We start from the raw sequence: 56607 nt of genomic DNA on the forward strand, positions 1-56607 counted from the left end.
GCAGCCAATGAATTTTAATTTGACACAAATGCCCGAAAGGGTAGCAAGGCCACGTACCAAAGGCCTCACAATGGTAATGGATAAGGGATTAAGCATCGAAGAAAGCAAGAACTTCATGAGTGTTGCTTACCCGCATGTAGATATCGTAAAGCTTGGCTTCGGTACTTCCTATGTTACCCCAAACCTGCGTGAAAAACTGGATGTTTACCGTTCTTATGATATCCCGGTTTATTTTGGCGGAACACTTTTTGAAGCCTTCCTGATCCGTAACCAATTTGAAGATTATATCAATGTTTGCAAGGATTACGGTATTTCTTATATGGAAGTAAGCGATGGTTCAATCACCATTCCGCATACCGAAAAGTGCGGTTATATAGAAAAGCTTACAAAACATGGCACTGTTTTAAGTGAAGTGGGCAGTAAAGATGCTGCACATATTATCCCACCTTATAAATGGATTGAACTGATGCGTGCCGAACTGGATGCTGGTTCAACCTATGTTATTGCAGAAGCGCGTGAAGCCGGGAATGTGGGTATCTACAGGGGCAGCGGTGAAGTAAGAGAAGGCTTGGTTCAGGAAATACTAACCCAGATACCGGAGGAAAAAATTCTTTGGGAAGCTCCGCAAAAGGCACAACAGTTGTATTTTATAGAATTGATCGGCTGCAATGTAAACCTTGGTAATATAGCCCCATCAGAAATTATTTCACTCGAGGCCATGCGTGTGGGATTAAGGGGAGATACCTTTAGTTTATTCCTCGATAAAGAAATGGTTTAATGAGGCAGTTCGGGCTCATCGGGTATCCATTAGGTCATTCCTTTTCCAAAGGATTTTTTACAGAAAAATTTTCTGCAGAAGGCATTGATGCCCGGTATGACAATTTTCCGCTGGAATCAATAACGGCATTTCCAGGATTGCTGCAATCCCATCCCCAATTAGAGGGATTAAATGTTACCATCCCGTATAAAGAAAATATAATTCAATATCTGCATCAACAGTCCCCGGTAGTGAGGGCTATAGGAGCATGTAATTGTATCAAAATTACAAACGGTCAGCTCTTTGGACACAATACCGACGTAGTGGGCTTTGAAAAATCCTTGTGCAGGAAGCTTGCGGGGCATCATAAAAAAGCACTCGTACTGGGCACAGGTGGTGCTTCCAAGGCAGTTCAGTATGTCCTGGATAAATTGCGCATATCCTATATAGTTATTAGCCGTAAGGCAGATGCTGCAAATGGAATAGTTGATTATTCGTCATTGCAGCAGGAAGAGATTAAGGATGCTACCCTATGGATCAATACCACTCCACTTGGCATGTACCCCCATATTGACGCAGCACCGCCCCTGGATTATGAAACGATAACTTCCAGGCATTATTTATTTGACCTGGTATATAACCCTTCAGAAACAAGGTTTCTGTCACTGGGCAAAGCAAAAGGGGCAACTATTGAGAATGGCTACGAAATGCTGATCATCCAGGCAAATGAAAGCTGGAGCATCTGGAATAGCTAAAGTCCAAGTTGTTCCTTCACGCCGGGCGGCACACCCATAATTTTCTTCAGGGAATAATCATAACAAACCATTCCGGTTTTTGCTGCAGCAACCAATTTGCTCTTATTGTCGACTGTTTTTTCAAGCAGGTAAAAGATGTCGAAACCGACACGGGTAAAATCATTGGCAACAACACTAACCAGCACAGTGTCGCCATAAAACAATTCAGTCTTAAATTCAATGGCCACATCTCCCATAATGAGCCCGGCACCTGCCATATTCAATTCCGTATAGCCGGAATGATGCAGGAATTGCATGCGGGCCTCATGGATTAGGCTGAGCAAGGTATCATTCCCCACGTGTCCGCCATAATTAAGGTCGGTAATCCGCACAGCAATTTTGGTTTGGAAAACAAACTTTTCCGGCATATCCAGTTTAATCCTGGCCATAAAAACTATTTCGTGTAAAAATAAGTTATTGTTCTTCCTGGAGCATGTTGCCCAGCATAACCATGTCAAAGAGGTTTGCGGGATCCGGAACATAACTGCGTTTACTTATTTGCAGTTGAAGCTGTTTAATAAGGTCAGCAGCCTGGGTATTATACTGTTCCTGCGAACCATTAAACAAGGAAGAATAAGCCGATGCAAATTTTGCGGACAGTTTTACGGGTTCACCTGTTTGTGATGCGATGGTAATATATCGCGGGTTCCTTTTTTGAACGGGTAATTCCATCAGTTGCAGGGAAGGCGGAACTGTGTAGGATGCCGTGCTTGCATTGGGAAATGAACCCTTTAAAGGAATTTTATTGTTGTGAACCACAGCATAAACAGGTTCACGTTTCCGGCTTACGGGTAGTTTATTAATTTCTCGTGTGGAAGCTATTCCTTCGCTGCTCAGGATTGGGGAAGGTCCGTTTTTTGCTGGTTCATCAGCAAACGATTCATTGTAAACCGGGTTGGCGGGTTTAGCTGGTATTATTGCTGTTGATATTTTCTTTTCACCATAATCAAAGGGGTTATCAATAAAAATCCATGCAAGGAACCCCGCCACAATGGCCACAGCACCATAACGGAAAAGGTAAGGATAAAGCGGGCGGATAGGAATAACAGGGGATGCTGATTTTGCAGGTGGCTCAATGTGCAATTGCTGGCTGATAGCTTTCCAGGCACCGGTAGGAGGGAGGGACTCCATGTCCCGTATGCGTCTGGCTAAATTGTTCTCTGCATTGATCTCTTCCAGATGCATGGTAATCTTCTTCCAGGCTTCAGGTGGTGGACTGGCTTCCCATTGTAGTATCTTATTGCGTAATAAATCAGACATGCAGGATGAATTATTTTCGTTTTTCTCCCAGGAATTCGGTAACCTTTTTTTGAAGTATTGATTTTGCTCTTGCCAATTGTGATTTGCTGGTGCCCTCGCTGATATGCAGCATATCTGCAATTTCCTTATGTGAAAAACCTTCAATCACATAAAGGTTGAATACAGCCCGGTAGCCAGGTGATAGGTCCTGTACCAACTGGATGATATCCCGCTCTGCCAATTGATCCAGGACTGATACTGAAGCGTCTTCAATAACCATTTCCTCCTTTTCCGAAATACTGTTCAAATGAACTTTCCGGCGGTACTGTTCAATGGAAGTATTTACAAACACCCGCCTAATCCACCCTTCAAAAGAGCCTTCGTTTCGGAATTTGGCCAGGTTTTTAAATACTTTTATAAAGCCTTCCTGTAAAAGATCCTGTGCATCATCATTATTTCCTGCATAGCGAAGGCAAACCGCAAACATTTTTGCCGCATACCGTTGGTACAAAGCTTCCTGCATCTTCGGGTCGCCTTCAATACTCCCTTTGATTAAGTCGCTATCCAAAATATTTTGGTTGCCTCTGATCTCCACTTTATTATTGATCCCCCTGTTTTATTTAAATTGTTGCTGCAGGAAACTGACCAATTGGTCAGTTGCTTTCCTTCTGTGACTGAATTGTTTTTTCTCTGCCATAGTCATATCGCCAAAAGTCCTTATATCTCCGTCCGGGATGAAAACCGGGTCATAGCCGAATCCATTATCTCCTGAAGGGGTAAACGCGATCCGGCCTTTGCAGATACCTTCGAATTGATATTCCTTTCCCGCTAAAATTAAGGAAATGACGGTTCTGAACTGAGCCTGCCTTTGGGTATTATTGCCCAGTTTTTCCAAAAGTTTCCGGGTGTTTTCAGCTGCATTGGCCTGGTCCCCGGCATACCTTGCGGATTTAACCCCAGGTTCCCCGCCTAATGTTTCCACTTCCAGCCCGGTGTCTTCACTGAAGCAATCTTTGCCGGTTAACCGGTAAATAGTCATCGATTTTTCCCGGGCATTGGCTTCGAGTGAATCGTGCGGTTCAGGAATTTCTATATTGATACCGCCCTCTTTTAAGGTGACAAGCTGAATAGATGAGGGAAGGATATGCTGGATCTCCTGGATTTTATGGACATTATTGGTGGCAAAGACAATTTGCATAGTGGAACTTATAAATGTAGCATTTGTTTGAGGCCTTCCCATAATTGTTTCTTCAAAGACTTTGAGCCTTCTCCAGGCCTGGTCAATTCCTCAAGGGCCGGGGCTTGCATATATTGGTACTTTCCGGCTTCTACAGGTATGAACTCATTTGTTACCGGCATACCCGCCATTACAGCTCCAGGGCCGAATCCAAGTATGATTTTGGGGGATAATTGTTCCTGTAACTGTTCTATCTTTATGGATTGCATTGCCAGGTTAACAATGGCCACATCTGCAGCATTGAGCTGGCATGCTTTCAATACAGCACCCAAAAATTGAAAGCTTTCATCTGGCAGGTGCAATTGATCAGGATAGTATACAAGGATAACAAATTGACTATTATTTTTTCCTAGAAACTGAATTGGACTTTCAACCCGCACTTCCTGCTCTTTGTTTTGGGCCGGCATTTTTGAATTGGGTGTATACTCGGATTCAACCAGCGTATTGGCATACAAAGCCTGTAATAACTGGTCAGATAAGCGAATCTCGTTCAAATGCATTTCAGGGATAAGTTAATGTTGAATCTTCTGGTGGGCCATAAGTGTTATAATGCTAACAAATGTTAGTAAAATCTACTCCTTAGTTTGGCAGCCCATAAATTTCGTTGTTTCTTTGCAGCAAATGTACCAAATATGATCGCAGCTTTTGATATTCCGGTTACCAAAATTGGTCATAGTAAATTGAATGACATACCATTGGAGAATATTCCGTTTGGGAAATATTTTACTGACCATATGCTGGAAGCGGATTATGAGAATGGAGAATGGAAAAATGTAGAAATCAAGCCATATCAGCCATTATTACTGGATCCTTCCCTGGCAGCACTGCATTATGGCCAGGCAATTTTTGAAGGGATAAAGGCCTATAAAGATGAAAAAGGCAATGCATTTGTTTTCAGGCCAATTGAGAATTTCAAACGGTTCAATAAATCTGCCAGGCGTATGAATATGCCTGAAATTCCGGAAGAGATCTTTATGGAGGGCCTCAGGAAGCTGATTGCTGTAGAAAAGAACTGGATTCCCAGTTTAAAAGAACATTCCCTGTATATCCGCCCGTTTATGTTCTCAACTGATACCATGCTGGGTGTTAGGCCTTCTGAGACCTATAAATTCCTTATTATACTTAGTCCGACTGGTCCATATTTTGCTGCGCCGATGAAAATCGTTGTGGAACAAACCTACACCAGGGCTGCTCCGGGTGGCGTTGGGTTTTCCAAAAATGCAGGAAACTATGGGGGAAGCATGCTCGCGGCCACGGAAGCCAAAAAAGCAGGGTACGACCAGGTTTTGTGGACTGATGCCGTGGAACACAAGTGGCTGCAGGAAGTAGGTATGATGAACGTATTTTTTCTTATTAATGGGGTTGCAATTACACCATCCCTGGAAGAAGGCACCATATTAGCCGGGGTAACCCGCGACAGTGTCATAACTATGCTCAAAGAGATGGGAATACCCGTTGAGGAGCGGAAAGTTAATATTGATGAATTACTGGAAGCTTATGAAATTGGCCAGTTTACTGAAGTGTTTGGTACCGGTACTGCAGCTGTAATTTCTTTGATTAAAGAGCTGAAATACAAGGAGTTTGTTATGAAATTTGATGTAACCAAAACACCTGTAGCTACTGAAGTGAAGCAACGCCTTTCTGATATCAGGGAAGGTAAACTGCCCGACACCCACAACTGGATGTGGCCGGTTTAGAATTTTATTTTGTTTTTTCGGTAATGGATTTTACCTTTGCCGTCCCAAATAAATAAAGGTTAGAATGCCTACAATACAGCAATTAGTAAGAAAAGGTAGAGAAATCATCAAGGCCAAGAGTAAATCCAGAGCGCTGGATGCTTGTCCGCAACGTCGTGGTGTTTGTACCCGTGTGTACACCACTACTCCTAAAAAACCGAACTCAGCCCTGCGTAAAGTGGCTAAGGTGCGTTTGACCAACAAGGTAGAGGTAATTGCCTATATTCCAGGTGAGGGGCATAATCTGCAGGAACACTCAATCGTATTGATCCGCGGAGGTCGTGTAAAAGATCTGCCAGGTGTACGTTACCACATTGTTCGCGGTAGCCTTGATACTGCCGGTGTGAAAGACAGGAAACAGAGCCGTTCTAAATACGGTACTAAGAAAGATAAAACAGGTGGTGCTAAACCAGCCGGTAAAAAATAATTATAAAATAGTTCTTCCATGAGGAAAGCGCAAGCCAAAAAATTACCACTGGCACCAGATGCCAGGTATAACGATAAACTGGTTACCCGTTTTGTGAATAACATCATGTGGCAGGGTAAGAAAAGTGTAGCATTCGAGATATTCTATGATGCTGTTGACAAGGTTAGTAAAATAACCAATGAAGACGGTTATGAGATCTGGAAAAGGGCAATAGCCAATGTTACACCAGCAGTTGAAGTACGCAGCCGCAGGATCGGTGGTGCAACTTTTCAGATCCCTTCTGAAGTTCGTCCCGACAGGAAAATTTCCCTCAGCATAAAATGGCTGATCCGTTATAGCCGCGAAAGAAATGGTCGTAGCATGGCTGATAAACTGGCCAATGAAATCGTTGCAGCCAGCAAAGGTGAAGGTGGTGCATACAAGAAAAAAGAAGATACGCATCGTATGGCAGAAGCCAACAAGGCGTTCTCTCACTTCCGCATCTAACTAAAGAATAATCTACTTTTTCACAGAGCCGGTCCTGAATAGGATCGGCTTTTTTTGTCATATAAAATTTTAGACCCCGGAAATTTGTAAATTGGTGTTCTATAGAAGCCAGTCAAATTTTAAACTTGCCAATATGAGCACCCGCAGATCCTTCCTAAAACAAGCTGGATTAATCACTCCCGCTGTAATGTTGATGCCCGACATGCTATGGGCAGACAAAAAGAAACATGCTATTGGAATCCAGTTATACACCCTAAGGGAGCTGATCGTAAAAGACCCCAAAGGTATTTTGGATAAAATTGCTGCTGCCGGATACACAGAAATTGAACCATTTGGATACAATGGTGGAAAATACTATGGGATGCCGGTGAAGGAATTTGCTGCTTATTCGGCTTCCCTGGGGCTTAAAGCACCAAGTGGCCATTATATGCCACAAAAGTACCTTTACGAGGATTCTGAAGCCGGTAATGCCGAAATAAAGGACTTCATAGCCGCAGCAGTTGAAATGAAACATGAATACCTGATCATACCCTGGTTGCATCCTGAACATCGCCAGCTCGATGACTTTAAAAGACTGGCAGGCAAACTCAACCAGGCAGGGGAGTGGTGTAAGAAAGCGGGTTTACAATTAGGGTATCATAACCACGATTTTGAATTTAAATCTTACGATGGCAAGACAGGATATGATATCCTGACTACCCAAACCGACCAGGACCTGGTAAAATTCGAGATGGACCTGTATTGGGTTTCATTTGCAAACCAGGATCCAGAGCAACTGTTTAATAAACTGAAAGGCAGGGTTCCTTTATGGCATGTAAAGGATATGGATAAGGCAGACCGCTCAAAGCAAACAGAAGTTGGAAATGGACAAATTGATTTCAAGGCAATTTTCAAATTCGCAGCAGTTTCAGGAATGAAACATTTCTATGTCGAGCAGGAGAATAATTATATTCCTGACCCTGTTTCAAGTATCCAGTCAAGTGCTAAATATATCAAAGCTAATTTGGTATAAATCAATTTGAAAATTGGGAAACTTATATAGTGCGACAATTGTTTTTCGGGATCCATACTACTGAAAAATGTTTAATTTTCGCACCCATGCAAGCCAACACAATTTTGATCAGGACTGTCGATGTTACCCGATACGTTACACCACTTCGTGAGGGCGGTTCTTTACCCGCAATTGCAGAAGCCAACGATGGATTTTTATACGTCTTAAAGTTTCGCGGAGCAGGGCAGGGGATTAAATCGCTGATTGCCGAATTGATAGGTGGTGAAATTGCGCGTGCACTTGGACTAAAGGTGCCGGAAATTGTATTTGCAAATGTTGATGAAGCATTTGGCCGTACAGAACCTGATGAAGAGATACAGGATTTACTTAAAAGCAGTATAGGCCTTAACCTTGGTCTTCATTACCTATCAGGGGCTATTACTTATGATCCTTCAGTTAAACCCATTGAAGCTTCGCTTGCTTCTAAAATTGTCTGGCTCGATTGTTTTCTGACCAATGTTGACCGTACTTGCCGAAATACCAATATGCTGATGTGGTACAAAGAACTCTGGCTTATAGACCATGGGGCAGCATTGTATTTTCACCATTCCTGGAGTAATTTGAAGGAACAGGCACTCAAACCTTTTGTACAAGTCAAAGACCATGTTTTACTGCCATTTGCCAGTGAACTGGAGAAAGTGAATGCCGAATTATTTGCCATACTAACTCCCGAACGGATCCGGAATATAGTTTCCCTGGTACCAGCCGAATGGCTGGTTTTTGAAGGAGCTGAAAACACCGAAGAAAACCGGGAAGTTTATGTGCAATTTTTAATATCCAGGAGGAATAATTCAGAAATATTTCTACAAGAAGCCCAACATGCCAGATCACAATTTATTTGAATATGCGGTTATCCGCGTTGTGCCTAAGGTTGAACGGGAGGAATTCCTCAACGTGGGAGTTATCCTGTTTTCTAAACAAAAGAAATTCCTGAAGGCGATTTTCATGCTCAACAGGGAAAAGCTGCTTGCATTTAATAACCAATTAGATATAACCGAAATAGAAGATTACCTACGTTCCTTCGAACGCATATGTAACGGAACAAATGATGCCGGTCCGATTGGAAAATTAGACATGGCATCCCGGTTCAGGTGGCTAACAGCTACCCGCAGTACAATTCTCCAGACATCAAAAGTGCATCCCGGCTTCTGTGAAGACCCTCAGGATGCACTTAACAAACTTTATACTGAATTGGTATTGTAAAATCTTTTATGTGAACCTGCTATCTAAGTACTGATTCGATACCTGCAGTTATATGATCCAGGAATAAGGGCTCAGTATATGATTCTTTGGTATGTCCCAGGCCAGTATAAAATACTTTACCGCCTTCAAAGGAGTGATACCAGGAAGAAGGGTGAAAACTACCCATTTTCCCGCCCTGATAAGAGGTTTCATCCAGCGCCAGTAAAACTTTAATATCTGGCGATACGCTTTTGTAATTATACCATTCATCTTTACGGGTCCATTCTGCCGGAAGATTTGCTGTGGCGGGATGGTTTTTGTCCATCACCTTTAAAGTCGCCACTTGTTGTGCAGGATGTGATTCAAAGTAGGCTCCTATCAGTTTGTTATACCATGGCCAGTTGTATTCACAATCAGCTGCTGCATGGATCCCAACCAATCCGCCGCCATTGTGGATGTATTGTTCGAGTGCTTTCTGCTCTTCGTCATTAAGTACGTCGCCGGTTGTATTAAGAAAAACGATACCTGAAAATTTCCTGAGATTATCATTGGTAAAAAAGCTGCTGTCTTCTGTTGCAACAACTTCCCAGTTTTTTGCCTGCGCAATTTTTTTAATTGCCTTAATGCCATCTTTGATAGATTCATGGCGATAGCCCCTGGTGGCAGAATACACCAGGATACTTTTTGAGTGATTTTTATTGGCTGTTGGTTTACAGGAGAAAATAAGGAAGCAGCAAAAAAACAGCATACTAATTGATAGAACCTTTTTCATAAAAAAAAAGCAACGCCGCTACTGCGGCGTTTTATTTAGAGTTTTTGAATTTTGATATTTCTGTACCATACGTTGTTGCCATGGTCCTGTAAGGCAATTTTACCCATACTGAATTTACCGAAATCAGGCATATTCTTAAACTTACTTCCGGCAATCAATGTTCTCCATGCATCGTCTCCAATGTTTGTGGCAACAACTGTAACACCATTTAGTTTAAGTTCAAGTTTACCCCTGTTTTGGATAATTTCAGCAAGGTTCCATTCACCAACAGGCTTTACCGGTTCTGAAGTGGAAGCAATGAGGTCATATAAATTACCCGCCCTGTGTTTGAATATCTTACCATCCGGATGACCGTCATTATCGAGTACCTGCATTTCAGGTCCTGTGTACCATACCTCTTTATATTTGGCGGGATCGTCCTGCACATCGAAGATTATACCACTGTTACCATTGCGCGAAATTTTCCATTCCAGTTTAAGATGGAAATTTTCAAAAGCTTCATCAGTAACAAGATCACCGCCGTCTTTATTAGAAGCATCCAGATGGATAGTTCCATCAACGGCCTGCCAGGCGGCGCTGGCTGCAGTTTTGCCATAGGTATGCCAACCCCTGGTACTGGTGCCGTCAAACAATAATTGCCAGCCTTCAGCAGCTTCATCTTTACCAAGGCTATTGTTTGCCGTATTATTTCCAGTTGTCTTTTTTGAAGAACTGCAGGCAGCAAGACACAGGGTGCTAAAGGCAAGGATTGTTAAGCTACGGACCATGTTATTATTGATTTTTGAGTGACAGTACGTATTTAACCATAGTCTTTGCATCATCTTCAGACAATTGCGGATGCGGAGTCATGGGAACCTGTCCCCAAACACCAGATCCACCTTTAATAACTTTGCTGGCAAGGTTTGCAATAGTAGCATCATCTGCAGTATATTTCTTGGCTACCTCAGAATAAGCCGGACCAATTGCTTTCTCATTTACTTTATGGCAGGTAAGGCAGTCATTGGATGCAATCAGCTCTACCCCTTTGTCATCCGCTGCAGCAGGGGGAGGTGCCGGTGCTGCCTGCTCAGTTGTAGCTTTACTGTCTTCTGCTTTTTTTTCAGAACTGTTACTAGCACATGCAATGGCGAAGGCGCTGATGCCTGCCACGAAAAGGAATTTTTTCATTGTTGTTTGTTTATTAAATGCCTAGAATTTTTTTATTAAATGCTTCATCTGATCCTGTTCCTGCAAAATCGTCAAAAGCTTTTTCTGTAACCCGGATAATCTGATCCTGTATAAAGATAGCGCCTTCTGCTGCTCCATCCTCAGGATGTTTCAGGCAACATTCCCATTCCATTACCGCCCAGCCTTTGTAATCGTATGCAGCCAGTTTGCTGAAAATGGATCCGAAATCCACCTGCCCGTCGCCCAGTGAACGGAACCTTCCAGCCCTGTTGACCCAGCTTTGGTAACCTCCGTACACCCCCTGGCGTCCGGTCGGATTAAATTCTGCGTCCTTAACATGGAACATCCTGATGCGTTCATGATAAATATCAATGTACTCAAGGTAATTGAGGCATTGCAATACAAAATGGGAGGGATCGTACAATAAACATGCCCTTGGGTGATCGTTCACCTCCTTCAGGAACATTTCATAGGATACGCCATCATGAAGGTCTTCGCCGGGATGTATCTCATAGCAAAGGTCAACCCCGTTTTCATCAAAGACATCCAAAATAGGTTTCCACCTTTTTGCCAGTTCTTTAAACCCGGTTTCTACCAATCCGGCTGGTCTTTGAGGCCAGGGATAAACCGTGTGCCATAATAATGATCCGCTGAAAGTACCGTGCGCATTGAGTCCCAGGTTCTGCGAGGCTTTAGCCGCATATTTTAATTGCTGTACTGCCCATTCTGTGCGGGCGTTTGCATTCCCCCTTACTGATTCAGGTGCAAAACCATCAAATAATTCATTGTATGCAGGATGGACTGCAACAAGTTGACCCTGTAAATGCGTAGATAATTCTGTAAGATGCAAGCCGCTTTCTTCCACAATTCCCCTGATTTCATCTGCATATGTTTTGCTTTCAGCAGCTTTTTGCAGGTCAATACAGCGACTGTCCCAGGTCGGTATCTGCACACCTTTAAAACCAAGGGCTTCTGCCCAGAGGCAGATAGATTGCAGATTGTTGAATGGTACTTTGTCGCCAAGAAATTGGGCTAAGAAAATACCCGGACCTTTTAATGTTGTCATTCTTAAGCGTATTTAGTTTTTTAAAATCAAATCCTTTAACAGGCGAGGTTTCATACCTCAAAAGGCTGCCATTTCATTTCTGATGCAGCGCTCCGTACAACGTTTTCAATAAATGCCATCCCCCTTATTCCTTCCTCAATACCGGGAAAATCGGTCCATTCCGGTTCCGGTCTTTTGCCCTCCAATTTTGCACCTAAGGTATAAGCAAAATTGCGGTAAATATTTGCAAATGCCTCAAGGTATCCTTCCGGATGTCCGGCAGGGGTGCGGGTTCCTGCCCTGGAATAACTGCTTAGGTAAGGATTGCCAGCCCGAAGGATCTGGGTTGGTTCTTCCAGCCATTTCAGCAGGAGCGAATTGGCATCTTCCTGTTTCCATTCAAGTCCGGCTTTATCGCCATAAACCCTGATCTTAATATTATTTTCTTCACCAGCCGCTACCTGCGTTGCAAATAAAAATCCGCTTACCCCATTGTTAAACTTAAGCAATACACTGCCATCATCATCAAGAAGCCTTCCCGGAACAACAATATTCATGTCTGCACACATTGCAATCACTGAATGACCACTTACATACTCTGCCATATTAAATGCGTGCGTACCGATATCTCCCATGCAACCTGAAATTCCACTCCTTTTGGGATCAGTTCTCCAGGCTGCCTGTTTATAATTGCTGCCTTCCCGGAAGTTGGTGAGCCAGCCCTGCGGGTATTCTACGTATATTTTACGGATATTACCCAGCTTACCGGAAGCAATGACCTGGCGAGCTTCTTTCACCATTGGGTACCCTGTATAAGTATGCGTAAGGCAAAACAAAGCGCCGGTATCTTCAATTACTTTTTTTAAAGTTTTGGCTTCTTCCAGGGTGAAAGTTGCCGGCTTATCCAGCACTACATGAAAACCATTCTCCATGGCCATTTTTGCAGGACCGAAATGCAAATGATTGGGTGTAACAATACTAACAAAATCCATCCTTTGGTCAGCAGGAAGTTCTTTCTCACGGGTTACCATTTCTTCATATGAACCGTAGATCCTTTCCGGAGAGAGGTGCAGGTCTTCCCCGCTTTGCCGGGCTTTTTCAATATTACTGCTTAAAGCCCCGCAAACCATTTCAATTTCACCATCCATAAAGGCAGCAATCCTGTGAACGGCGCCAATAAAGGCGTCCCTTCCGCCACCAACCATCCCCATCCTAAGTTTTCTCCTCATTGCGCTGGACGTTATACATTAAAGCTTATACATTCTTTCAATTCCTTCTCGGTATAAGCAAGTTTGTATTGTTTCAGTACATCATCAGGGATTCCATTATACTGGTTGGGTTTGTTCCCCTGGTAGCCGATATCCTTTACACCAATTTCAGAAGTGTAAAATCCAGTACATACCAGGTCCCTTACCAGGTTGAAAAAGGAAACCCCCTGTGCCATTTCCGGTTTGGCTTTAGCCGGGTATGCAATCTGGTCAACCATGGCAATCCGCTGGGTTTCACTGCAATCAATAAACGCTTTTTCAAATTGTTTTAAACACTGCAGATCAAGCCAGCGCAAACCTCCCCTCATGGGGATTTGGTGTTCCGGCATGTCTTTTACAATGAATTCAATAAAATCGGTCACTTTAGCATCCGATGCACTTCCACTCACTTCATCTTTTGGAATGATAATATCACCCAGTATGGTGATTGTGGCAAGTTCATGGTCGTTGAAGAATTTTTCTGCATTCAGCTTTACCAGGTAAGCCTTCTCTTCTTCCATCCTGTCTGGCCCCAGGCCAATAGCTGCAGGAGCAGTATCGGCCGTTGTTTTTTTATCAGCCTCTTTACAGGCATCTAATAAAATGCCAGTTGATAGCGTGCCCAGCGCAATGGCTTTAAGCGATTTCCTTCTGTCCATTTTGTACTGTATTTATTAGATATTTTGTTTTTTCAATTGGTCAATGATATATTCACTGGCTCGCATGGATAGTGCCAGGATTGTCCAGGTAATATTCTTGTCTGCCTGCGAAACAAAGGCCGCACCATCAACAACGAAGAGGTTTTTACAATCATGGGCCTGGTTCCATTTATTGAGGGCAGAGTTTTTAGGATCATTACCCATCCGTGCTGTACCGGCTTCATGGATAATTTTTCCGGGAGAATGAAGTCCATAGTTATTTTCCGGGCCATCATCTCCACCCCAGGTAACAATGGCTCCCATATTGTGCATGATTTCCTTAAAGGTCTCTTTCATATGTTTTGCCTGTTTGATTTCATGGTCACTCCACTTCACATTGAACTTCAATACAGGAATACCATATTTGTCTACCACATTAGGATCGATCTCACAATAGTTAGTGCGATAGGCAATAGCTTCGCCGCGGCCGGCCATACCTACGCTGGCTCCATAAAAGAAACGCTGGTCTTCTTTCAGCGATGCCCCATAACCACCAGCCTCTTTTTGTTTTCCATTCACCAGGTACTTTCCATTCATGTCTTGCATACCCATTCCAAAACCATAAGAGGGCTGGCTCATTCCGCCCCAGTATTCAATATGGTATCCTCTTGGGAAATCGAGCTTTTTGTTATCCAGCCACCACGGTGAATAAATATGCATACCACCCACACCATCTTCATTGTATCTTTTACGACCCATGAGTGTCGGAAGTACACCGCCGAGGTCGGCACCGGTGGAATCATGCAGGTAACGACCGACTACATCACTTGAATTGGCCAGTCCATTTGGATGTCGTGCTGATTTTGAGTTCAGCATGATGCGTGATGTTTCACAAGCGCTGGCGGCCAGGATCACCACTTTACCATTCACCTGGTATTCCAGGTTATCAATTTTATTAATATAAGCAACACCTGTTGCTTTGCCTTCTTTATCCGTCATTACTTCACGGGCCATGGCGTTTGGAACGACCTCTACATTTCCGGTTGCGATAGCTGGTTTAACCAGTACGCTGGAAGAAGAGAAATCACCATAAACCTGGCACGAGCGGTTACATTGTGCACAAAAGAAGCAGGCCCCCCGGCTATCGTTGATTTTTTTGGTGAGGATAGACAACCGTGAAGGAATTACTTTCACACCGGAAGAAGTTGCACCATTTTTGATCATTAATTCGTGTAACCTTGGTCTGGGTGGCGGAAGGAAGTATCCATCCGGATCGTTTTCCAGGCCTTCATTAGTTCCAAACACACCAATCAGCTGGTCGATCTTATCATAATATGGTTTGATGTCTTCATAACCAATGGGCCAGTCGTCACCTAATCCGTCAATACTTTTCCTTTTGAAGTCTTTCGGACCGAAGCGCAGGGAAATCCGGCCCCAGTGATTGGTCCGTCCACCCAGCATACGGGCCCGCCACCAATCCCATTGTGTTCCTTCTTCTTTAGTATAAGGTTCACCATCTATTTCCCAGCCCCAGTAAGAAGCATCAAAATCACCAAAGGGCCTGTGTTTGGTACTCGCGCCCCTTCTTGGAGAATCCCAGGGATTTTTTAATTGAGAACTGTTTTTCGCAGGATCGAATATAGGTCCCGCTTCCAATAAACAAACCTTTAAGCCGGCATTAGCGAGTACATAGGCTGCCATACCACCACCGGCACCGGAGCCTACAATAACCACATCATAATTCGTTGGCTGTTTTTTTATTTGGAGATCGCCCATCGTTAGAAAAGTATTTAAATGAAGTAAGACGGCTAAATTAATAGGTTTCAACCAATTCTGGTGGTGAAAATCATGCCCGTGGAGATGCTGATAAAAAAGTTGATAAATTGGTTAAAATAGGATTATAGGGGGTGGTGTATCTATTTTTTTTTTGAATACGGGTTAAAGAGTGTCATAAATACACTTGAATCCCATAAATTTATAACTGCTCTGAATGAGTTAAACCAACGTTATGCAAGCCAAAATTAACCGTAACAAATTATTTGTTGCCAGCTGCCTCTCTTTGCTGGTCACGTCTCTTTCCTTCGGAATCCGGGCCGGAATTTTAAGCCGCCTGGGAGTAGATTTCCACCTTGACGCTTCCCAACTTGCCTCTGTTGCTGCTACTGCCTTCTGGGGTTTTCCCCTTGCCGTAGTTATTGGAGGAATGGTTGTAGATGTCATTGGTATGAAACGTCTTTTAGTTATTGCTTTCTTCTTCCATCTTGCCGGAATTTTACTGACCATTTTTGCCGGTGGGTTCTGGACGCTTTTCATTTCAACTTTATTAATAGGAATTGCGAATGGTACTGTGGAAGCGGCTTGTAACCCGCTTGTGGCAACCATGTTTCCTGATAATAAAACTACAAAACTGAATCATTTCCACCTTTGGTTTCCAGGTGGTATCGTAATCGGTACATTAATTGTATTCTTTTTTGATAAGTTGGGTATAGGCTGGCAGGTACAGGTTGCCATGATGATTATTCCTACACTTATTTATGGATACCTGTTTTACCGGTTGGAATTTCCAGTTACAGAGCGCGTTGCGTCGGGTGTTTCCACATCAGAAATGTATAAAGCTGTTGCAACACCACTCTTTGTTTTTATGTTCGTATGTATGTTTGGTACTGCCATCACTGAATTATTCACTGGTCAATGGGTGGGTGTTTTGCTGAATAATGTTACTGATAACGCAATTTTGATCTTAACCATTACAACCGGGGTTATGGTTGTAGGCCGGGGACTCGCAGAACCTGTTGTTCATCGTTTTTCTCCTGCGGGGGTTCTGCTGATGTCTGCAATTATGGCTGCCCTCGGAATTTACCTTTTAAGCAGTCTTAGTGGCAATGGATTGTATTTCGCAGCCATTATTTTTGGAATAGGTGTATGTTATTTCTGGCCAACCATGCTTGGTTTTATTGCTGAGAATGTTCCGAAATCCGGTGCATTAGGTATGAACCTGATGGGTGGGGCGGGTATGTTTGCAGTATCTATATATACTTTATTTATGGGTGGCTTTTATGACCGTTTGATTGCGGCTAAACTTCCTGCTGGCGCAACCCTCGATGCTTACCGCTCTGCTGCAGCCGGAACTACGGAGGCAACCGAATATGCACAGGCACAGTTGACTGCCGGGCCTGAAGTTCTAAGGGCCACCGCAATTATCCCTGTTATCCTGGTTGTGGCATTTACCGGACTCGTAATTTTTATGAAAAGCAGAAAAAAGGTTGCTGTTGCAGGAGCCTGATGAATAATTATATGAATACAGAAAACTCTAGAAGGGATGCTGTTAAAAAAATGCTGGCGGCAGGTGCAGGGGTTGCATTTGCGCCAATTGCCGGCATGGCTTCCTGCTCTGAACAAGCTGAACATCACAATATGAAAGGGAATATTAACCATTCTGTGTGCAGGTGGACATATGGCCATTTGACTCTGGATGAATTATGTACAGCCGCAAAGGACATTGGACTTAAAGCAATTGACCTGGTTGGTCCTAAGGATTGGGAAACCCTTCGCAAATACGGACTGGATTCCTCCATGTGCAATGGTGCGGAAATAAACCTGGTAGATGGGTTTAACCACAAAGAAAACCATGACACACTTGTAAAAAACTATACTGACGTTATTTCACTGGCTGCAAAGGCAGGCTATAAGAACCTGATTTGTTTCAGTGGAAACAGGAATGGTATGGATGATGAAACGGGGTTGAAGAATTCTGTAGAAGGGCTTAAGAAAATCCTGTCGCATGCTGAGAAAAACGGCATCATCCTGCAAATGGAATTGTTGAACAGCCGGGTAGACCATAAGGATTACATGTGTGATAAATCGGTCTGGGGTATTGAACTCTGTAAAAGGCTGGATTCGCCAAATTTTAAATTGCTGTTCGATATCTACCACATGCAGATCGATGAAGGAGACATCATGCGGTCTATACAGAATAACCACCAGTATTTCGGGCATTACCACACCGGCGGTAACCCTGGCCGTCATGAAATTGACGAAAGCCAGGAACTGTATTATCCAGCAATTATGAAAACAATAGTCGCAACCGGCTTCAAAGGTTATGTAGCGCAGGAATTCATTCCCACTGCAACAGATAAAATCGCTTCTTTAAGGAAAGCTGTTCAATTATGTGATGTTTAACGATGGTTAATCTGCATCAATTGATGGGAAAGCTACCGTATTGAGATTATATTTATAAACAAACTACTAAAAAAACTGCTATGGCTGATAATACTTATGACGCAATCGTAATTGGCTCCGGAATCAGTGGAGGTTGGGCCGCAAAGGAATTGACCGAAAAAGGGCTGAAGGTCATTATGCTGGAAAGGGGAAGGAATGTTGAGCATATTAAAGATTACGTCAGCGCGAATAAACACCCCTGGGATTTCCCGCACCGGGGCGGAAGGACCCAGGAAATGATAGCGAATTACCCGGTGCTGAAAAGGGATTACCCGCTCAATGAAACAAACCTTAGTTTTTGGGTGAATGAGAAGGAGTCTCCATATACTGAGGTAAAGCGTTTCGACTGGTTCAGGGGTTATCAGGTAGGTGGGCGTTCACTTACCTGGGGGCGCCAGAGCTATCGCTGGAGTGATTTTGATTTTGAAGCCAATGCACAGGATGGCCACGGGGTTGACTGGCCAATCCGCTATAAGGATATTGCGCCCTGGTATAGCTATGCAGAAAAATTTGCCGGTGTAAACGGGGCAAAAGAAGGACTGCCGCAATTGCCTGACGGTGAGTTCCTGCCTCCTATGGAAATGAATTGTGTTGAAAAAGATGTCAGGACCAGGATCGAAAAAGCATTTAATGGTAAGCGTCCTTTTATTATGGGAAGAAGCGCAAACCTTACTGTTCCGCATAATAACCGTACAAATTGCCAGTACCGCAATAAATGCTGGCTGGGTTGCCCCTTTGGCGCCTATTTCAGCACACAATCTGCTACCTTACCTGCAGCTATGGCAACGGGTAAACTCACCCTCCGGCCTTTTTCAATCGTTACGAAAATCCTGTACGATAAGGATACCAAAAAAGCAAAAGGGGTAGAAGTTCTGGATGCAGAAACCAACAAGACATACGAGTACTTTGCAAAGATTGTGTTCGTGAATGCATCAGCCCTCAACTCTACCTGGATACTTATGAATTCAGCTACAGATATCTGGCCCGATGGTTTAGGCAGCAGCAGCAATGCACTGGGCCATAACCTTATGGACCACCACTTAGGTGTTTATGCAGGCGGGCTGGTGGAAGGCTATGAAGACCAGTATTACTTTGGTCGCCGTGCGAATGGTATTTATATTCCAAGGTACCGTAACCTCTTTGGGGAAAAGCGCGATTATGTTCGTGGCTTTGGTTACCAGGGTGGTGCAAGCCGCCAGGGATGGGCCAGGGAAATTCCTGAATTCAATATAGGAGCAGAATTTAAGGAAGCACTAACAGAACCGGGTCATTGGACCATGGGCATTGGAGGTTTCGGGGAAATGTTACCTTACCATGAAAATAAGGTTACCCTTGATAAAACAAAGAAGGATAAATGGGGATTGAATGTTCTGGCTATCGACTGCGAATTAAAGGAGAATGAGTTAAAGATGCGCAAGGATATATTGAATGATGCAGTTGAAATGATGGAAGCAGCCGGAGTTAAGAATATACAGAAAAGGGATGGAGATGGAACACCAGGTCGCGGTATTCATGAAATGGGTACAGCCAGGATGGGCAAAGACCCGAAGACATCCGTACTGAATGGCTGGAACCAGGTTTGGGATGCTCAGAACGTATTTGTAACTGATGGTGCCTGTATGACTTCAGCATCCTGCGTGAATCCATCACTAACTTATATGGCATTAACTGCACGCGCAGCCGATCATGCTGTATCTGAATTGAAAAAAGGTAATTTATAACTGTAAAGTATAACCGATAAAATAAAACACTATGAATAGAAGAGAAGCTGTTTCTGCAGTTGCCGTCATCGTAGGTGGAACTATGGTAGGTTCAGGCCTTTTGACTGGTTGTAAGCCTGCTGAAGAAAAAAAGGCGTCGCCAACGGATTTTACTGCCGATGAAATTGCCCTTCTGGACGAAGTGGCTGAAACCATTATTCCCACTACAAATACACCAGGCGCCAAAGCTGCAAAAGTAGGCGCCTTCATGAAGGTTATGGTAACTGACTGTTATGATGAAACTAACCAGAAAATATTTGTAGACGGCATCGCAGCCCTGGGCACAGCCAGTGAAAAGAAGTTCGGTAAAGGGTTTATGAAACTGGATCCGCAGCAAAAGAAAGAACTGCTTACTGAGCTGGATAAAGAACAGAAAGAATATTCCGGCAAGAAAAAGCCGGAAGACCCCCCACATTATTTCAAGCTCATGAAAGACCTGACACTACAGGGCTATTTTACTTCTGAGATTGGCGCTACACAAGCATTGCGCTATGTGCCTGTACCTGGAAAATATGAAGGGTGTATTCCCTATAAAAAAGGAGATAAAGCCTGGGCCACCTGATAACGCAGGTTTTTCCTGAAAATAAAAAAGCCATCAGCATTCTTGTTGATGGCTTTGTATTTTGTAGTAAAATATCTTAACTGGAGGCAGTCTCTGTAGAAGGCGTGTCAGTTGCCGGAGTATCGACAATCGGAAGCACTGGTTGAACAGCAGCAATTACTTTTTTAGCAACGGCCCTGCGCGCTTTTTTGGCTACGGCTTTTTTAACAACAGCTTTTTTAACTGCTGCAACAGCTTTTTTCGCTACAATCTTTTTAACGATAGCTTTTTTCACAGCCTTTTTAACCACTGCTTTTTTAATCGCTTTTTTAACCACTGCTTTTTTAACCGCTTTTTTAACAACGGCTTTTTTCACAGCTTTCTTTACCACAGCTTTTTTAACAGCTTTTTTGGCAACGGCTTTTTTAACAGCTTTTTTAACAATAGCTTTTTTTACTGCCTTTTTGGCCGCAGCTTTTTTAACGGCCTTCTTTTTTGTGGGCATATTAGTGTCTGATTTTTAGTGAGAAATGGGTTAACAATGAAAGATTTCTAAATTTACATTGCTTGTACATAACTACCAATATGTCAGTTGTTTTTTTAGCGCTTATTTTTAAAAAGTGGATATCATGTTGGTTACTTTGACCATATCGATTCATACAAATGTTATTTTTCTTTAATTTATTAACAAGTCCTGATTTTTCATTTTGAATTCTTACCTTTGCGCTCCAAAATGGGTTTTTGGCTTTTCATGTCATTTATCCATCGTGCCGGCCTGGTTCCGGCATAACAGGAGCTTAACTATTTAACATATAACAATGGCAGACTTAAGATTTCAAAGAAACTTTGGTATTGCGGCTCACATTGATGCCGGAAAAACCACTACAACGGAGCGTATCCTCCGCTATACAGGTATGATTCATCGTATTGGTGAGGTGCATGATGGTGCCGCTACTACCGACTGGATGGAGCAGGAAAAAGAGAGGGGTATTACCATTACCTCTGCTGCCGTAAGCTGCCAGTGGAATTTCCCAACTGTTAAAGGAACAGTGGATGCCAATACAAAAAAATATGCATTCAACATTATCGATACACCAGGTCACGTTGACTTTACTGTTGAGGTAGAGCGTTCCATGCGTGTATTGGATGGTCTTATTGCGTTATTCTCTGCCGTTGATGGTGTAGAACCTCAATCTGAAACTGTTTGGCGCCAGGCAAATCGTTATGGTGTTCCACGTATCGGATTTGTGAATAAAATGGACCGTTCAGGTGCAGATTTCCTGAATGTTGTGAAGCAGGTTAAAGAAATGCTGGGATCAAAAGCAGTACCACTTCAATTACCAATAGGTGCTGAAGATGATTTCAAAGGTGTGGTTGACCTGATCAAAATGAAAGGCATCATCTGGCATATGGAAACAGAAGGAATGACTTTTGATGAAATTGAAGTTCCAGCTGATATGCTTGAAGAAGCTAAAGAGTGGAGGGCAAGCCTGGTAGAAGCAGTTGCTGAATATGATGACAGGCTGATGGAGAAATTCTTTGATGATCCGAACTCGATCACTGAAGATGAAATGCACGAAGCCATCCGTAAAGCTACGATAGACCTGAGTATCGTGCCGATGATGTGCGGATCTTCTTTTAAAAATAAAGGTGTTCAAACTGCGCTGGATGCGGTATGCCGTTACCTGCCTTCTCCTGTAGATATTCCTGATACTGTCGGTACGGATCCAAATTCCGGTGAACAAATCAGCCGTAAAGCGGATCCGAAGGAGCCATTTGCCGCCTTGGCCTTTAAGATCATGACCGATCCGTTTGTTGGTCGTTTGGCATTCTTCCGGGTATATTCCGGCCACCTTGATGCCGGTTCATATGTTTTGAATGTTAGAAGTGGCAAGAAGGAGAGGATCAGCCGTATAATGAAGATGTTTGCCAACAAACAAAACCCAATCGATTTTATCGAAGCAGGTGATATTGGTGCAGCTGTTGGATTTAAAGAGATCAAAACCGGTGATACATTGTGTGATGAAAATCATCCGATCACCCTTGAGAATATGTTTATCCCTGAGCCGGTAATCGCTATTGCAGTAGAGCCAAAAACTCAGGCTGATGTTGATAAGATGGGTATGGCTATTGCCAAACTTGTTGAAGAAGATCCTACACTTCGAGTAAATACCGATGAAGAAACAGGCCAGACTATCCTTCGTGGAATGGGTGAATTACACCTGGAGATCATCATCGACCGTATGCGCCGTGAATTCAAAGTTGAAGTTAACCAGGGTAACCCGATGGTTGCTTATAAAGAGGCCTTCTCTGGTCGCGTTGAGCACCGTGAAACCCTGAAAAAACAAACCGGTGGTCGTGGTAAATTCGCCGACATCGTATTTGAACTCAGTGCAGCTGATCCGGAATGGCTGGCAGCTAACCCTGGTCAGGGTTACCAGTTTGTGAACGATATTTTCGGTGGATCAATTCCCCGTGAATTTGTTCCGGCTATTCAGAAAGGATTCCAGTTGTCCATGGCGAATGGTGTATTGGCCAACTATCCAGTAGTGAACATGAAGGTTCGTGTATTTGATGGAAGCTTCCACGCAGTTGACTCCGATGCAATGTCATTTGAACTTTGTGCCAAACAAGCATTCCGTGAAGCTGCCCGTAAAGCTAAACCCGTATTGCTGGAGCCTATTATGAAAGTGGAAGTGGTTACTCCAGACCAATACATGGGTGATGTTACGGGTGACCTTAACCGTCGTCGTGGTATGATGGAAGGCATGGACAGCCGTGCCGGTGCTCAGGTGATCAAAGCCAAAGTACCGCTGAGTGAAATGTTCGGTTATGTAACACAGTTACGTTCACTGAGTTCAGGACGTGCATCTTCTACAATGGAATTCTCCCATTATGCCCCAGCACCTAATAATATCGCTGAAGAAGTGATTGCAAAGGTGAAGGGTAAAGTGAATGCATAATTAAAGGATTATAAATACCTGGAGGGCTGTCATTTTTGACAGCCCTTTTTTTATGTTTCCAGAAACCCTAAATTGTAATCTTAATTTTAATTATTATGCGCGCACTGTTTATTTGCATGGTGACAATTATGTCAATTTCATCGGCATTTTGCCAACGGGGTTTTCAATGGGCTAAAGATGGTAAATCTTACACCATTATTGAAAACAGTGAGATTGTGAGTTACCAGTTACCGGAAATGACCCGGAAAGTGATCCTCGATAAATCGATGGTAACACTTTCCAATGCAAGTGAACCAATGCATATTAATAATTACAGTTTTTCACCTGACATGCAAAAGGTATTCGTTTTTACCAATGCTAAAAAAGTGTGGCGATATGAAACCCGGGGCGATTATTACGTGCTTAACCTGGAAACTAAACTTGCGAGGAAACTCGGAAAATCATTGCCTGCATCTTCGTTGATGTTTGCCAAATATTCACCAGATAGTAAAAAAGTGGCTTACGTGAGCAACTACAATATTTATGTTGAAGATCTGGCTTCCGGGCATATTACACAAGTAACAAAAGGGGGGAACCGTAAATTGATCAATGGCACTTTCGACTGGGCATATGAGGAAGAGTTTTTTTGCCGCGATGGATTCAGGTGGTCTCCTGACAGCAGGTTTATTGCTTATTGGCAGATACAAGCCAATGCAACAAAAGATTACCTGATGCTCAATAACACAGACTCTATTTATCCGTTTGCAAAACCGGTCGAATATCCCATTGCGGGCGAAAAGCCATCCTCCTTTAAAATTGGTGTTGTCGGGGCTGATGGTAAGGCTACACGCTGGATGAATATTCCCTATAACCAGGACCGGGGCAATTATGCACCAAGAATGGAATGGGCGGCTAACAGCGCTGAAGTAATTGTGCAATACCTGGACCGCAAGCAACAGGATTCCAAGCTACTGCTTTGTTCAGCTGCAACTGGTGCTGTAAAAACAATCTATGAAGAAAAAGATGCGGGTTGGATAGATATCCTTCCTTCCTGGGACCAGGATTATACGTATGGCGGATGGGACTGGATTAACCAGGGTAAGGAATTCATCTGGGCTACCGAGAAAGATGGTTGGCGGCATTTGTACCGGGTTAGTCGCGATGGCAAATCTGAAACCCTGGTTACAAAGGGAAATTTTGATGTAATGGATATTTCACTGGTCGATGAAGCCGGTGGTTTTATTTATTACCTTGCTTCCCCTGAAAATGCGACCCAAAGTTATTTATACCGCTCAAAATTAGACGGCAGCAGTGAACCGGAAAGGGTTAGCCCGGATTCCCAAGCCGGTTCTCATGATTACAATATCGCACCTGGGGCAGGGTATGCACAACATAGTTTTTCAAATTACTATACGCCACCGGTAAAGGAATTAATTGTGTTGAATACACACCAGCCAATTGCTGGAAGTGCATCTGTATCAGGTGCATTAGCAAAAGCCGACAAAGCAAAATCACCTGTCCGCTTTTTTACTATAAAAACGGAAAATGGGATTACCATGGATGCCTGGATGGCCCGCCCGGCTAATTTTGATTCCACTAAAAAATACCCGGTATTGTTTTATGTGTATACTGAACCATGGGGACAAACTGCAAAAGATGAATATGGTGCTGGTATGAATTTCCTTTACAGGGGCAACCTTGTTGAAGATGGGTATATCTATGTATCAATAGACAATCGTGGCACACCGGTGCCGAAGGGTAGGGCCTGGCGGAAATCGGTATACCGTAAAATCGGGTTGGTAAATATCGGCGACCAGGCAATGGCAGCCAGGGAAATTTTGAAATTACCTTATATAGATACATCCAGGGTAGCGGTCTGGGGTTGGAGTGGTGGCGGGTCAGCAACCCTTAACCTGATGTTCCAGTACCCGGAAATATATAAGACAGGTATTGCCATTGCTGCGGTCGGTAACCAGTTGACCTATGACAATATCTACCAGGAAAGGTATATGGGTCTTCCACAGGAAAACCGGGAAGATTTTGTAAAAGGATCCCCTATTACCTACGCTAAAAACCTGAGGGGTAAATTACTGTATATACATGGGACAGGTGATGACAACGTACATTACAACAATGCTGAAATGCTTGTCAATGAATTGATCCGGTACAATAAGCAGTTCCAGATGATGAGTTACCCTAACAGGACCCACAGCATTTCTGAAGGCGAGGGTACTTTTGACCACCTGAGCACCTTATATACCCAATTCTTACAAAAAAATTGTCCACCTGGTGCACGGTAATATCCTTACAGCAATTGCCCTTGGAATAGGATTAAGCGCCTGTTGCGGATTCAGGGTATTTATTCCCCTTTTGGTTGCCGCAATTGCTGCTAATTTTAAATGGATACCGGTAAATGCCGGAATGGAATGGCTGGGAACGGTTCCTGCCATTGTCTGTTTTGCCACCGCTGCTGTATTAGAGATTGCAGCTTATTATATTGCCTTCATAGACAACTTGTTAGATACAATAGCTGCCCCGTTGGCTATTATTGCGGGCACTTGTATTGCGGCCACGGTTTTGCCGGTTGCCGGATTGGATCCGATGCTGAAATGGGTTTTGGGTTTATTGGCAGGAGGGGCAACTGCCGGTACCATACAGGTTGGTTCGGGACTTTTACGGTTATTGTCTTCCAAAACTACCGGCGGCATGGGAAATGGTTTTTTTGCGACCGGAGAAAATCTTGTCGCAATGACGGGATCAATAGCCAGCCTTTTTATACCGGTAATAATTGCTCTATTTTTGCTGGGTATTTGCACATACTTGTTATCCAGGCTGCTGCGAAAATTGGTTGGGGAGTGATAATGCGGCCGGAAATATAGTTAAAGGCGTATTTTTTCAGGATTTAGCTGTAAAAATTCTCAAAAATCTTTTGTGATAAAGAAAACTACCGTTACCTTTGCACTCCCAATTAAAGTTTTGGGATAATTGGTATGTCACAGCGAATCAGAATAAAATTGCAGTCTTACGATCACAATTTGGTAGATAAATCTGCTGAGAAGATCGTTAAAACAGTTCGTAGCACAGGAGCAGTAGTAACGGGTCCTATACCTTTACCTACTCAGAAGAAAATCTTCACTGTATTACGTTCTCCCCACGTGAATAAAAAAGCCCGTGAGCAGTTCCAACTGTGTACGCACAAGCGTTTGCTGGATATCTACACGTCTTCTTCAAGAACTGTAGATGCGCTGAGCAAGCTGGATCTGCCTTCAGGTGTAGAAGTGGAAATTAAGGCGTAACAGTTTTGTTACGTAAGATTCGCAGAAGCGAACAACTAGTTCTTATAAATAACTGCCCTATCTCTCAATTTCGCTGCCGGCGAAAGAAAAGAGCGCTGGGGTTGGGTGAAAAGGCAAATCATAAAATGAAATCCTTTATCATTCATTAATTAGTAAAAGTAAATATGAACAAGCCGTTCAGGGTTTGTTTACCATCGGTACTTCCATCAGTAAAAACTGCGCAGGCAGCAATAGCTGAACAACAGAAAAGGTCGATGGCAAACGGGGATTGAAGTCCTCCTTCAGCAAGTCGCATTGGCTCCTCCAGGGGCCAGGCAGGCGTTGTTAGTGGGAATGTCCTTTTAACCATGCGGCACAAATGGTAATTAAATGAAAGGAATTATTGGAAAAAAGATTGGGATGACCAGCATTTTCAGTCCTGATGGCAAGCAAACTGCTTGCACCATCATTGAAGCTGGTCCATGTGTGGTTACCCAGGTTAAGACCAAAGAGTCTGACGGGTACAGTGCACTGCAACTCGCATTCGGCGACAAGAAAGAAAAGCATACTACAAAAGCCGAAGCAAATCACTTCTCTAAGGCACAAACTGCTGCCAAGCGTTTCGTAAAAGAATTCCGTGATTTCTCAATTGAGAAAGCGCTGGGCGAAACCATAACTACCGAAATTTTCGCAGAAGGCGATAAAGTTGAAATAGTTGGTCAAACCAAGGGTAAGGGTTTTCAGGGTGTTGTAAAGCGCCACGGATTCCATGGTGTTGGTGAAGCTTCACATGGCCAGCATGATCGTCAGCGTGCTCCGGGTTCACTGGGTAACTCTTCAGATGCATCCCGCGTTATGAAGGGTATGCGCATGGCCGGCCGTATGGGTAATGACCGTGTTAAATTGAAGGGGCTGAAAATCCTGAAAATATTTCCTGAACAGAATTATATCCTGGTTAGTGGTTCAGTTCCCGGCCACATTGGTTCTATCGTTTTTATCCAGAAGTAAACCATTTAATCTGAAGTACGATGCAAGTAGATGTATTAAATATAGAAGGTAAAAAGACCGGAAGAACCATTGAGTTGCCGGAAGAGATCTTCGGTGTAGAGCCGAATGACCATGTGATCTATCTTTCTGTAAAGCAATACCTGGCCGCACAACGCCAGGGTACGCATAAAGTTAAAACCCGGATGGAAGTGAAGGGTGCCAGCCGTAAGCTGCACAAGCAAAAAGGTACTGGTGGTGCGCGTAAAGGTAATATCCGTAACCCTTTGTATAAGGGTGGTGGTACAATCTTCGGACCAAAGCCCCGCGATTACAGTTTCAAACTGAACCGTAAGGTAAAGGACCTGGCCAAAATGTCTGCACTGGCTTACAAGGCAAAAGAAAATGCCATTGTAATTCTTGAGGACCTGGCTATAGAAACACCAAAAACAAAGGCAATCACCGGAGTATTGAAAGCGCTGAACATTGCCGGTAAAAAGACATTGTTCATCCTGCCTGAAAATGGTGAGAATGCATACCTGAGCCTGCGCAATATTCCGTCTGTGGAAGGTGCATTGCTGAGCGATATGAATACATACGATATCGTGAATGCACAGGTGCTGGTATTAAGTGAAAGCGCTGCGAAGGTTTTCACTGAAGCAGATGTTGAAGAAAACGCATAATTATTACATTAATAAATAGAAAGAAATGAAACTTTCTGAAGTTCTGATAAAGCCGATTTTAACTGAGAAGGCAAATGCCCAGCAGGAAAGCCTGCGTCGTTTTGCTTTTAAAGTAGACAGGAAGGCAAACAAGCTGGAAATCAAAAAAGCAATAGAAACCTTTTATGGTGTAACTGTTGTAGACGTGAATACAGCTGTGGTTCCAGGAAAAAACAAAACCCGTTTTACCAAGGCAGGTTTTATCAAGGGACAGAAGCCAGCCTATAAAAAGGCACTTGTTACCGTAGCAGAAGGGGAGACGATTGACCTTTACGGTGCAGTTTAAGACAACAAAAATTAAAGTATGCGACGCTGAGAAGTTCGCAGTTAAAAGCAAATAAAAATGGCATTAAGAAAATACAAACCGATGACAGCCGGTACGCGTTGGAGAATAGGAAACGCGTATGCTGAAATTACCACGGATGCTCCTGAGAAAAGCCTTCTTGAAGCGAAGAGTGGAACTGGTGGACGTAACGCCCAGGGTCGCAGAAGTATGCGATATATAGGTGGCGGACATGCAAAAATGTACCGTATTATAGATTTCAAGCGCAACAAGAAGGAAATTCCTGCTAAGGTTGCTTCTATTGAATATGATCCAAACCGTACCACATTCATCGCGTTATTGAATTATGCTGATGGTGAAAAAAGATATATCCTGGCCCCGAACGGTTTACAGGTTGGTGCTGAAGTAATCAGCGGCGATGCTGTTGCTCCTGAGCTGGGTAATGCACTGATGCTGAAAAACATGCCTTTGGGTACGGTGGTTCATAATATTGAGATGCAACCTGGCCAGGGTGGGAAGATTGCCCGTAGTGCAGGAACTTCTGCGCAGTTGAGTAATAAGGAAGAAAAATATGCCGTATTGAAAATGCCTTCCGGTGAGTTGAGGAAGGTATTGATCAATTGTTATGCTACAGTTGGAGTTGCTTCGAACAGTGACCATAGTCTGCAGAGCATGGGTAAGGCAGGTAGGAATCGTTGGAAAGGTATTAAACCGCGTAACCGTGGTGTTGCCATGAACCCTGTTGATCACCCTATGGGTGGTGGTGAAGGAAGGGCTTCAGGTGGTCATCCAAGAAGCCGGACCGGTAAATATGCTAAAGGTCTGAAGACCCGCAAGCATAAGGGTTCAGATAAACTGATTATCCAACGCAAGAACGGTAAGAAGTTATCCAGTAAATAAAACTATCAAAGCTAAAATCTAAAATCGAGATATGGCTCGTTCAATTAAAAAAGGTCCTTACATCGACACTAAACTGGAGAAGAAGGTTTTGGATATGACCGATGGTAAATCCAAGAAAGGTGTTTTAAAAACCTGGAGCCGCCGCTCTACCATTTCTCCTGATTTCGTGGGTCACACTTTTGCTGTGCACAATGGCAACAAGTTCATCCCTGTATATGTAACTGAATTCATGGTGGGACATAAATTAGGTGAGTTTGCACCAACCAGGAATTTCAAGGGACACTCAAGCAAGAAAATGTAATTCATTAACGGTTCAGTTTAACTGAATCAAGAATCTTATAAACATGGAAGCAGTAGCTAAACTAAATAATTACCCCACATCGCCCAGGAAAATGCGTTTGCTGGCTGACCTAGTGCGCGGCATGGAAGTAGAGAAAGCCCTTGCGATTCTGGAACACAATGCAAAACACCCGGCGGTTCCTTTACGTAAGCTGGTGGTGAGTGCAATCAGCAACTGGAAGCAGGCTAACGAAGGTGGTGATGAAACCAGACTGGTGGTAAAAACCATTTTTGTGGATGGTGCGAGAACATTGAAGCGTATGCGTCCGGCCCCCCAGGGTCGTGGGTATCGTGTTCGCAAACGCAGCAATCACGTTACAGTAATTGTAGATTCTAAATAATTCATTCGAATAAATTTAATATACCAAACACATGGGTCAGAAAACAAATCCTATTGGTGCAAGGTTGGGAATCATCCGCGGATGGGAAAGCAACTGGTTTGGCAGTAAGAAAGATTACTCTACCAAGTTGATTGAGGATCATAAGATCCGTACCTACCTGATGGCGCGTATCAACAAAGGAGGTATCTCTAAAATTGTTATTGAGCGTACCCTGGGTAAGCTGATTATTACCATCCATACGTCCAAGCCTGGTATTATCATTGGTAAAGGTGGTAATGAGGTAGATCGTATTAAGGAAGAGTTGAAGAAACTGACTGGTAAAGATGATGTGCAGATCAATATCCTGGAGATTCGTCGTCCGGAGCTGGATGCAAACATCGTTGCCGATACTATCGCAAAACAAATTGAAAACCGTATTAACTATAAGCGTGCCATCAAGATGGCGATTGCATCTGCCCTCCGTATGGGTGCAGAAGGAATCAAGATCAAGGTAAGTGGCCGTTTGGGTGGTGCAGAAATTGCCCGTTCCGAGGAAATAAAGCAAGGTCGTACGCCTCTGCATACCCTGCGGATGGATATAGATTATGCTAGTTTATTTGCCCTGACTGTATATGGTAAAATCGGAATCAAGGTATGGATCTGTAAAGGAGAAGTACTGGCTAAGCGCGATCTGAACCCCAACTTCATTGGTGGTAAGGAAGGTGCTCTGAGCGATAGGAGAGAACGTCGTGAAGATGATCGTCGCGGAGACCGTGACCACCGTGGTGGTGGCGGAGAGCGCAGAGGCGGTGGCGGTGGTGACCGTAATCGCGGCGGTGGAGGAGACAGAGGTGGACGCAGGAACTAAGTGTGGTAAGCAACCAATTAAAGAACATTGTCAAATTGAATAAAGATGTTACAACCTAAAAGAACGAAGCACAGGAAAATGCAGAAGATGCCTGTAAAAGGTGATGCAAAGCGTGGTACTAACCTGTCATTTGGTTCGTTCGGATTGAAAGCTTTGGAAACCGTGTGGATGACCGACCGCCAGATTGAAAGTGCCCGTCAGGCCATGACCCGCTCTATGAAAAGAGAAGGAAATGTCTGGATCCGCATTTTCCCTGATAAAATTATTACCCGCAAACCTGCTGAAGTGAGGATGGGTAAAGGTAAAGGTAACCCCGATCATTGGGCTGCCGTTGTGAAGCCTGGACGTATTCTTTTCGAATGCGATGGCGTAACTGAAGATGTAGCCAAGGAAGCAATGGAACTGGCAGCACAGAAGCTTCCCATTAAGACAAAATTTGTGGTTCGCAGGGAGCTGCAGTCATAACATTCCTTAACAACAAAAATCGACCATAAGATGTCAAAGAAAATCGATTTCGTTACCAGCCTGAAAGACATGAGTCTGACTGATCTCAGGGCTCGTATCCAGGAAGATGAACTGCGCCTGAAGAAACTGGAGTTCGCCCATGCGATAACACCGCTGGAGAACCCAATGAGCATCCGCTCGCTGCGCAGGGATATTTCCCGTTTGAAAACGGAATTAACCAAAAAACTGGCCACTGCCTAATAGGCAGCAACCAGGTGTACTCAACAAGCGAATAAGCTAAAACGAATAACAATGGCTGAAAGAAATTTGCGTAAAACAAGGATTGGTGTGGTAACCAGCAACAAAATGGAAAAGACCGTTACTGTTGCAGTGGAAAGAAAGGTGAAGCACCCTATCTACGGTAAGTTCGTGAAAAAGACCACCAAATTCCATGCACACGATGAAAAGAACGAGTGCAGTATTGGTGATACTGTCCGGATTATGGAAACCCGCCCGCTGAGCAAAACGAAGCGCTGGAGAATGGTTGAAATACTGGAGAAAGTGAAATAATCCCTCTGTTCTACATTACTAATTGATAAACTAATTTACAATGATTCAGCAAGAAAGCAGATTGAATGTAGCTGATAACAGTGGTGCCAAAGAGGTGCTTGTAATCCGTGTACTGGGAAACAGTGGACAGGATTATGCCAAGATCGGAGATAAGATCGTGGTGACTGTTAAAGACGCTATTCCTGCCGGCGGTATCAAAAAGGGTACGGTTACCAAAGCGGTAATTGTTCGTACCAAGAACAAGTTACGCCGTAAAGATGGTTCTTATATCCGCTTCGACGACAATGCAGTGGTATTGTTGAACAATGCGGATGAGCCCCGCGGTACTCGTATTTTCGGACCTGTTGCCAGGGAACTGCGCGACAAGGGATATATGAAGATTATTTCTCTTGCTCCGGAAGTATTATAATCGTACCTTTGCGCCCCGAATGGGAGCATGGGCTAGTAAAATAAGTGATAAATAGATAAATAGAATCTACATGAACACAAGATTCAAAGCGAAATACAACATTAAAAAAGGCGACTCGGTGGTGGTTATCACCGGTGACGACAAAGACCTGAAGAAACCCCGGAAGGTTCTTGAAGTTATCGTAGATAAAGGCCGCGTATTGGTAGAAGGTGTGAACATCATCACCAAGCATACCAAGCCGTCTGCCCAGAATACCAAAGGTGGTATTGTAAAAAAAGAGGCACCCATTAATATCTCCAACATCATGTTGTGGGATGCTAAAGCAGGTGCTGCTACCAAGGTAAAGCGTACCCGCCAGGAAGGTAAGCTAGTTCGTGTTTCTAAAAAATCAGGGGAGGTAATTAAATAATGAGTACCGTTAAATATACTCCGCGTCTGGCAGACAAGTACAAAAACGAAGTTGTACCTGCCTTAATGAAAAAATTTGGCTACACTACCGTAATGGAAGCTCCAAAGCTGACAAAAATATGCCTCAACAGGGGTGTAAATGGTGCTGTTGCTGATAAGAAATTGGTAGATATCGCAGTTGATGAACTATCGACGATTACTGGTCAGAAAGCTGTGGCTACTATGTCTAAAAAGGATATCTCAAACTTTAAACTGCGTAAGCATATGCCCATTGGCGCACGTGTTACCCTTCGCGGTGAGAAGATGTTTGAATTCCTGGATCGCCTGATTGCTGTTTCCCTGCCGCGCGTGCGTGACTTCAAGGGTGTGAGCGAGAAAGCATTCGACGGACGTGGTAACTATACACTTGGTGTAACCGAGCAGATCATTTTCCCCGAAATCGACATTGATAAGGTGAATAAGATCACGGGCCTGGATATCACTTTTGTTACTACTGCCCAAACCAATGAAGAAGCTTACGAGCTGCTCAAAGAATTGGGTATGCCGTTCAAAAACGCTAAAAAAGGCGAAACCCAATCTTAATTTTTAAATAAACAGAAAGATGGCAAAGAAATCGATAGAAGCCAGGCAAAGAAAAAGGGAAGCAATGGTTGCTAAGTTCGCTGAAAAGCGTACTGCACTGAAAGCTGCTGGTGATTATCAGGGGCTGGATGCATTGCCTCGTAATGCTTCTCCCGTACGGCTGAAAAATCGTTGTCAGTTGACTGGACGTCCAAAAGGATACATGAGGTATTTCGGGTTATCCCGTGTGATGTTCCGTGAAATGGCTTTGAATGGTAAAATTCCGGGTATAACAAAAGCCAGCTGGTAATTTCCCGTGTTGATATCGAATAGGATATCTCATTGTAAAACAATTTTCAAACTACAACTCATTTATAACAATGGTTACTGATCCTATAGCAGATTTCCTGACCCGCATTCGTAATGCACAAATGGCTGGTCACCGGATTGTTGAAATCCCTGCTTCTAACCTGAAAAAGCGTATCACTGAAATTTTGTACGATAAAGGCTATATCCTGAAGTACAAATTTGAAGATGACAATAAGCAAGGTGTAATTAAAATTGCCCTTAAGTACGATCCTTCTACCAAACAACCTGCTATTCAAAGCCTTGAAAGAGTAAGTCGTCCTGGTTTACGCCAGTATGCAAAGCCACTGGAATTCCAGCGTGTAAAAAATGGTTTAGGTGTTGCTATCATTTCTACCTCTAAAGGTGTTATGACCGACAAGGAAGCCAAGGCCCAGAATGTTGGTGGTGAAGTACTGTGCTATATCCACTAAACATTTACTAGCGCAATATTTATGCGCATTAAACATATAACTGGTTGGAGATACATTAAGGCGTCCTATATCCGTCTGACCGATCCCAATCATTAACAACAAACACAACAAAAACTATTTTGTATGTCTCGTATAGGTAAAAAACCGGTTTCTATTCCAGCAGGAGTAACCGTTTCAGTTGGAAAAGATAACGTGGTTACCGTAAAAGGTCCAAAAGGTGAACTGAAGCAGCCGATCGATCGTGATATTACTATTGAAGTAAAAGATAACGAGGTTTTGATTAATCGCCCGACTGACCAGATCCGCCACCGTGCAATGCATGGTTTGTATCGTGCCCTGATAGCCAACCTTGTAAAAGGGGTGACTGAAGGATTTAAATTGAACCTGGAGTTGGTAGGTGTTGGTTTTAAAGCCGCCAATGCAGGAAATACCCTGGATCTTGCATTAGGTTACTCGCACAATATCATATTTGAAATCCCAAAGGAACTTAAAGTAACAACCCTTACTGAAAAAGGACAAAACCCTAAGATATTCCTGGAAGGAAGTGACAAGCAATTGCTTGGCCAGGTTGCGGCAAAAATCCGCGGACTGCGCAAACCAGAACCATACAAAGGTAAGGGCGTTCGCTTCGTAGGTGAGGTAGTTCGTAAGAAAGCAGGTAAGTCTGCAGGTAAATAATTCAGCTAAATTTCCCGGCAGTATCGGGAGCAAAAAATAGATAACAATGGAAACGAAAGCTATCAGAAGACAGAAGATCAAGTATCGCACCCGGAAAAAGGTTTCCGGTTCAGCGCAAAAACCCCGTCTGTCTGTTTTCCGCAGCAATGCCGATACATATGTTCAATTGATTGATGATGAGAACGGTGTAACATTGGCAGCAGCTTCAACCAGGGATAAGGATATCAAGGCTCAGAAGGTAACGAAAACCGAGAAAGGTAAATTGGTAGGGGTAGTGATTGCCCGCAAAGCCAGTGAGCTGGGTCTTACAACAGTGGTATTTGATCGTGGTGGAAACTTGTACCATGGCCGCGTGAAAGCGGTTGCTGATGGTGCACGTGAAGGCGGACTGCAATTCTAATCCATCGAGTACTACTATAAATCATAACACAACTTAATTTCTGCAATAAATGTCAAAGTTAATTTTAAATAAGGTTAAAGCAGGCGATCTGGAACTGAAAGAAAAAGTGGTTGCCATCAACCGTGTAGTGAAAACTACCAAAGGTGGTCGTGCTTTCAGCTTCTCAGCCCTGGTCGTTGTTGGTAATGAAGCGGGTGTTGTTGGACATGGACTGGGTAAAGCTAAAGAAGTTCAGGAAGCCATTACCAAAGGCATTGAAGATGCAAAGAAAAACCTGATCAAGGTTCCCGTTATGCATGGAACTATTCCTCACGATCAGTTGGCTAAGGAAGGCGCTGCTAAAGTACTGATAAAGCCTGCTGCACACGGTACCGGTGTAATTGCCGGAGGTAGTATGCGTGCTGTTTTGGAAAGCGCTGGAATCACTGACGTTCTTGCAAAGAGCCTCGGTTCTGCAAACCCGCATAATGTGGTGAAAGCAACCTTCAAAGCCCTGGCAACCTTGCGTGAACCTATCCAGGTTGCCAAGACCCGCACTATAGGCCTGAAGAAAGTATTTAATGGTTAATCTTTTAAAAAGGTATACGGATGAAAAAGATCAAAATCACACAGGTTAAAAGTGCCATCGACAGGCCAGAACGCCAGAAACAAACCCTGGTTGCCCTTGGACTGAAAAAGATGAATGCTTCCAAAGAAGTTGAAGCTACACCACAGATCCTAGGCATGGTTCGTAAAGTAGAACACCTGGTGAAGGTAGAAGAAATCTAAGTAAATAAGCGAGGGGTGATACCCCGTTAAGTAAAAAATCAGGAAAAAATGAAACTGCATAATCTTCAGCCTTCAGAAGGCGCAACACACAAGCAAAAACGTTTAGGTCGTGGTGAAGCATCTGGTAAGGGTGGTACATCAACGAAAGGTAATAAAGGTGGACAAAGCCGTGCTGGTTATTCCAGCAAAAGAGCACACGAAGGTGGACAAATGCCAATACAGCGTCGTGTTCCAAAACGTGGATTCAGCAATATCAACCGTGTAGAATACCGTGTATTCAACCTGGGACAAATCGATCATCTTGCTGAAAAATACACTATTACTGAATTCAGCCTGGAGACCTTGTATATCAATGGTTTGATCAGCCAGACTGACCATGTAAAAATTCTGGGTAACGGAGAACTTAAATCTAAACTTAGCTTCAAAGTAAACGCGGTAAGTGATAAGGCAAAAGCTGCCATCGAAGCTGCTGGCGGAACTATTGAAATTGTAAAGTAATTTTTCTTTATCTTGCCGGACGCATTGTGAAAATGCGTCTTTTTTTATTTGAGGCTCATTAAATCTCAGAAACCCGTGAAGAAATTAATTCAGACGCTGAAGAATATTTGGAGCATTGAAGAGTTAAGAGGTAAAATCATAACTACACTGCTGCTAATTCTTATTTATCGAATCGGTGCGCACATCGTGCTTCCCGGTATCGATCCGACAAAAATTGACCTTGCCGGCGCTAAATCAGGTGCTTTAGGGCTTATTGATGCCTTTGCCGGAGGCGCTTTTTCACAGGCTTCAATATTTGCCCTGGGAATAATGCCTTATATTTCCGCTTCTATTTTTATGCAGCTGATGACCATCCTGGTTCCGCAAATGCAGAAGGTGCAGAAAGAAGGGGAAAGTGGTCGCAAGAAAATTAACCAATGGACACGTTATCTAACTGTAGCTGTTACAGCTGTTCAGGCCGGTGCATATGTAGCCTACCTGCGCCAGGTGAACAATTCTGCTTTATTGGAATCGTATGCCCCGTATTTCTGGATTTCAACCACTATTGTACTAACCGCAGGTACTCTTTTTGTAATGTGGCTAGGGGAAAAAATAACTGATAAGGGTTTGGGTAATGGTACATCACTAATTATCATGGTTGGTATCCTTGCACGCTTGCCGCAGGCATCCATTCATGAATGGGCTGCCAAAAGTAACCGTGGTGGCGGTGGGCTGTTGATATTTATTATTGAAATTGCCGTATTGGTTGCTATTATAATGGGTTTAATCGTATTGGTACAGGGAGTTCGCAAAATACCGGTACAATACGCCAAACAAATTATTGGTAACAAGCAATTTGGTGGTGCTCGCCAATTTCTTCCATTGAAAGTAAATGGTGCAGGTGTAATGCCAATCATCTTTGCACAAGCTATTATGTTCCTGCCAACTTTGTTCTCATATACAAGTTTCGAATCTGGTAAAGGAATAGCAAAGGTATTTGCCGACCCAAGGGATGCATGGCATATGGTGATTTATGCTGTGATTGTTGTGGCATTCACTTTCCTGTATACAGCTTTAATCTTTAACCCTAAACAGATTGCGGAAGACCTTAAGCGTAATAACGGATTTATTCCTGGAGTAAAGCCTGGTCAGCCAACTGCTGATTATATTGGCGCTGTGATGGATAGGATTACTTTGCCAGGCGCTCTTTTATTGGCTATTGTGGGAATTCTGCCGGGATTTGCCCAAAGGGTGGGTATTACCCAGGCTTTTGCTTCTTTCTTCGGTGGAACATCATTGCTGATCATGGTAGGGGTAATTTTGGATACCCTGCAGCAAATTGAAACGCAATTGCTGATGCGCCAGTATGATGGTTTAATGAAGAGCGGCAGGATCCAGGGACGCCAGGCGGTTAGCTCATCTCCGATTTAATTATAAATTGTTTCTATAATAAAACCCGGCAAAAGGCTAACTTTGCCGGGTTTTATTTTTAAAAGCGCCTTTCTGGAGCTGAATGGTGAAATCCGAAGGTGAAATTATATTGATACATGATATATTATAAGACAACAGCAGAAGTGGAATTGATGCGGGAAAGCGCATTACTGGTTAGTTCTACACTGGCAGAGGTTGCCCGTATTCTTAAGCCTGGCATGACCACCCTGGAAATTGATGCACACGCCGAAAAGTTTATTGTAGAACACCAGGCAACGCCTTCTTTTAAGAACTATAAAGGATTTCCTTTTACCTGTTGTATCAGTGTAAATGATGCTGTAGTGCATGGATTTCCCAATAACACACCTATAAAAAATGGCGACATCGTTTCAGTTGATGTTGGCGTATTTAAAAATGGATTTCACGGTGATAGCGCTTATACTTTTGCTATTGGATCAATAGAAGAGGATGTTAAACAACTGCTTCGTGTAACCAAAGAATCGTTATACCTGGGTATTGAAAAAGCTGTTGCAGGCAACAGGGTGGGCGATATTTCCTTTGCCATCCAGGATTATGCTGAAAGAAAGCATAAATATGGTGTTGTGCGCGAACTTGTTGGTCATGGGCTGGGCAGAAGATTGCATGAAGATCCTCAAGTGCCTAATTACGGGAAAAGAGGGAGTGGGGCGAAATTGCACGACGGGTTAGTCATTGCGATTGAACCGATGATCAATATGGGGGTAAAGGAAGTATGGTATGAGGATGATGGCTGGACCGTTAAAACAAAAGATGGCAAACCCGCCGCACACTATGAGCATACTATTTGTGTAAGGAGAGGCAAGGCCGATATACTTTCTTCATTTGATGAAATAGAAGCAGCTGAAAAAGCAAATACAGCCCTCGATTCATCATATTATTGATCTAACATTTTTTCCTGCAATGAGCCTGTATACCCGGCCGATTTGAACGGCGTAACTAACTCTCCCTATTTTTTTAATTAACAAAGAACCTGGTCAAATGGGTGTTTTCACTCCTGACCAGGTTCTTTATTTTTTGCAGGTTTGCATGGTTAAGCCGGACCGCCAGGTCCGGAATTATTCCAAAATGCTAAATCGCAATAATATGCCAACAGAAAATTCTTTTTTTTCAAACGATGAAACTTACGATGAAAATTCCGGTGACCTGAAATTGGATATTGAAATAATGAAACTGAAATTGCAGGCTGAGTTCGGGGCTGTTTTCGGCTCATCCGGTGAAATTCCCCCTGATATAGAGAAACAGTTTTTGCAGGATGTTTTTGAAATAGAAAAAAATATGAATAGTGCAGTAATGGTAACTGTATTTGAATTCATTGGCGAACCAACATTTCCACTGTTAAAAGATTTGTGCGAAGAAGATGTGCCAGGTGAATTGGAGAGGTTGTACCGGGTCCTGGAATCAAACGATCTTTCGCTGGTTTCATTTCATGAGTATCCACCCACTATAATTTACCAGTTTATTACAGAAGAATTATTCCTTGAAGAAATTGAAAATTATAAATTGCCCGGAATGATGGGGGTTTTTGTATATGAAAATTTCCATCCGGACCACCAATCAGATATCCGCGAAATAACAATAGATTTTTTAACCAGGTGGCAGGCCTTGAAATGGGAGGATATATGGAAATTTTTGTTTTCTTGTGCGGTGCTGCCAGATGGGACTACTCTCACAGGAGATGAGTTTAAAGCAAAAATTGAGGAACAGTCAGCAAAATACAGTTCACTTCAATTGTTTGAGTTTGCAATAGAAAATATCCAGTTTGAATGGAAAGATGAAGTGCTTGGATTAGGTTTTTCAGAAGGGAAAATCAGGTACCTGGCCGTCCTGAAGAGTGGCTTAACCAGATATTATGATGGCAGTTTTAAATGTTATTTCTGCAATAATGATGGATACTGGCGGATTAGCTCTTTTTGCCTTCCGGGTGTTGAATGGTGAGTATTATTTACTGAGCCCTTACTTTTGTAAGTATGCAAAACAAAGTGCTGGTTGTAGTTGGTGGTGGTGCTGCAGGTTTTTTCTGCGCGATTAATGCTGCGGCTGCAAACCCTCAACTGAATGTGATCATTTTAGAGAAGAGCAATAAGTTGTTGTTGAAGGTCAGGATCAGTGGGGGAGGAAGGTGCAATGTTACTCATGCATGTTTTGATATTGCCCAACTTATTAAAAAGTATCCGCGCGGGGGTAACTTCCTGAAAAAAGCCTTTCATCATTTTTCGCCAAAGGATACTATCAAATGGTTTGCAGATCGTGGTGTGCTGTTGAAAGAAGAAGCTGATGGCAGGATGTTTCCCGTTTCAAATGATTCCTCATCTATTGTTGAATGCCTTGTGCATGAAGCAAATCATTATGGTGTTGAAATTTTATTACAGCAGGAAGTGCAACAATTAATCCGGCAAGGCGATAAATGGATTGTAAGTACTGCTGTAAAAGAATTCAATGCAGATTATGTATGTATTGCCTGCGGTGGTTATTCAAGGCCCGCCATGTTTCAATGGTTGACAGCGGTTGGACACAGCATTGAAGCTCCTGTACCATCCCTCTTTACCTTTAATGTGAAAAGCCATCCAATTACAACATTGATGGGTGTTTCTGTACCTGATGTCCAGGTTCGGATTATCGGATCAAAACTTGTTGAAAGGGGACCGGTTTTAATAACTCACTGGGGTTTTAGTGGCCCTGCCATATTGCGTTTAAGTGCATGGGGTGCAAGGGAACTATCCATGATACAGTGGAATTTCAAAATTCTTATCAACTGGATACCTGTATATAATGAAAACACCCTGCGTGATTTTATACAACAGTTCAGGTTTGAAAAGGCTACACAAAAAATGATCAACAGGAATCCCTTTAACCTTCCGCAAAGATTGTGGGAGTTCCTGTTGCAGGAATCTGGTATAGATGGGGAAATACGGTGGGCGGATCTGCCTTCCAAAGAACAAAACAAACTTATCCTTCATTGTTGCTCACATCCATTTGATGTTAAAGGGAAAACAACTTTCAAGGATGAGTTTGTAACTGCAGGTGGAATCAAATTGACAGAAATTGATCCGGAAACCATGATGAGCAGGCTGGTTCCCAACCTCTTTTTTGCTGGTGAAATAATGGATGTAGATGGTATTACCGGTGGCTTTAATTTCCAGCATGCCTGGACGAGTGGTTTCCTTGCAGCGAAAAAAATCGCAGCACTTAGCGCATCCGTTGTTATTTGAAATTATAATAAATAGATTATCAATGACATATAGGGATTTAAGTAAAAAATACGCACCAGTTTTTTTTGGTTAAAAACCTTGTCAAAATGGTATTTTCTCTATCTTTGCAGCCCGAATTAAACAATCGGGAATTATTATGTTTCAAAATCTTTTTGTAAAACAACTAAACGCTGATGATCAGGAGTCTGCTGCTGCACCTGCAGAAGCAACTACAGCGACAACCACTGCACCTGAGCAGGCTGCTCCTGCTGTACAGCAAGTAGTAGCCACTGCGCATGATGACTTCGACTGGAGCATCGACAAGCGTAATGTATCTGCATACAATGCTGAAGAAAAAGCAAAGTATGATAAAGTGTACGACAAGACTTTTGTAGCAATTACAGATGGCGAACTGATTAAAGGCGCTGTTGTGGGATTGACAAAAACTGATGTTGTACTAAACATCGGTTTCAAAAGCGATGGTCTTATTTCCCTCAACGAATTCCGTGATCTCCAGGGCCTGAAAATCGGCGATGAAGTAGAGGTTATGGTTGTGGAAAAAGAAGACAGGCAGGGTCATTTACACCTTAGCCGTAAGCAAGCCCGTATTACACGTGCCTGGGAAAAAATTGTTGAAGTACACAAAACAGGTGAAATTGTTACCGGTACAGTTACCAGCAAAACAAAAGGCGGCTTGATCGTTGATGTATTTGGGATGGAAACCTTCCTGCCAGGTTCACAAATTGATGTAAAGCCGGTAACTGATTACGATCAGTTTGTCGGAAAAACTATGGAATTCAAAGTGGTTAAAGTTAATGAGGCCATCAAGAATGCAGTAGTATCTCACAAAGCCCTAATTGAAAGCGATATCGAAGCACAACGTGCTGAGATTATGGGTAAACTTGAAAAGGGCCAGGTACTGGAAGGTACAATCAAGAACATTACCGATTTCGGTGCGTTCATGGACCTGGGTGGACTCGATGGCTTGCTCTATATCACAGACATCAGCTGGGGCCGTATAAACCATCCATCAGAAGTGCTAAAACTCGATCAGAAACTCAATGTGGTTGTATTAGATTTCGACGACGACAAAAAGCGTATCAGCCTTGGTCTGAAGCAACTGACCCCACATCCTTGGGATGTGCTGCCTGAGGGCGTAGCAGAGGGCCAGGTGGTTAAGGGCAAAGTGGTAAATATCGAAGATTATGGTGCATTTCTGGAAATCATGCCAGGTGTTGAAGGCCTGGTTCACGTAAGTGAAATTACCTGGGCAAATACACCGATCAATGCGAAGGAATTCTTCAAATTGGGCGATGAATACAAAGCCAAGATTGTTACCCTTGATAAGGATGCCCGCAAGATGAGCCTTTCTATCAAGCAAATGACTCCTGATCCCTGGAATGAGATTGAAAACAAATACCCTGTTGACAGCCGTCACAGCGGGCTCGTGAAAAACATTACTCCTTACGGTGTATTCGTTGAGCTGGAGCCTGGTATTGGTGGTATGATCCATATCAGTGACCTGAGCTGGTTGAAGCGCTTTAATCATCCATCCGAATATACCAAAGTTGGAGAGCGTATCGATATTATGATCCTTGGAATTGATAAAGAGAACCGCAAACTGCAACTTGGACACAAACAACTGGAAGAAGATCCTTGGAATACCCTGGAAGAAACTTTTGCTGTAGGTACAGTTCATGAAGGAACCGTAATCCGCAAGGATGATAAAGGTGCCATCGTTCAATTGCCTTATGGATTGGAAGGTTTTGCCCCTAACCGTCACCTGAACAAGGAAGATGGTGGTCAGGTAATGGCTGAAGAAACTGCTGCTTTCATGGTAATCGAATTCGATCGCAATGAAAAGAGAATTGTTGTAAGCCATACCCGCACCTGGGAAATTGCTAAAGCTGAAGAAAGGGAAGCTGTAAAGAAAGAGGCTAAAGCTGAAGCCGATAAGACCAAGAAGGCTGTAAAGACTATCCAGGGCAAGGTTGAAAAAGCAACACTTGGAGACCTGGGTGTACTTGCTGAATTGAAGAAAAAGCTGGAAGGTGGTGAAGGCGAATCTGCCCAGTAATCACATTATTCCTTAAATAAGCAAGGTGCAGCGTAATGCTGCACCTTTTTTGTTCCTTACGGAACCATAAAAAAGCCTGCCCTGAAATACCCGCTGATTAAGTAAACCTAGAAGGTCGGCTGCTGATTACATAAACAATTCCCTCTTTGGACTAACTAAATCATTCAAAATCCCCCTTCGCTACTACGTACAAGCATGCATTCAAAGCAGGCATGAGAGTATATGAACTTTGGTTCAGGATAAGGTCTAAAAACGGGTTGATTCAATCGACTAATCAGAGAAAAGTAAATATTGCAGTTGTCAGGTTACAGGCCAGATAAAATTTTATTGCCTGAAAATAGTTGGGTTGGTTCTTCAACGAAATTGGAAAGAAAGAAAGTTGATTGACACTGGATTCGTTGGTTTCTTAGGATATTGAATAAGTTCTGGACGGTTGTTACTGGACATTGGATGGTCGTAGGTTGCGATCCTCGTCAATCAACTTCTAGATCAAAAGTAGGCTATGGCTTTTACCGGGACAAGAGCGGATTTGCTGAATTTTAGGGATTCGGTTTTTACATGGAAACTAGTAGAAGCACTATTTTGCTATTGGTATACCTACGAAAACAGGATGATAATAATTCAGGATAAAATAGTAACGGTATATTCCGAAACGGTATATTTACGTATAATTACTATAGTGAATGTTCAGGATTTTTTACATTTTGCACTCTGAAAGGGACTCGCAAACCTCCTGTCCTTATTCGCAAAATTTACCGTATGAAAAAACCAGACCCTAATAACCCGATTAAAGTAGCCATAGCAGACGACCATGCGCTGTTCCGCGCCGGTGTCAAAACTGCTTTGTCTTCCAAGAAGGATGTCGAGTTAATTGCCGAAGCAGATAACGGCATGCAATTATTGAATCTGCTGAAACACATTGATCCGGATGTCATTTTACTGGATATCCAGATGCCTATAATGGATGGTATAGCTACACTTCCCGAAATCAGGAAAATTAATCCTCATGTTAAAGTGATCATCCTTTCCATGCATAATGATCATTCCATGATTTCTAAACTCATGGAAATCGGTGCTAACTCTTACCTTACAAAAAATTCAGATTCCGAAACTATTTACCAGGCAATTAAAACCTGTTATGAACAGGAATTCTTTTTTAATGAACTAACCAATAAGGCATTGCTTACCGGATTAAGGACAAGAAAAATGGAGCCTGAAGGAATGATGGACGCCCAATTGACAGATAAAGAAGTAAGGATTCTCAAATTAATGTGTGAAGAAAAAACAACAAAGGAAATTGCTGATATAGTGGATATCAGTCCGCGTACAGTTGAAGCAATCCGTGACAAACTTAAAACCAAAACCGGTGCAAAATCAATGGCCGGCCTGGTTATGTATGCGGTTAAAAAAGGATTTGTTCAGGAAACATAAGTTTTCCTAATTATAAAACTGAGCTGCTTCTTTCCGGAAGCAGCTTTTTTTTTGCGTGTAAATGAAGTTCTGCCGGAATTTGCTTAAGCGTTGAACCTGTTGTACTTACCGATACTTTTACTCCTTTCATCGAAAACCCATTCGTCGAAAGTTTTTTTTACAGTATATAAAACTTTGCTAAAAATTCGTTTATCTTGGTAACTGAAATCCATGAAAACGCCCGTCTGTACTGGGATTCGTAAGAATACTAGTCTAAATAAGGGGTTTATCCTATCATTAAAACCGTACCCTATAGATGAAAAATCTCTACACAATTATGGCAGTTGTACTGTCCATTTTTTTTGTACCGGATTTAATTGCTCAACCTTGTTCCTCGCTGGTTATTTCAAGCGCCGTTTCAGGGGAATCAAGGTGTATAGCAACGGGTACAATTACTGTTTCAGTTACCGGCGGTAGCGGAAACTACAATTACAAAGTAACAGGTCCAATCAGTACTCCCTTTACTTCTTCACCAATAATTACTGGTCTTTCTGCTGGTACATATACGGTATTTGTCCAGGATGTAACAACTGGCTGTATTGTTCAAAAAGCTTCAGTAGTTGTAGCCGGTTCTTATGTGGATCCAAGGTTTACCCTTGTCAAGTCTGATGAAACATGTCTAAATAAAAGTGATGGGACAATTACATTAAGTAGTTTATCAGGAGGACGTGCCCCGTATACATATACCATTGTTGCGCCGTCACCCACTGGCATTGGTACATCCAATAACACGGGTATATTTACAGGGCTAACAGGTGGGGATTACTCAATAGAATTGAAAGATTCCTGCGGGGGCATTCAAACAAGGCGTGTTTCCATTATTGGATATGACTGGTGGATTACGTCATTCACGGGAAACCGGATTAATTGCGCAGATGCTGATTTCCAGATTCAACTGCAAGATAGCCGTGGAAATGTAAATACCATCGGAACCACTTTTGCAGGATTCCAATACGGTGCTGTGAATAGTCCGGGTGATACTACATGGTACAATACCTATAATTTCACCCATACTATTGGAACAAAAAGAATTGTGTCACTGGTCGTCAAAGATCTTTGTGGAAATACAAAATTAGTTAGATGGGTTAATACGGTAATCCCAAGTGTTGCTAATTTAGTAACCACCACATATCAGTCCTGCAACAGTTTTACTGCTACTATAACCGGCCAGGCAAATCTGTCAAACCCTACATATTGTTTATATACGGACGCCGATGCGTTGGTTAGTTGCAATGCCACGGGATCTTTTACCGGAATTCAGCAGGGAACTTATTATATTACTATTAAAGACCTTTGTTTTGATACAACCATCCGCAGGGATTTTGTACTTAACCAACCCAAACCCAGTGCTGATGCGTCTGTTGGAATAAACCAGGTTAACTGTAGCAGTTTCAATGCAACTATAACCGGACTGGTAAATTTCACTAATCCGAATTTTTGCCTCTTTGATGCAGCCGGCACCCAATTGAGTTGCAATACTACCGGAACATTCAATAACCTGATGAACGGTTCGTATTGTATTAATGCTAAGGATGGCTGTTATGATACAACAATAGTCCGTTGCTTTACAGTAAATACACCAATTCCTGCCGTTGCTGCCAATGTTACGATCAGTAACCAGCAATGTTCTGATTTTGATGTAAGTATATCCGGACAAACCAATTTGTCTAATGCAGATTTCTGTTTATACACAGCTGCAGGTGTACTCCTCAACTGCAATAAGACCGGCATTTTTAATACTATTCCCTATGGATCTTATTGCATGCGTATCAAAGCGGATGCGGCATGTTATGATACCACTATTGAGCGTTGCTTTAATGTGCTGCCTGTAATTCCAACAGCCGGAGCAAACCTGAATGCAGTTAAAAACTGTTCCACAGTAGATATCAGTGCAGGAAGCCTTAATGGGTTTACCAATCCCCAGTTTTGTTTGTACGATAATTCAAATGTGCTGGTCGGTTGTAATACCACAGGTGTATTTACAAATTTGCCATACGGTTCCTATTGTATGGATATCAAAAACAGCGCAGTTTGCTTTGATACCACAATCAGGCGATGCATTACAGTAACCCGCGACCTGCCAGATATCGGTTCAGTGCAAATCAGTAATAAAATATGCGCAGGGTTTGATATGGATATTTCAGGTAAGACGTCCCTCAGCAACCCGCTGTTTAGTTTGAAGAACAGTGCAGGAGTCGTAATTGCAACAAATACTACGGGTGCATTTACAAATATTCCTTATGGTGATTATTGCGTTGAAATGAAGAATGATGCCACTTGCTATGACACGCTGATTAGCCGTTGTTTTTCAGTAGTATTACCTAAGCCTGATGCGAGCCCGGTTCAGGTAAGCGCGAAAAAATGTACAGGATTTACAGCGAGCCTTATATGGATCAACAATTTCACTTCCCCTTTATTTACCCTGCTTGATGTGAATGGAGCAGTAGTGGCTTCCAATACTACTGGTACATTTGCAAATATTCCCTATGGGGATTATTGTATAGCAATTAAGGATAATTGTTATGATACTACAATAACACGTTGTTTCACAGGTACTCCGGTTGCAGTTAATTTTTCTGCAACAGCCTCTGCATCTTGTGATCTGAATAAAACAAATTTGCGTATTTCCATTTCAAGCGGTCTGTCACCATATACTGCAAAAGTGTATGATAACCTTAATAACCTGGTGAGTACTGTTAACGGAAGCACCTCCCCTTTAAGGGTGCTTAATTTACCGGCATTGCCCCCCGGACAGCGCTACCGCGTTGACTTGTCTGATAACTGCGGAAATACTGTGAGCCGTTTGGTAACACCTGTTTTGAGTACTTTTAACAGCTCAATTACAATGGTCGCAAAATGCCCCTCAGGGACATACCAGAATGGTTCTTCTGAGCTTACCGTTGTTGTAAATTCGAATCTGGGCACTATACGTCCGGTAATTATTAAGAAAGATGCCGCTGATGTGAATATTCTGTACAATACATCAACTACCACAATTTATAAATGGATTGACCTTGAACCTGCAACTTATGTCATTCAGTATAACCTTCCCGGAAGTTGCAATAATAAGGTATACGATACAATTAGCGTTGGACCTTACAAGTTTCCACAGTTAGACAAATCTGCTTCATACCAGTGCGATAACATGAGCTTTAGTGTTGGTGCAAATGTTACTGGTGGCGCACCACCATATACCTATGAAATAATTGGTAGTGTACCAACTACGCCATCAATTCTTGCACCGCCCCAGGCCAGCCCCATTTTCAATATTAATAATGGAAATATTTATTCACTTGTCCGTTTAAGAGCTGTTGACTATTGCGGTAACGCCACTTTAAATGATGTTAGCGTGTTGCCATTACAAAACATGGTGATAAGTGCAAGTTCTGATTGCTATTATAGTTCTGTAGTTCTGACAGTGGATTCTATTCCCAATGCTACTTACGAATGGTATTTTAAAACCTCAGCTACAGACAGTGTACTTATCAGTAATTCCCGTGTTCATGAAATAAGTTATCTGACCCCTGCAGAGGTCGGGACTTATGTGAGCCGGATTTCTATAAATAGCGGATGCCTTACCCGGTTAAGTTATTATACTATTACCGGTAAGTGCTCTCCACTGCTTCCTGGAAAACTGGAATTGACGGGCAAACCGGTTAGTGGTAAGCAATACCTGAGCTGGAACCACCTTACCACCGGCGATATTGTTGCCTACTTGGTGGAGAAAAAAGTGGCAGGCAGTGAACGGTTTACTACTATTGGCCAGGTTGCAGTTTTACCAGGAAAAACAATAACCCAGTTTGCATTTACCGATGAGCAACCCGGTTCAGGTGTCAGCCAGTACCGTATCAGGGCAGTGGACAGATCAGGTGCAATTATTTATTCCAATATAATTTCCCTGAATCGCCAGCAGGCGATAGTGATTCGGGTATATCCTAACCCTGTAAATCAATTAGTTAACATTGAGTTCCCTTTTAATGCAAGGGGGGATTATAATATCCAGTTAATGGCAGTAAATGGACAAATCCTGTTAGTTAAGGAGGTGAGAGGTGTAAATGGTAATACTATATCGATTGTACGCGAACCTTTTATGAGGCCAGGTATCTATTTCCTGAAAATCCAGGATAAGACGGGTGGGACCCCACAGGTTGAAAAATTGGTATTCGAATAAGTTTTCCTATCTCCAGACAGTTTGCTATTTTTATTAATATGTTTGGAGGAAAAACTAATTGCTTAGTGTTGCTTTTTGCATTTTGTTTATCAGGATGTAGCAAAAGCAAGAAGGAAGAGCAGGAACAACAGGTATTTTCCAAGGAGGCAGTGGCTATCCCTTTGTCGCCAGCATTTCCGGGTGAAGTTTCCGGTATGGCGGATAGTTATTCGATGCCGGGGTATTTATGGTTATTACAGGACAGTGATAACCCGGCTGAATTATTAACCGTTTCTCATGATGGAAAACAGGGTAATCACGTACATATTAATGGGGTATCTAACCGGGATTGGGAAGATATGGCAATTGGAAACGGTCCGGAAAGCGGAAAAAAATATATTTATATCGAAGATGCCGGAGATAACTTTTTGGCATTCAATACTTACTACATTTATCGTTTTGCTGAACCTGAAATTGGGGTTACTGAAGTAAGCGATGCAGATAAAATAGGATTTGTTTATGATGATGGATTGCACCATAATACCGAAGCTATTTTATTTGATAATTCTTCTAATAATATTATTCTGGTGACAAAAGAGAGCCCGGCGCAAATCTTTACTTTGCATTACCCATACAACCTTTATGGCATTAATACAGCCGTTAAATCAGGCGTGTTGAAATTGTCTGGAATAACGGGAGCTGCGCTATCACCCAATGGCCAGGAATTGTTGCTGAGAACTTATCAGACGATTTACTATTGGCAGAAAACAGGAGGCGGAAGTATCGAAGCTATGCTTCAGGATACAGTATTGGAATCAATACCTAGTAATGAACCGCAGGGGGAATCCATTACATTCAGAAACGATAATGGCGGGTTTTTCACACTAAGTGAGAATGCAGGCTTGCCGGTTCAGTTGAACCTTTATTTTTTTCCCAGAAAATAAATAGTTATTTGGGAATAGAAGCCACCAGTTCATCCATGGTTATGCCAGAATGACTTTCATCATAGGCACATTCCCCTTTATCAATCAGGATAAGCTGCGGTGATTCATGCCATACCTTAAAATCTTCGGCAATTTGATTGGAAATAGACCTGTGTTTTATTAAATCAAGGAAATAAAAATCAACCCCGGTGGGAGGATTAGCTCTTTCAAGCCTTGATTTGGCCATTGAACTTATTGAGCAACGGGTACTGTGTTTAAAAATTACCTGGGGTTGGGAGAACGATCGGGTACGTATTTCGGCTAATTGTGCCGGGTCTTTTAATTCTATCCACTGCATAGCTTACCATTTATTTATAGCCAACCATTCCAGAAGATGCCTGACATCCGGTTTTTGTAGTAGTACAAGCTGTAAAACCTAAAGCCAGTATGGCCAGAGCGCATGTGATGATAAATTTTTGCTTCATTTTGTTATTATTGATATGCCAATTGCAAAAAACATACCTGATTTTATTAACTGGCCGGGGAAAAGATTATGCAAATTTATAATAAAAATCCAAATCCCGTAATATTGGGGTGTCTGCCAAAAGCCATATAAGCGTACATTTGCCCCGGTTCAGTCCACCAAGAATTCATACCAACATGCCCCTACAACTACAAAGACCCATTGCATTTATTGACCTGGAAACTACAGGTACTAACCTTGCAACTGACCGGATTGTTGAAATTGCAATTGTTAAAATTGCAAAAGATGGTTCCCGCCAGGTTAAAAGAAAGCTGATTAATCCAGAAATGCCAATTCCTGCCGGTGCAACAGATATCCACGGTATTTCTGATGATATGGTGAAAGATGCCCCGACTTTCCGGCAGGTTGCCAATGAACTGAAACAATTTCTTGATAATTGCGATCTGGGTGGCTATAATTCCAATCGCTTTGATATCCCTTTATTAGTGGAGGAGTTTTTAAGGGCCGGACTTGAATTTGATATGGGGAATCGCAAACTGCTTGACGTTCAGCGTATTTTCCATTTAATGGAACAGCGTACCCTTGGAGCTGCTTTTAAATTTTATTGCAATAAAACCCTTGAAGGCGCCCATGGTGCGGAAGCAGATGCGCAGGCCACATGGGAAGTACTTGAAGCCCAGTTGGAGCGGTACCCGCAATTGGGTAATTCCATTGACTCAATAATTAAATTTATCGGGGATGACCAGATTGTAGACTTCGCGCGCCGATTCGTATTGAGCAACGGAGTTGAAGTGTTCAACTTTGGGAAACATAAGGGTAAAACAGTTGTTGAAGTACTTAAGGCTGAACCCCAGTATTACGACTGGATGATGAAAGGGGATTTCCCTTTACATACCAAGCAGAAGCTAACTGAAATACTCAACCGAACCTTATTGAAAAAGGGTTGATTTTCAATAATTTTGTGTATTAAATTGTGCTATTGGAAAAAATCGTTATCATACCTACTTATAATGAGCGGGAGAATATTTCCAACATCCTGCAAGCCGTTTTTGGTTTAGGCCAGGGGTTTCATGTGCTTGTTATTGATGACAGTTCACCAGACGGGACAGCAGACATTGTAAAGGAATTGCAGGCTAAGTTCCCGGATGAACTTTTCCTGGAAGAACGAAAGGGAAAACTTGGTTTGGGTACTGCATATATCCATGGATTCAAATGGGCAATAAATAAAGGTTACCAGTTTATTTTCGAAATGGATGCCGATTTTTCCCATAACCCCAAAGACCTTCAGCGGCTATATGAGGCTTGTAAAACCGGGGGGGCGGATGTCGCAATAGGATCGAGATATGTAAAAGGCGGTGGAACCGTAAACTGGCCATGGGACAGGATTGCATTATCCAAAGGCGGAAGCCTGTATACAAGAATTATTACCTGGATGCCGGTTAGGGATACAACTGCCGGATTTGTTTGTTACCGCAAAGAAGTACTGGAGGCTATTAACCTTGATGGAATCCGTTTTCTAGGTTATGCCTTCCAGATAGAAATGAAATTTGCTTCATGGAAACTTGGTTTTAAAATCAAGGAAGTGCCTATTGTATTTGAAGACCGCAAGTTTGGTGTTTCCAAAATGCATAAAGGAATCGTTAAGGAAGGCATCCTTGGTGTTCTTAAACTGCGTTGGGAAAGTATTTTTAAAGATTACCATTCCAGGATAAAGAACACCGAAGGAGAAGAAGCAGCAGCATGAAATCAGCCTTCCTCCGTTTGCACCTCGCTGTATTCCTGGCCGGTTTTACTGGCATCCTCGGCCGGCTTATTACATTAAATGAAGGTTTACTGGTATGGTACAGGTTATTATTTAGTGCGATTACTCTATGGATTTTCTTTGGCTTACAAAAGAAAGTTCAGAAAATCTCCTTCAGGCAAATAGCTGCAATAACCGGTGCGGGATTTGTAGCCGCAGTCCATTGGGTGACTTTCTACGGCGCCATAAAATATGCCAATGTATCGGTTGCTCTGGTATGTTTTTCAGCGATTGGATTTTTTACTGCTATAATTGAACCTTTGTTTTTAAGAAGAAAGCCAATATTAACTGAAGTATTACTGGGATTGTTAATGATGCTCGGTATTTACATCATCTTTCATTTTGATCCACGCTTCAAGACGGGTATTATAATTGGACTTTTCTCTGCCATGCTTGGGGCCATATTTCCTGTGTTAAACCGGCAATTGCTTAAAAAGGTAAATGTTGAAACGCTTACCACCTATGAACTAAGTGGTGGCTTCCTTACCTTATCTGTCTTACTTCCATTTTATCTCCGCCAATTTCCCACCGAACATATCTTTCCAAACTTGACCGACCTGGGCTGGCTGCTTTTTCTTGCCTGGGTTTGCACGGTTTGGGCATTCCAGCTTTCTTCCTACGCACTTAAACATATTTCAGCATTTACGGTAAATCTCACTTACAACCTGGAGCCTGTTTATGGGATCATCCTTGCTTTTATTGTTTACAATGAAAATAAGTACCTGGGATGGAATTTTTATGCCGGTTTATTGGTGATCATCCTTGGGGTTTCCTTACACATGTGGCGTGTTTTCAGGACTAGAACTCGACAATGAAACCAATAGTTGGCACTACAGTAGCATCTTCATTTTTAAGGATAATAGGAATTGCATTGCTGCCATCTGGTTTTATTGGCTGACCGTCTGTAGTAATGTAGTCTGTATTATCTGCATTTCGTTTAAAGGTATACTTCGGGTATGCGGGAGCAACAGATCCATACCAGTTGGTAACATCAAGGAAAAGGTCAAGGCTGGTCCTTTTAAAATTCCACTTCTTGTCAATCCGCACATCACCTGAATTGAAATTATTAAGACGTAAAGTATTCAGTGCTGCGTAATTCAATTGGCCTGTTCCCTGTGATAAATAATTTTTTCGCGAGGCTTCTTCATCAAATGGGGTAAAAGGCGCACCACCCTGGAACCTGAATTTGAGTCCTAGTTCCCAGTTACGCTTAAATTTATAGCCCCATGTTAAACTAAGCAGGTGACGATTATCCCATGAAGAGGGGATCAATATACCATCGGCACCACTATACCGGCTTCTGAAAAATGTGTAAGACAGAATACCAAAAAATCTTTTAGTCAGCTTTTGCTGGGCAAAAAACTCAAAGCCATAAGTTTTTCCTTTTCCATTGGTGGTAATCTCTTCATTGCCCAAAACATTAAAATCACCGCCGAGGTTTGACAAGGAAATCCCATTTCTGACGGATACCGGTACATTATCATAAAGCTTGTAGAATCCCTCCAGGGTGAAGCGGGTAGCATCGCCGGGCATATATTCTACACCACCTGTAATATGGTCACTTTGAAGATATTTTGCAGAACGGTTCACTGCCACCCCATTATTGTCGGCAAACCCCAAAATAGTATAAGGCGGAATTTTAAAATACCTGCCGGCAGAAATATTGGCTGTCCAGTATGCGGATAAGTTATAAGACAAAGAGAGCCTTGGAGAAAGTGTTTTGAATAAGCTCCGGCCATCATCTGTAAAATCATTTCTGTCTATTCGCATACCAGCGCTTAAGCCAAGCCTGTTATCGATCATCCGTTTACTAACCTGTGCAAATGCGCCCATTTTCAGCATGGGACTAAAAGGTGAAGTGAAGTTAACCACTTCCTCAGGTTGGATAATGGCCCCGTTTTCATCCTTCAATTCTTTTCTGATTACGTTATAGGTATTGTTGTCATAATCGACCAGTTGTGCCATAGCGCCATAGGCAACCTTCCAGCCATTGAATGATTGGTTTACATCAAACCTCAATTTATTTTCAGTTTCCCTGGAACGGATACCAAGTATCCTTTCTGCCTCAACCGGCTCGTTATTGTCTTCAAACTTATCCAGTTCATTGTTTAGGTTGTTCCTGCTCAGTGCGATATTCCAAAATCCTTTGGGTATTATTTTTTTCAGCGAGAGTCCGATAGTATAGCTATCCTGGTTAATAGAGGGAGTAGCATTTAAAATGTACAATTTTTCCGGACTTGCTTTTTTGGGATATGCATAGCTGAATTCATCTATTGCGCCAATGCCTATAAAACTGAGGTTTAATTTTTTATTGATGGGATAGTTCACCTTGGTTTGAAAATCCCAGTAATTGGGCCTGATTGGCAGGTCGATTGCGCTGAAAAGAAACTGGAGATAGGATCTTCGTACAGATGCCATATAAGTAATATTCTCCTTCTTGCTGAGGGGGCCTTCAAGCATTGCGGCGAATTCGGTTGCACTTAACCGGAAGTTACCCTGGGTTCGGTTTGCATTCCCGTTTTTTTGCCTGAATTGTAATACAGAAGAAATGGCATTGTCGTACCGGGCATCAAAGGCCGATGAACTGAGTTTAACTTCATCAATAAATGAAACATTCAGTATGCCTGTTGGTCCGCCTGCGCTGCCTTCCGTGGCGAAATGGTTTATTACCGGCACTTCTATTCCGTCGAGGTAATAAACGTTTTCATTGGGAGCACCGCCACGAATGATGATATCGTTCCGGTAGCCACCCACTGACCCCGAGGTTCCCCCAACCCCGGGGAGGGATTGTATGACCCTGCTGATGTCAAAATTACCGCCTGGGTTTGATTTGATTTCTTCGGTTGTCAGTTTTTGTACCGATAGGGGAGTTTCAATGGATGCGGCCCTGGCATTGCGTTTCCTGGAGCTTACAATTACTGTGCTAAGTGTTGTTCCGGTTGGTTCAAGTTCAAAGCTGATTACCTGCTCATTTCCCGAACTGATTATAACGTTGTAGCGGGTGACTGTTTTGTAACCTATTTGGGAGATGGAGATGTTGTAAGATTTCGCCGGTATTCCTGTCAGGCGAAACCGGCCACTGCTATCAGAAATAGCACCTAAACCGGTTCCTCCTAAAATGATAGAAGCACCAGCCAGTGGCAACTGGCTTTGCTTATCGGTAACCAGGCCGGAAAGGATGCCTGTAGCCTGTGCCAGCAAATTAGCTGATGGTAAAAGAGCAAGGACTAAGATGTTGAGAATTTTTTTCATAGCTTATTGCAAAACAAATCAAAACAACAATCACCTATAGTTTTTGTTTGCTTTATTTTTAAGAATCAAACGAGCTGCATGAAAAATTCCTGGATTTTATTAGCTTGGATTTTAAGCGCGTCGACTTCAACCGCGCAAAAAAAACCATTGGATCATTCGGTTTATGACCAATGGCAAAGCCTGGGAGAAAAGCTGGTTAGTGCTAATGGCAGGTACATTGTATACACTATTAATGTTCAGGAAGGAGATGGTGAACTGGTGGTTCGGTCCGCCAACCTGCAATACGAAAAACATATTCCACGCGGGTACCAGGCAGTTATAAGTGATGATAGCCGCTTCCTGGTTGCTAAAATTAAGCCTTTGTTTAAGGAAACCCGGGAAGCTATGATTAAGAAGTCAGCAACTGCTGATATGCCGAAAGACTCCCTGCTGATTCTGGAATTGGGAAAAGACAGCCTCCGGAAAATTGCGCAGCTGAAATCATTTAAGCTTCCTGAAAGGGGAGATCCCTGGCTGGCTGTTCAATTGTGGAAATCCCCGGTACCTGGTGCATTTGAACAGGCTGATTCTATCGCAAGGCTGGATAAAATGCTTTCTGTGGCTGATAGTTTGAACAAGGCAGCCGATAGTATCAGACGCAAAGCTGGTGAAGCACGGCAATACGGTATGGAAGCACTGAAACCGAAAGCCATTGTGAAAAAGGAAAATAAATCAGGGGCCGAATCAATTGACGAAGGCAATTTCCTGCTTGTGAAGAACCTTGTTACCGGGAAAGAATACCAGCATGAACTTGTGAGTTCTTACTTGTTCAACAAATTCGGGCAGGTATTAATTATCCAGACTACAAAATCAGCGACCGACAAAAAACGCACTGGTTTATTCCTTCGGCAAAACCTGCAATCGGGGGAAACAGATACGGTAATGAAAAATTTCCAGGACGTTCGCGGGGTTGCCATTTCGGAAGATGCAAAGACCCTGGCCTTTATTGCAGAACGTGACAGTTCGGCAAAGGCACTGAAGAAATATTATAAACTCTGGATGTACCGAAAGGGGATGGACAGTGCGGTGGTTTGGGCAGAAAGGCATTCAGCAGGTGTGCCTGAGGGCTATATCATCCATCCTGATTTCAATAATTATTTCAGCCAGGATGGTAGCAGGCTTTTCATCGGACTGGCGCCTCAGCCACCGGTAAAAGATACAAGTCTTGTTGATTTTGAAACAGCTAAACTGGATGTGTGGAATTACCGTGATGACTACCTGCAACCGCAACAACTGGTACAACTGAAAAATGATTTAAAAAGTAGTTGGCTGGCAGTTTTGCGGAGTGACAATGGACTGCTGATTAAACTTGGGGGTGATTCCTGCGAA

At 42.8% G+C, this 56607-nt stretch carries 64 protein-coding genes (1 of these 64 only partly in view); 48 read left to right on the forward strand and 16 right to left on the reverse strand.

What is annotated here, in order from left to right; translation table 11 throughout:
* Positions 1-7: 7 nt before the first annotated feature.
* Together LAQ65_RS00925 and LAQ65_RS00930 are read left to right on the forward strand one after the other, a co-directional pair.
* Positions 8-778 carry a phosphosulfolactate synthase gene (locus LAQ65_RS00925; RefSeq protein ID WP_224115050.1) on the forward strand — a complete coding sequence of 257 codons (771 nt, stop codon included), beginning with the start codon at positions 8-10 and terminating at the stop codon, positions 776-778.
* Positions 778-1512, forward strand: coding sequence for a shikimate dehydrogenase family protein (locus LAQ65_RS00930; RefSeq protein ID WP_224115051.1), 735 nt, complete (start codon positions 778-780; stop codon positions 1510-1512). The genes LAQ65_RS00925 and LAQ65_RS00930 overlap by 1 nt, the downstream gene beginning before the upstream one ends.
* Here LAQ65_RS00930 and LAQ65_RS00935 read toward each other — a convergent pair.
* The 5 genes from LAQ65_RS00935 to LAQ65_RS00955 are packed head-to-tail and all read right to left on the reverse strand — an operon-like array spanning position 1509 to position 4527.
* Positions 1509-1940, reverse strand: a complete 432-nt coding sequence (locus LAQ65_RS00935; RefSeq protein WP_224115052.1) for an acyl-CoA thioesterase — start codon at positions 1938-1940, stop codon at positions 1509-1511. The genes LAQ65_RS00930 and LAQ65_RS00935 overlap by 4 nt on opposite strands.
* 25 nt (positions 1941-1965) lie before the next feature.
* Positions 1966-2811: a hypothetical protein gene (locus LAQ65_RS00940; RefSeq protein ID WP_224115053.1), complete on the reverse strand. Its 846-nt coding sequence runs from the start codon at positions 2809-2811 to the stop codon at positions 1966-1968.
* A 10-nt stretch (positions 2812-2821) separates the two neighbouring features.
* Complete coding sequence (locus tag LAQ65_RS00945) at positions 2822-3358, reverse strand: RNA polymerase sigma factor (RefSeq protein ID WP_224115054.1); 537 nt, start codon at positions 3356-3358, stop codon at positions 2822-2824.
* Between the two features lie 48 nt (positions 3359-3406).
* A complete protein-coding gene (gene rdgB / locus LAQ65_RS00950) occupies positions 3407-3988 on the reverse strand; it encodes an RdgB/HAM1 family non-canonical purine NTP pyrophosphatase (RefSeq protein ID WP_224115055.1) in 582 nt (193 codons plus the stop codon).
* An 8-nt stretch (positions 3989-3996) separates the two neighbouring features.
* Positions 3997-4527 (reverse strand): hypothetical protein, encoded by a 531-nt coding sequence (locus LAQ65_RS00955; protein WP_224115056.1) that lies wholly within the window; start codon positions 4525-4527, stop codon positions 3997-3999.
* A 132-nt stretch (positions 4528-4659) separates the two neighbouring features.
* Between LAQ65_RS00955 and LAQ65_RS00960 the strand changes: the two genes are divergently transcribed.
* The 6 genes from LAQ65_RS00960 (at position 4660) to LAQ65_RS00985 (ending at position 8930) form a co-directional block, all read left to right on the forward strand.
* Positions 4660-5724 (forward strand): branched-chain amino acid aminotransferase, encoded by a 1065-nt coding sequence (locus tag LAQ65_RS00960; RefSeq protein WP_224115057.1) that lies wholly within the window; start codon positions 4660-4662, stop codon positions 5722-5724.
* 64 nt (positions 5725-5788) lie between these two features.
* Complete coding sequence (gene rpsL / locus LAQ65_RS00965) at positions 5789-6190, forward strand: 30S ribosomal protein S12 (protein WP_214457945.1); 402 nt, start codon at positions 5789-5791, stop codon at positions 6188-6190.
* An 18-nt stretch (positions 6191-6208) separates the two neighbouring features.
* Positions 6209-6676, forward strand: a complete 468-nt coding sequence (rpsG, locus tag LAQ65_RS00970; RefSeq protein ID WP_224115058.1) for a 30S ribosomal protein S7 — start codon at positions 6209-6211, stop codon at positions 6674-6676.
* Positions 6677-6809: 133 nt separating this feature from the next.
* Positions 6810-7688: a sugar phosphate isomerase/epimerase family protein gene (locus LAQ65_RS00975; protein WP_224115059.1), complete on the forward strand. Its 879-nt coding sequence runs from the start codon at positions 6810-6812 to the stop codon at positions 7686-7688.
* A gap of 86 nt (positions 7689-7774) precedes the next feature.
* Complete coding sequence (locus LAQ65_RS00980) at positions 7775-8569, forward strand: HipA family kinase (RefSeq protein WP_224115060.1); 795 nt, start codon at positions 7775-7777, stop codon at positions 8567-8569.
* A complete protein-coding gene (locus LAQ65_RS00985; RefSeq protein WP_224115061.1) occupies positions 8547-8930 on the forward strand; it encodes a DUF3037 domain-containing protein in 384 nt (127 codons plus the stop codon). Before LAQ65_RS00980 ends, LAQ65_RS00985 begins: the two co-directional genes overlap by 23 nt.
* Positions 8931-8949: 19 nt before the next feature.
* Here the strand turns inward: LAQ65_RS00985 and LAQ65_RS00990 are convergent, their stop codons facing one another.
* From LAQ65_RS00990 to LAQ65_RS01020, 7 genes are read right to left on the reverse strand one after another with little or no spacing between them, the layout of a single operon-like run.
* Positions 8950-9681: a ThuA domain-containing protein gene (locus tag LAQ65_RS00990; protein WP_224115062.1), complete on the reverse strand. Its 732-nt coding sequence runs from the start codon at positions 9679-9681 to the stop codon at positions 8950-8952.
* 35 nt (positions 9682-9716) lie between these two features.
* Positions 9717-10448 carry a 3-keto-disaccharide hydrolase gene (locus tag LAQ65_RS00995; protein ID WP_224115063.1) on the reverse strand — a complete coding sequence of 244 codons (732 nt, stop codon included), beginning with the start codon at positions 10446-10448 and terminating at the stop codon, positions 9717-9719.
* A gap of 4 nt (positions 10449-10452) precedes the next feature.
* Positions 10453-10848, reverse strand: coding sequence for a c-type cytochrome (locus tag LAQ65_RS01000; RefSeq protein ID WP_224115064.1), 396 nt, complete (start codon positions 10846-10848; stop codon positions 10453-10455).
* Positions 10849-10861: 13 nt separating this feature from the next.
* The gene (locus LAQ65_RS01005) at positions 10862-11914 is read right to left on the reverse strand and encodes a sugar phosphate isomerase/epimerase family protein (protein ID WP_224115065.1); all 1053 of its coding nucleotides are present in this window, start codon (positions 11912-11914) and stop codon (positions 10862-10864) included.
* Positions 11915-11964: 50 nt separating this feature from the next.
* Positions 11965-13122 carry a Gfo/Idh/MocA family protein gene (locus LAQ65_RS01010; RefSeq protein ID WP_224115066.1) on the reverse strand — a complete coding sequence of 386 codons (1158 nt, stop codon included), beginning with the start codon at positions 13120-13122 and terminating at the stop codon, positions 11965-11967.
* Between the two features lie 11 nt (positions 13123-13133).
* The gene (locus LAQ65_RS01015; protein ID WP_224115067.1) at positions 13134-13799 is read right to left on the reverse strand and encodes a gluconate 2-dehydrogenase subunit 3 family protein; all 666 of its coding nucleotides are present in this window, start codon (positions 13797-13799) and stop codon (positions 13134-13136) included.
* 15 nt (positions 13800-13814) lie between these two features.
* The gene (locus LAQ65_RS01020) at positions 13815-15554 is read right to left on the reverse strand and encodes a GMC oxidoreductase (protein WP_224115068.1); all 1740 of its coding nucleotides are present in this window, start codon (positions 15552-15554) and stop codon (positions 13815-13817) included.
* Between the two features lie 232 nt (positions 15555-15786).
* On the opposite strand from LAQ65_RS01020, the gene LAQ65_RS01025 reads away from it, so the two are divergent.
* The 4 genes from LAQ65_RS01025 (at position 15787) to LAQ65_RS01040 (ending at position 20318) form a co-directional block, all read left to right on the forward strand.
* The gene (locus LAQ65_RS01025; RefSeq protein WP_224115069.1) at positions 15787-17061 is read left to right on the forward strand and encodes an MFS transporter; all 1275 of its coding nucleotides are present in this window, start codon (positions 15787-15789) and stop codon (positions 17059-17061) included.
* An 11-nt stretch (positions 17062-17072) separates the two neighbouring features.
* Entirely contained in the window at positions 17073-17957 is an 885-nt protein-coding gene (locus tag LAQ65_RS01030) for a hydroxypyruvate isomerase family protein (RefSeq protein WP_224115070.1), read from the forward strand.
* Positions 17958-18037: 80 nt separating this feature from the next.
* The gene (locus tag LAQ65_RS01035) at positions 18038-19717 is read left to right on the forward strand and encodes a GMC oxidoreductase (protein ID WP_224115071.1); all 1680 of its coding nucleotides are present in this window, start codon (positions 18038-18040) and stop codon (positions 19715-19717) included.
* A gap of 31 nt (positions 19718-19748) precedes the next feature.
* The gene (locus tag LAQ65_RS01040; RefSeq protein WP_224115072.1) at positions 19749-20318 is read left to right on the forward strand and encodes a gluconate 2-dehydrogenase subunit 3 family protein; all 570 of its coding nucleotides are present in this window, start codon (positions 19749-19751) and stop codon (positions 20316-20318) included.
* Positions 20319-20394: 76 nt separating this feature from the next.
* On the opposite strand, the gene LAQ65_RS01045 is transcribed toward LAQ65_RS01040, so the two are convergent.
* Positions 20395-20802: a hypothetical protein gene (locus tag LAQ65_RS01045; RefSeq protein ID WP_224115073.1), complete on the reverse strand. Its 408-nt coding sequence runs from the start codon at positions 20800-20802 to the stop codon at positions 20395-20397.
* 313 nt (positions 20803-21115) lie between these two features.
* Between LAQ65_RS01045 and fusA the strand changes: the two genes are divergently transcribed.
* From fusA to rpsJ, 4 genes are all read left to right on the forward strand, one after another.
* Positions 21116-23260 (forward strand): elongation factor G, encoded by a 2145-nt coding sequence (fusA, locus tag LAQ65_RS01050; RefSeq protein ID WP_224115074.1) that lies wholly within the window; start codon positions 21116-21118, stop codon positions 23258-23260.
* A gap of 95 nt (positions 23261-23355) precedes the next feature.
* The gene (locus LAQ65_RS01055) at positions 23356-25539 is read left to right on the forward strand and encodes a S9 family peptidase (protein ID WP_224115075.1); all 2184 of its coding nucleotides are present in this window, start codon (positions 23356-23358) and stop codon (positions 25537-25539) included.
* A complete protein-coding gene (locus LAQ65_RS01060; protein WP_224115076.1) occupies positions 25529-26098 on the forward strand; it encodes a DUF4126 domain-containing protein in 570 nt (189 codons plus the stop codon). The genes LAQ65_RS01055 and LAQ65_RS01060 overlap by 11 nt, the downstream gene beginning before the upstream one ends.
* A gap of 131 nt (positions 26099-26229) precedes the next feature.
* Positions 26230-26535 carry a 30S ribosomal protein S10 gene (gene rpsJ, locus LAQ65_RS01065; protein WP_039142986.1) on the forward strand — a complete coding sequence of 102 codons (306 nt, stop codon included), beginning with the start codon at positions 26230-26232 and terminating at the stop codon, positions 26533-26535.
* A gap of 145 nt (positions 26536-26680) precedes the next feature.
* Here rpsJ and LAQ65_RS01070 read toward each other — a convergent pair whose 3' ends face one another.
* Entirely contained in the window at positions 26681-26884 is a 204-nt protein-coding gene (locus tag LAQ65_RS01070; protein ID WP_224115077.1) for a hypothetical protein, read from the reverse strand.
* A gap of 20 nt (positions 26885-26904) precedes the next feature.
* Here LAQ65_RS01070 and rplC point away from each other — a divergent pair, with 20 nt between their 5' ends.
* The 28 genes from rplC to LAQ65_RS01210 all read left to right on the forward strand — a co-directional run bounded on the left by rplC (position 26905) and on the right by LAQ65_RS01210 (position 49723).
* On the forward strand, positions 26905-27522 hold the full coding sequence (rplC, locus tag LAQ65_RS01075; RefSeq protein ID WP_224115078.1) for a 50S ribosomal protein L3: 618 nt from the start codon (positions 26905-26907) through the stop codon (positions 27520-27522).
* Positions 27523-27542: 20 nt separating this feature from the next.
* The gene (rplD, locus tag LAQ65_RS01080) at positions 27543-28181 is read left to right on the forward strand and encodes a 50S ribosomal protein L4 (protein ID WP_224115079.1); all 639 of its coding nucleotides are present in this window, start codon (positions 27543-27545) and stop codon (positions 28179-28181) included.
* A 25-nt stretch (positions 28182-28206) separates the two neighbouring features.
* Complete coding sequence (gene rplW / locus LAQ65_RS01085; RefSeq protein WP_214457923.1) at positions 28207-28506, forward strand: 50S ribosomal protein L23; 300 nt, start codon at positions 28207-28209, stop codon at positions 28504-28506.
* Between the two features lie 57 nt (positions 28507-28563).
* A complete protein-coding gene (gene rplB, locus LAQ65_RS01090; protein ID WP_224115080.1) occupies positions 28564-29403 on the forward strand; it encodes a 50S ribosomal protein L2 in 840 nt (279 codons plus the stop codon).
* 31 nt (positions 29404-29434) lie between these two features.
* A complete protein-coding gene (gene rpsS, locus LAQ65_RS01095; RefSeq protein ID WP_224115081.1) occupies positions 29435-29704 on the forward strand; it encodes a 30S ribosomal protein S19 in 270 nt (89 codons plus the stop codon).
* A 43-nt stretch (positions 29705-29747) separates the two neighbouring features.
* Positions 29748-30083 (forward strand): 50S ribosomal protein L22, encoded by a 336-nt coding sequence (gene rplV, locus LAQ65_RS01100; protein ID WP_224115082.1) that lies wholly within the window; start codon positions 29748-29750, stop codon positions 30081-30083.
* 31 nt (positions 30084-30114) lie between these two features.
* A complete protein-coding gene (rpsC, locus tag LAQ65_RS01105; protein ID WP_317196984.1) occupies positions 30115-30930 on the forward strand; it encodes a 30S ribosomal protein S3 in 816 nt (271 codons plus the stop codon).
* A 45-nt stretch (positions 30931-30975) separates the two neighbouring features.
* On the forward strand, positions 30976-31395 hold the full coding sequence (gene rplP, locus LAQ65_RS01110) for a 50S ribosomal protein L16 (protein ID WP_224115083.1): 420 nt from the start codon (positions 30976-30978) through the stop codon (positions 31393-31395).
* A gap of 30 nt (positions 31396-31425) precedes the next feature.
* Positions 31426-31635, forward strand: a complete 210-nt coding sequence (rpmC, locus tag LAQ65_RS01115) for a 50S ribosomal protein L29 (RefSeq protein ID WP_224115084.1) — start codon at positions 31426-31428, stop codon at positions 31633-31635.
* A 51-nt stretch (positions 31636-31686) separates the two neighbouring features.
* Entirely contained in the window at positions 31687-31944 is a 258-nt protein-coding gene (gene rpsQ, locus LAQ65_RS01120) for a 30S ribosomal protein S17 (protein WP_224115085.1), read from the forward strand.
* A gap of 40 nt (positions 31945-31984) precedes the next feature.
* The gene (gene rplN, locus LAQ65_RS01125; protein WP_224115086.1) at positions 31985-32353 is read left to right on the forward strand and encodes a 50S ribosomal protein L14; all 369 of its coding nucleotides are present in this window, start codon (positions 31985-31987) and stop codon (positions 32351-32353) included.
* Between the two features lie 70 nt (positions 32354-32423).
* On the forward strand, positions 32424-32762 hold the full coding sequence (rplX, locus tag LAQ65_RS01130) for a 50S ribosomal protein L24 (RefSeq protein ID WP_224115087.1): 339 nt from the start codon (positions 32424-32426) through the stop codon (positions 32760-32762).
* Positions 32762-33343 (forward strand): 50S ribosomal protein L5, encoded by a 582-nt coding sequence (gene rplE / locus LAQ65_RS01135; protein WP_224115088.1) that lies wholly within the window; start codon positions 32762-32764, stop codon positions 33341-33343. Before rplX ends, rplE begins: the two co-directional genes overlap by 1 nt.
* Positions 33344-33362: 19 nt before the next feature.
* Positions 33363-33632 (forward strand): 30S ribosomal protein S14, encoded by a 270-nt coding sequence (rpsN, locus tag LAQ65_RS01140; protein ID WP_224115089.1) that lies wholly within the window; start codon positions 33363-33365, stop codon positions 33630-33632.
* 70 nt (positions 33633-33702) lie between these two features.
* Positions 33703-34101 (forward strand): 30S ribosomal protein S8, encoded by a 399-nt coding sequence (gene rpsH, locus LAQ65_RS01145; protein WP_224115090.1) that lies wholly within the window; start codon positions 33703-33705, stop codon positions 34099-34101.
* Positions 34102-34224: 123 nt separating this feature from the next.
* Positions 34225-34779 carry a 50S ribosomal protein L6 gene (gene rplF, locus LAQ65_RS01150; RefSeq protein ID WP_224115091.1) on the forward strand — a complete coding sequence of 185 codons (555 nt, stop codon included), beginning with the start codon at positions 34225-34227 and terminating at the stop codon, positions 34777-34779.
* 46 nt (positions 34780-34825) lie between these two features.
* Positions 34826-35179 carry a 50S ribosomal protein L18 gene (gene rplR / locus LAQ65_RS01155; RefSeq protein WP_224115092.1) on the forward strand — a complete coding sequence of 118 codons (354 nt, stop codon included), beginning with the start codon at positions 34826-34828 and terminating at the stop codon, positions 35177-35179.
* A 49-nt stretch (positions 35180-35228) separates the two neighbouring features.
* Complete coding sequence (gene rpsE, locus LAQ65_RS01160; protein ID WP_214457910.1) at positions 35229-35747, forward strand: 30S ribosomal protein S5; 519 nt, start codon at positions 35229-35231, stop codon at positions 35745-35747.
* 20 nt (positions 35748-35767) lie between these two features.
* On the forward strand, positions 35768-35947 hold the full coding sequence (gene rpmD / locus LAQ65_RS01165) for a 50S ribosomal protein L30 (protein ID WP_224115093.1): 180 nt from the start codon (positions 35768-35770) through the stop codon (positions 35945-35947).
* Between the two features lie 48 nt (positions 35948-35995).
* Complete coding sequence (gene rplO, locus LAQ65_RS01170) at positions 35996-36445, forward strand: 50S ribosomal protein L15 (protein WP_224115094.1); 450 nt, start codon at positions 35996-35998, stop codon at positions 36443-36445.
* A gap of 75 nt (positions 36446-36520) precedes the next feature.
* Positions 36521-37855 carry a preprotein translocase subunit SecY gene (secY, locus tag LAQ65_RS01175; RefSeq protein WP_224115095.1) on the forward strand — a complete coding sequence of 445 codons (1335 nt, stop codon included), beginning with the start codon at positions 36521-36523 and terminating at the stop codon, positions 37853-37855.
* Positions 37856-37971: 116 nt separating this feature from the next.
* On the forward strand, positions 37972-38775 hold the full coding sequence (gene map, locus LAQ65_RS01180; RefSeq protein ID WP_224115096.1) for a type I methionyl aminopeptidase: 804 nt from the start codon (positions 37972-37974) through the stop codon (positions 38773-38775).
* Positions 38776-38977: 202 nt separating this feature from the next.
* On the forward strand, positions 38978-39829 hold the full coding sequence (locus LAQ65_RS01185) for a hypothetical protein (RefSeq protein WP_224115097.1): 852 nt from the start codon (positions 38978-38980) through the stop codon (positions 39827-39829).
* A 32-nt stretch (positions 39830-39861) separates the two neighbouring features.
* Positions 39862-41103, forward strand: a complete 1242-nt coding sequence (locus LAQ65_RS01190) for a BaiN/RdsA family NAD(P)/FAD-dependent oxidoreductase (RefSeq protein ID WP_224115098.1) — start codon at positions 39862-39864, stop codon at positions 41101-41103.
* A gap of 136 nt (positions 41104-41239) precedes the next feature.
* Positions 41240-43159, forward strand: a complete 1920-nt coding sequence (gene rpsA / locus LAQ65_RS01195; RefSeq protein WP_224115099.1) for a 30S ribosomal protein S1 — start codon at positions 41240-41242, stop codon at positions 43157-43159.
* A gap of 759 nt (positions 43160-43918) precedes the next feature.
* Positions 43919-44590, forward strand: coding sequence for a response regulator transcription factor (locus LAQ65_RS01200; RefSeq protein WP_224115100.1), 672 nt, complete (start codon positions 43919-43921; stop codon positions 44588-44590).
* Between the two features lie 295 nt (positions 44591-44885).
* Positions 44886-48800, forward strand: coding sequence for a T9SS type A sorting domain-containing protein (locus LAQ65_RS01205; RefSeq protein WP_224115101.1), 3915 nt, complete (start codon positions 44886-44888; stop codon positions 48798-48800).
* 38 nt (positions 48801-48838) lie between these two features.
* The gene (locus tag LAQ65_RS01210; RefSeq protein ID WP_224115102.1) at positions 48839-49723 is read left to right on the forward strand and encodes a hypothetical protein; all 885 of its coding nucleotides are present in this window, start codon (positions 48839-48841) and stop codon (positions 49721-49723) included.
* A 4-nt stretch (positions 49724-49727) separates the two neighbouring features.
* On the opposite strand, the gene ytxJ is transcribed toward LAQ65_RS01210, so the two are convergent.
* Positions 49728-50060, reverse strand: a complete 333-nt coding sequence (gene ytxJ, locus LAQ65_RS01215) for a bacillithiol system redox-active protein YtxJ (protein ID WP_224115103.1) — start codon at positions 50058-50060, stop codon at positions 49728-49730.
* Between the two features lie 302 nt (positions 50061-50362).
* On the opposite strand from ytxJ, the gene LAQ65_RS01220 reads away from it, so the two are divergent.
* The 3 genes from LAQ65_RS01220 to LAQ65_RS01230 are packed head-to-tail and all read left to right on the forward strand — an operon-like array spanning position 50363 to position 52802.
* Positions 50363-51133, forward strand: coding sequence for a 3'-5' exonuclease (locus tag LAQ65_RS01220; RefSeq protein ID WP_224115104.1), 771 nt, complete (start codon positions 50363-50365; stop codon positions 51131-51133).
* A 32-nt stretch (positions 51134-51165) separates the two neighbouring features.
* On the forward strand, positions 51166-51930 hold the full coding sequence (locus tag LAQ65_RS01225) for a polyprenol monophosphomannose synthase (protein ID WP_224115105.1): 765 nt from the start codon (positions 51166-51168) through the stop codon (positions 51928-51930).
* The gene (locus LAQ65_RS01230) at positions 51927-52802 is read left to right on the forward strand and encodes a DMT family transporter (protein ID WP_224115106.1); all 876 of its coding nucleotides are present in this window, start codon (positions 51927-51929) and stop codon (positions 52800-52802) included. Before LAQ65_RS01225 ends, LAQ65_RS01230 begins: the two co-directional genes overlap by 4 nt.
* Here the strand turns inward: LAQ65_RS01230 and LAQ65_RS01235 are convergent.
* Complete coding sequence (locus tag LAQ65_RS01235) at positions 52786-55239, reverse strand: TonB-dependent receptor (RefSeq protein ID WP_224115107.1); 2454 nt, start codon at positions 55237-55239, stop codon at positions 52786-52788. The genes LAQ65_RS01230 and LAQ65_RS01235 overlap by 17 nt on opposite strands.
* 78 nt (positions 55240-55317) lie before the next feature.
* On the opposite strand from LAQ65_RS01235, the gene LAQ65_RS01240 reads away from it, so the two are divergent.
* A protein-coding gene (locus LAQ65_RS01240) for an alpha/beta hydrolase family protein (protein WP_224115108.1) crosses the window boundary here: on the forward strand, positions 55318-56607 show its start. 1656 nt of this gene lie beyond the right edge of the window; only the first 1290 of its 2946 coding nucleotides appear in the window; it begins with the start codon at positions 55318-55320; the stop codon falls past the right edge of the window.

Source organism: Flavihumibacter profundi (genome assembly GCF_020076305.1).
GTDB lineage: Bacteria > Bacteroidota > Bacteroidia > Chitinophagales > Chitinophagaceae > Flavihumibacter > Flavihumibacter profundi.

Bases quoted from the DNA above. Each gene is read 5' to 3' on its own strand.
- LAQ65_RS00985 (WP_224115061.1), top strand. From the start codon at position 8,547: ATGCCAGATCACAATTTATTTGAATATGCGGTTATCCGCGTTGTGCCT.
- LAQ65_RS01210 (WP_224115102.1), top strand. From the start codon at position 48,839: ATGTTTGGAGGAAAAACTAATTGCTTAGTGTTGCTTTTTGCATTTTGT.
- rpsJ (WP_039142986.1), top strand. From the start codon at position 26,230: ATGTCACAGCGAATCAGAATAAAATTGCAGTCTTACGATCACAATTTG.
- LAQ65_RS01200 (WP_224115100.1), top strand. From the start codon at position 43,919: ATGAAAAAACCAGACCCTAATAACCCGATTAAAGTAGCCATAGCAGAC.
- rpsC (WP_317196984.1), top strand. From the start codon at position 30,115: ATGGGTCAGAAAACAAATCCTATTGGTGCAAGGTTGGGAATCATCCGC.
- rpsL (WP_214457945.1), top strand. From the start codon at position 5,789: ATGCCTACAATACAGCAATTAGTAAGAAAAGGTAGAGAAATCATCAAG.
- rpsS (WP_224115081.1), top strand. From the start codon at position 29,435: ATGGCTCGTTCAATTAAAAAAGGTCCTTACATCGACACTAAACTGGAG.
- rpsQ (WP_224115085.1), top strand. From the start codon at position 31,687: ATGGCTGAAAGAAATTTGCGTAAAACAAGGATTGGTGTGGTAACCAGC.
- LAQ65_RS01000 (WP_224115064.1), bottom strand. From the start codon at position 10,848: ATGAAAAAATTCCTTTTCGTGGCAGGCATCAGCGCCTTCGCCATTGCA.
- LAQ65_RS01205 (WP_224115101.1), top strand. From the start codon at position 44,886: ATGAAAAATCTCTACACAATTATGGCAGTTGTACTGTCCATTTTTTTT.
- rpmD (WP_224115093.1), top strand. From the start codon at position 35,768: ATGAAAAAGATCAAAATCACACAGGTTAAAAGTGCCATCGACAGGCCA.
- LAQ65_RS01030 (WP_224115070.1), top strand. From the start codon at position 17,073: ATGAATACAGAAAACTCTAGAAGGGATGCTGTTAAAAAAATGCTGGCG.
- rplN (WP_224115086.1), top strand. From the start codon at position 31,985: ATGATTCAGCAAGAAAGCAGATTGAATGTAGCTGATAACAGTGGTGCC.
- LAQ65_RS01020 (WP_224115068.1), bottom strand. From the start codon at position 15,554: ATGGGCGATCTCCAAATAAAAAAACAGCCAACGAATTATGATGTGGTT.
- rpsA (WP_224115099.1), top strand. From the start codon at position 41,240: ATGTTTCAAAATCTTTTTGTAAAACAACTAAACGCTGATGATCAGGAG.
- rpsH (WP_224115090.1), top strand. From the start codon at position 33,703: ATGGTTACTGATCCTATAGCAGATTTCCTGACCCGCATTCGTAATGCA.
- rpsE (WP_214457910.1), top strand. From the start codon at position 35,229: ATGTCAAAGTTAATTTTAAATAAGGTTAAAGCAGGCGATCTGGAACTG.
- LAQ65_RS01015 (WP_224115067.1), bottom strand. From the start codon at position 13,799: ATGGACAGAAGGAAATCGCTTAAAGCCATTGCGCTGGGCACGCTATCA.
- LAQ65_RS00935 (WP_224115052.1), bottom strand. From the start codon at position 1,940: ATGGCCAGGATTAAACTGGATATGCCGGAAAAGTTTGTTTTCCAAACC.
- LAQ65_RS00980 (WP_224115060.1), top strand. From the start codon at position 7,775: ATGCAAGCCAACACAATTTTGATCAGGACTGTCGATGTTACCCGATAC.
- LAQ65_RS00930 (WP_224115051.1), top strand. From the start codon at position 778: ATGAGGCAGTTCGGGCTCATCGGGTATCCATTAGGTCATTCCTTTTCC.
- rplC (WP_224115078.1), top strand. From the start codon at position 26,905: ATGAAAGGAATTATTGGAAAAAAGATTGGGATGACCAGCATTTTCAGT.
- rpmC (WP_224115084.1), top strand. From the start codon at position 31,426: ATGTCAAAGAAAATCGATTTCGTTACCAGCCTGAAAGACATGAGTCTG.
- LAQ65_RS01220 (WP_224115104.1), top strand. From the start codon at position 50,363: ATGCCCCTACAACTACAAAGACCCATTGCATTTATTGACCTGGAAACT.
- LAQ65_RS01005 (WP_224115065.1), bottom strand. From the start codon at position 11,914: ATGACAACATTAAAAGGTCCGGGTATTTTCTTAGCCCAATTTCTTGGC.
- LAQ65_RS00955 (WP_224115056.1), bottom strand. From the start codon at position 4,527: ATGCATTTGAACGAGATTCGCTTATCTGACCAGTTATTACAGGCTTTG.
- LAQ65_RS00990 (WP_224115062.1), bottom strand. From the start codon at position 9,681: ATGAAAAAGGTTCTATCAATTAGTATGCTGTTTTTTTGCTGCTTCCTT.
- map (WP_224115096.1), top strand. From the start codon at position 37,972: ATGATATATTATAAGACAACAGCAGAAGTGGAATTGATGCGGGAAAGC.
- rplX (WP_224115087.1), top strand. From the start codon at position 32,424: ATGAACACAAGATTCAAAGCGAAATACAACATTAAAAAAGGCGACTCG.
- rplO (WP_224115094.1), top strand. From the start codon at position 35,996: ATGAAACTGCATAATCTTCAGCCTTCAGAAGGCGCAACACACAAGCAA.
- LAQ65_RS01045 (WP_224115073.1), bottom strand. From the start codon at position 20,802: ATGCCCACAAAAAAGAAGGCCGTTAAAAAAGCTGCGGCCAAAAAGGCA.
- LAQ65_RS01055 (WP_224115075.1), top strand. From the start codon at position 23,356: ATGCGCGCACTGTTTATTTGCATGGTGACAATTATGTCAATTTCATCG.
- LAQ65_RS00925 (WP_224115050.1), top strand. From the start codon at position 8: ATGAATTTTAATTTGACACAAATGCCCGAAAGGGTAGCAAGGCCACGT.
- ytxJ (WP_224115103.1), bottom strand. From the start codon at position 50,060: ATGCAGTGGATAGAATTAAAAGACCCGGCACAATTAGCCGAAATACGT.
- rplF (WP_224115091.1), top strand. From the start codon at position 34,225: ATGTCTCGTATAGGTAAAAAACCGGTTTCTATTCCAGCAGGAGTAACC.
- LAQ65_RS00975 (WP_224115059.1), top strand. From the start codon at position 6,810: ATGAGCACCCGCAGATCCTTCCTAAAACAAGCTGGATTAATCACTCCC.
- LAQ65_RS01230 (WP_224115106.1), top strand. From the start codon at position 51,927: ATGAAATCAGCCTTCCTCCGTTTGCACCTCGCTGTATTCCTGGCCGGT.
- fusA (WP_224115074.1), top strand. From the start codon at position 21,116: ATGGCAGACTTAAGATTTCAAAGAAACTTTGGTATTGCGGCTCACATT.
- rplP (WP_224115083.1), top strand. From the start codon at position 30,976: ATGTTACAACCTAAAAGAACGAAGCACAGGAAAATGCAGAAGATGCCT.
- LAQ65_RS01040 (WP_224115072.1), top strand. From the start codon at position 19,749: ATGAATAGAAGAGAAGCTGTTTCTGCAGTTGCCGTCATCGTAGGTGGA.
- LAQ65_RS01190 (WP_224115098.1), top strand. From the start codon at position 39,862: ATGCAAAACAAAGTGCTGGTTGTAGTTGGTGGTGGTGCTGCAGGTTTT.
- rplD (WP_224115079.1), top strand. From the start codon at position 27,543: ATGCAAGTAGATGTATTAAATATAGAAGGTAAAAAGACCGGAAGAACC.
- LAQ65_RS01185 (WP_224115097.1), top strand. From the start codon at position 38,978: ATGCCAACAGAAAATTCTTTTTTTTCAAACGATGAAACTTACGATGAA.
- LAQ65_RS00960 (WP_224115057.1), top strand. From the start codon at position 4,660: ATGATCGCAGCTTTTGATATTCCGGTTACCAAAATTGGTCATAGTAAA.
- LAQ65_RS01035 (WP_224115071.1), top strand. From the start codon at position 18,038: ATGGCTGATAATACTTATGACGCAATCGTAATTGGCTCCGGAATCAGT.
- rplB (WP_224115080.1), top strand. From the start codon at position 28,564: ATGGCATTAAGAAAATACAAACCGATGACAGCCGGTACGCGTTGGAGA.
- LAQ65_RS00995 (WP_224115063.1), bottom strand. From the start codon at position 10,448: ATGGTCCGTAGCTTAACAATCCTTGCCTTTAGCACCCTGTGTCTTGCT.
- rplR (WP_224115092.1), top strand. From the start codon at position 34,826: ATGGAAACGAAAGCTATCAGAAGACAGAAGATCAAGTATCGCACCCGG.
- LAQ65_RS01235 (WP_224115107.1), bottom strand. From the start codon at position 55,239: ATGAAAAAAATTCTCAACATCTTAGTCCTTGCTCTTTTACCATCAGCT.
- LAQ65_RS01010 (WP_224115066.1), bottom strand. From the start codon at position 13,122: ATGAGGAGAAAACTTAGGATGGGGATGGTTGGTGGCGGAAGGGACGCC.
- rplE (WP_224115088.1), top strand. From the start codon at position 32,762: ATGAGTACCGTTAAATATACTCCGCGTCTGGCAGACAAGTACAAAAAC.
- rpsN (WP_224115089.1), top strand. From the start codon at position 33,363: ATGGCAAAGAAATCGATAGAAGCCAGGCAAAGAAAAAGGGAAGCAATG.
- LAQ65_RS01070 (WP_224115077.1), bottom strand. From the start codon at position 26,884: ATGGTTAAAAGGACATTCCCACTAACAACGCCTGCCTGGCCCCTGGAG.
- rdgB (WP_224115055.1), bottom strand. From the start codon at position 3,988: ATGCAAATTGTCTTTGCCACCAATAATGTCCATAAAATCCAGGAGATC.
- LAQ65_RS00940 (WP_224115053.1), bottom strand. From the start codon at position 2,811: ATGTCTGATTTATTACGCAATAAGATACTACAATGGGAAGCCAGTCCA.
- rplW (WP_214457923.1), top strand. From the start codon at position 28,207: ATGAAACTTTCTGAAGTTCTGATAAAGCCGATTTTAACTGAGAAGGCA.
- LAQ65_RS01025 (WP_224115069.1), top strand. From the start codon at position 15,787: ATGCAAGCCAAAATTAACCGTAACAAATTATTTGTTGCCAGCTGCCTC.
- rpsG (WP_224115058.1), top strand. From the start codon at position 6,209: ATGAGGAAAGCGCAAGCCAAAAAATTACCACTGGCACCAGATGCCAGG.
- rplV (WP_224115082.1), top strand. From the start codon at position 29,748: ATGGAAGCAGTAGCTAAACTAAATAATTACCCCACATCGCCCAGGAAA.